The 57671-nt window shown below is 35.0% G+C and carries 49 protein-coding genes (2 of these 49 only partly in view); 18 read left to right on the top strand and 31 right to left on the bottom strand.

Features of this window, described 5'->3' with window-relative positions; all coding sequences use genetic code 11:
• The 3 genes from treC to treR form a co-directional block, all read right to left on the bottom strand.
• On the bottom strand, nucleotides 1–543 hold the 5' end (the start) of the coding sequence (gene treC, locus ACW0JX_RS03330) for an alpha,alpha-phosphotrehalase (protein ID WP_459245352.1). The gene continues 1119 nt to the left of window position 1, outside the view; 543 of the gene's 1662 nt are visible here — the first part of the coding sequence; its start codon is at nucleotides 541–543; its stop codon lies beyond the left edge, outside the window.
• 13 nt (nucleotides 544–556) lie between these two features.
• Nucleotides 557–1984: a PTS system trehalose-specific EIIBC component gene (gene treP, locus ACW0JX_RS03325; RefSeq protein WP_000513942.1), complete on the bottom strand. Its 1428-nt coding sequence runs from the start codon at nucleotides 1982–1984 to the stop codon at nucleotides 557–559.
• Between the two features lie 141 nt (nucleotides 1985–2125).
• Nucleotides 2126–2836 carry a trehalose operon repressor gene (treR, locus tag ACW0JX_RS03320; protein WP_459245351.1) on the bottom strand — a complete coding sequence of 237 codons (711 nt, stop codon included), beginning with the start codon at nucleotides 2834–2836 and terminating at the stop codon, nucleotides 2126–2128.
• Nucleotides 2837–3288: 452 nt separating this feature from the next.
• On the opposite strand from treR, the gene ACW0JX_RS03315 reads away from it, so the two are divergent.
• A complete protein-coding gene (locus ACW0JX_RS03315; RefSeq protein WP_000448446.1) occupies nucleotides 3289–4686 on the top strand; it encodes an amino acid permease in 1398 nt (465 codons plus the stop codon).
• 31 nt (nucleotides 4687–4717) lie between these two features.
• On the opposite strand, the gene ACW0JX_RS03310 is transcribed toward ACW0JX_RS03315, so the two are convergent.
• Both ACW0JX_RS03310 and ACW0JX_RS03305 read right to left on the bottom strand, forming a co-directional pair.
• Nucleotides 4718–6421, bottom strand: a complete 1704-nt coding sequence (locus ACW0JX_RS03310) for a putative bifunctional diguanylate cyclase/phosphodiesterase (protein WP_000893346.1) — start codon at nucleotides 6419–6421, stop codon at nucleotides 4718–4720.
• A gap of 480 nt (nucleotides 6422–6901) precedes the next feature.
• A complete protein-coding gene (locus tag ACW0JX_RS03305; protein WP_459245350.1) occupies nucleotides 6902–7204 on the bottom strand; it encodes a cobalt transporter in 303 nt (100 codons plus the stop codon).
• Nucleotides 7205–7418: 214 nt separating this feature from the next.
• Between ACW0JX_RS03305 and ACW0JX_RS03300 the strand changes: the two genes are divergently transcribed.
• The 3 genes from ACW0JX_RS03300 to ACW0JX_RS03290 all read left to right on the top strand — a co-directional run bounded on the left by ACW0JX_RS03300 (nucleotide 7419) and on the right by ACW0JX_RS03290 (nucleotide 11856).
• A complete protein-coding gene (locus tag ACW0JX_RS03300; protein ID WP_459245349.1) occupies nucleotides 7419–8948 on the top strand; it encodes a cardiolipin synthase in 1530 nt (509 codons plus the stop codon).
• A 127-nt stretch (nucleotides 8949–9075) separates the two neighbouring features.
• Nucleotides 9076–9969: an ATP-binding protein gene (locus ACW0JX_RS03295; protein ID WP_000892988.1), complete on the top strand. Its 894-nt coding sequence runs from the start codon at nucleotides 9076–9078 to the stop codon at nucleotides 9967–9969.
• 3 nt (nucleotides 9970–9972) lie between these two features.
• On the top strand, nucleotides 9973–11856 hold the full coding sequence (locus ACW0JX_RS03290) for a vWA domain-containing protein (protein ID WP_016083554.1): 1884 nt from the start codon (nucleotides 9973–9975) through the stop codon (nucleotides 11854–11856).
• A gap of 37 nt (nucleotides 11857–11893) precedes the next feature.
• Here the strand turns inward: ACW0JX_RS03290 and ACW0JX_RS03285 are convergent, their stop codons facing one another.
• From ACW0JX_RS03285 to ACW0JX_RS03270, 4 genes are all read right to left on the bottom strand, one after another.
• Nucleotides 11894–12316 (bottom strand): NUDIX hydrolase, encoded by a 423-nt coding sequence (locus ACW0JX_RS03285; RefSeq protein WP_089170404.1) that lies wholly within the window; start codon nucleotides 12314–12316, stop codon nucleotides 11894–11896.
• Entirely contained in the window at nucleotides 12303–12845 is a 543-nt protein-coding gene (gene pyrE, locus ACW0JX_RS03280) for an orotate phosphoribosyltransferase (RefSeq protein ID WP_157676029.1), read from the bottom strand. The genes ACW0JX_RS03285 and pyrE overlap by 14 nt, the downstream gene beginning before the upstream one ends.
• A 112-nt stretch (nucleotides 12846–12957) precedes the next feature.
• Complete coding sequence (locus tag ACW0JX_RS03275; protein WP_459245348.1) at nucleotides 12958–13923, bottom strand: L-threonine 3-dehydrogenase; 966 nt, start codon at nucleotides 13921–13923, stop codon at nucleotides 12958–12960.
• A 44-nt stretch (nucleotides 13924–13967) separates the two neighbouring features.
• Nucleotides 13968–15158 carry a glycine C-acetyltransferase gene (locus tag ACW0JX_RS03270; protein WP_000095906.1) on the bottom strand — a complete coding sequence of 397 codons (1191 nt, stop codon included), beginning with the start codon at nucleotides 15156–15158 and terminating at the stop codon, nucleotides 13968–13970.
• 213 nt (nucleotides 15159–15371) lie between these two features.
• On the opposite strand from ACW0JX_RS03270, the gene ACW0JX_RS03265 reads away from it, so the two are divergent.
• Nucleotides 15372–16103, top strand: a complete 732-nt coding sequence (locus ACW0JX_RS03265; RefSeq protein WP_000885974.1) for a class I SAM-dependent DNA methyltransferase — start codon at nucleotides 15372–15374, stop codon at nucleotides 16101–16103.
• Nucleotides 16104–16130: 27 nt separating this feature from the next.
• On the opposite strand, the gene ACW0JX_RS03260 is transcribed toward ACW0JX_RS03265, so the two are convergent.
• Genes ACW0JX_RS03260 through ACW0JX_RS03250 form a run of 3 tightly spaced genes read right to left on the bottom strand, consistent with a single transcriptional unit; the run spans nucleotide 16131 to nucleotide 19024 of the window.
• A complete protein-coding gene (locus ACW0JX_RS03260; RefSeq protein WP_001167953.1) occupies nucleotides 16131–16952 on the bottom strand; it encodes an ABC transporter ATP-binding protein in 822 nt (273 codons plus the stop codon).
• Between the two features lie 12 nt (nucleotides 16953–16964).
• Nucleotides 16965–18023 (bottom strand): FecCD family ABC transporter permease, encoded by a 1059-nt coding sequence (locus tag ACW0JX_RS03255; protein ID WP_000760059.1) that lies wholly within the window; start codon nucleotides 18021–18023, stop codon nucleotides 16965–16967.
• Entirely contained in the window at nucleotides 18020–19024 is a 1005-nt protein-coding gene (locus ACW0JX_RS03250; protein ID WP_000925211.1) for a FecCD family ABC transporter permease, read from the bottom strand. The genes ACW0JX_RS03255 and ACW0JX_RS03250 overlap by 4 nt, the downstream gene beginning before the upstream one ends.
• Nucleotides 19025–19196: 172 nt before the next feature.
• On the opposite strand from ACW0JX_RS03250, the gene ACW0JX_RS03245 reads away from it, so the two are divergent.
• Both ACW0JX_RS03245 and ACW0JX_RS03240 read left to right on the top strand, forming a co-directional pair.
• A complete protein-coding gene (locus ACW0JX_RS03245) occupies nucleotides 19197–20165 on the top strand; it encodes an ABC transporter substrate-binding protein (protein ID WP_001010277.1) in 969 nt (322 codons plus the stop codon).
• 380 nt (nucleotides 20166–20545) lie between these two features.
• Nucleotides 20546–21931 carry a peptide MFS transporter gene (locus ACW0JX_RS03240; RefSeq protein ID WP_016083560.1) on the top strand — a complete coding sequence of 462 codons (1386 nt, stop codon included), beginning with the start codon at nucleotides 20546–20548 and terminating at the stop codon, nucleotides 21929–21931.
• A 41-nt stretch (nucleotides 21932–21972) separates the two neighbouring features.
• Here ACW0JX_RS03240 and ACW0JX_RS03235 read toward each other — a convergent pair whose 3' ends face one another.
• Both ACW0JX_RS03235 and ACW0JX_RS03230 read right to left on the bottom strand, forming a co-directional pair.
• Nucleotides 21973–22152 carry an acid-soluble spore protein H gene (locus ACW0JX_RS03235; RefSeq protein ID WP_000382679.1) on the bottom strand — a complete coding sequence of 60 codons (180 nt, stop codon included), beginning with the start codon at nucleotides 22150–22152 and terminating at the stop codon, nucleotides 21973–21975.
• 191 nt (nucleotides 22153–22343) lie between these two features.
• Nucleotides 22344–22631: an ArsR/SmtB family transcription factor gene (locus ACW0JX_RS03230; RefSeq protein WP_000081428.1), complete on the bottom strand. Its 288-nt coding sequence runs from the start codon at nucleotides 22629–22631 to the stop codon at nucleotides 22344–22346.
• 819 nt (nucleotides 22632–23450) lie between these two features.
• On the opposite strand from ACW0JX_RS03230, the gene ACW0JX_RS03225 reads away from it, so the two are divergent.
• Nucleotides 23451–25070, top strand: a complete 1620-nt coding sequence (locus tag ACW0JX_RS03225) for an L-lactate permease (protein WP_016083562.1) — start codon at nucleotides 23451–23453, stop codon at nucleotides 25068–25070.
• 39 nt (nucleotides 25071–25109) lie between these two features.
• Here the strand turns inward: ACW0JX_RS03225 and aspA are convergent, their stop codons facing one another.
• The 3 genes from aspA to gloA2 all read right to left on the bottom strand — a co-directional run bounded on the left by aspA (nucleotide 25110) and on the right by gloA2 (nucleotide 28510).
• Nucleotides 25110–26543 carry an aspartate ammonia-lyase gene (gene aspA, locus ACW0JX_RS03220; protein ID WP_459245347.1) on the bottom strand — a complete coding sequence of 478 codons (1434 nt, stop codon included), beginning with the start codon at nucleotides 26541–26543 and terminating at the stop codon, nucleotides 25110–25112.
• A 173-nt stretch (nucleotides 26544–26716) separates the two neighbouring features.
• Nucleotides 26717–28015: a hemolysin family protein gene (locus ACW0JX_RS03215; RefSeq protein WP_000353320.1), complete on the bottom strand. Its 1299-nt coding sequence runs from the start codon at nucleotides 28013–28015 to the stop codon at nucleotides 26717–26719.
• Nucleotides 28016–28123: 108 nt separating this feature from the next.
• Entirely contained in the window at nucleotides 28124–28510 is a 387-nt protein-coding gene (gloA2, locus tag ACW0JX_RS03210) for an SMU1112c/YaeR family gloxylase I-like metalloprotein (protein WP_001017682.1), read from the bottom strand.
• 91 nt (nucleotides 28511–28601) lie between these two features.
• Here gloA2 and ACW0JX_RS03205 point away from each other — a divergent pair, with 91 nt between their 5' ends.
• The 3 genes from ACW0JX_RS03205 (at nucleotide 28602) to ACW0JX_RS03195 (ending at nucleotide 32480) form a co-directional block, all read left to right on the top strand.
• On the top strand, nucleotides 28602–29780 hold the full coding sequence (locus ACW0JX_RS03205; protein WP_000668875.1) for a NupC/NupG family nucleoside CNT transporter: 1179 nt from the start codon (nucleotides 28602–28604) through the stop codon (nucleotides 29778–29780).
• Between the two features lie 186 nt (nucleotides 29781–29966).
• A complete protein-coding gene (locus tag ACW0JX_RS03200; RefSeq protein ID WP_002153524.1) occupies nucleotides 29967–30983 on the top strand; it encodes an LCP family protein in 1017 nt (338 codons plus the stop codon).
• 234 nt (nucleotides 30984–31217) lie between these two features.
• Nucleotides 31218–32480: a VanW family protein gene (locus ACW0JX_RS03195; RefSeq protein WP_095691426.1), complete on the top strand. Its 1263-nt coding sequence runs from the start codon at nucleotides 31218–31220 to the stop codon at nucleotides 32478–32480.
• Nucleotides 32481–32522: 42 nt separating this feature from the next.
• Here ACW0JX_RS03195 and ACW0JX_RS03190 read toward each other — a convergent pair whose 3' ends face one another.
• Together ACW0JX_RS03190 and ACW0JX_RS03185 are read right to left on the bottom strand one after the other, a co-directional pair.
• Nucleotides 32523–32795: a hypothetical protein gene (locus ACW0JX_RS03190; RefSeq protein ID WP_098126956.1), complete on the bottom strand. Its 273-nt coding sequence runs from the start codon at nucleotides 32793–32795 to the stop codon at nucleotides 32523–32525.
• 16 nt (nucleotides 32796–32811) lie between these two features.
• Nucleotides 32812–33330 carry an RNase A-like domain-containing lipoprotein gene (locus ACW0JX_RS03185; RefSeq protein ID WP_000822706.1) on the bottom strand — a complete coding sequence of 173 codons (519 nt, stop codon included), beginning with the start codon at nucleotides 33328–33330 and terminating at the stop codon, nucleotides 32812–32814.
• A gap of 398 nt (nucleotides 33331–33728) precedes the next feature.
• Here ACW0JX_RS03185 and ACW0JX_RS03180 point away from each other — a divergent pair, with 398 nt between their 5' ends.
• Nucleotides 33729–34277, top strand: coding sequence for a TVP38/TMEM64 family protein (locus ACW0JX_RS03180; protein WP_095691428.1), 549 nt, complete (start codon nucleotides 33729–33731; stop codon nucleotides 34275–34277).
• Between the two features lie 63 nt (nucleotides 34278–34340).
• Here the strand turns inward: ACW0JX_RS03180 and ACW0JX_RS03175 are convergent, their stop codons facing one another.
• From ACW0JX_RS03175 to ACW0JX_RS03165, 3 genes are all read right to left on the bottom strand, one after another.
• Entirely contained in the window at nucleotides 34341–36041 is a 1701-nt protein-coding gene (locus ACW0JX_RS03175) for a M4 family metallopeptidase (RefSeq protein WP_098126954.1), read from the bottom strand.
• A gap of 167 nt (nucleotides 36042–36208) precedes the next feature.
• Nucleotides 36209–36340, bottom strand: a complete 132-nt coding sequence (nprX, locus tag ACW0JX_RS03170; RefSeq protein WP_459245346.1) for a quorum-signaling peptide NprX — start codon at nucleotides 36338–36340, stop codon at nucleotides 36209–36211.
• Between the two features lie 2 nt (nucleotides 36341–36342).
• The gene (locus ACW0JX_RS03165) at nucleotides 36343–37614 is read right to left on the bottom strand and encodes a tetratricopeptide repeat protein (protein ID WP_001187961.1); all 1272 of its coding nucleotides are present in this window, start codon (nucleotides 37612–37614) and stop codon (nucleotides 36343–36345) included.
• Between the two features lie 198 nt (nucleotides 37615–37812).
• On the opposite strand from ACW0JX_RS03165, the gene ACW0JX_RS03160 reads away from it, so the two are divergent.
• Both ACW0JX_RS03160 and ACW0JX_RS03155 read left to right on the top strand, forming a co-directional pair.
• Nucleotides 37813–39276 carry a nicotinate phosphoribosyltransferase gene (locus ACW0JX_RS03160; protein WP_459245345.1) on the top strand — a complete coding sequence of 488 codons (1464 nt, stop codon included), beginning with the start codon at nucleotides 37813–37815 and terminating at the stop codon, nucleotides 39274–39276.
• Between the two features lie 218 nt (nucleotides 39277–39494).
• Nucleotides 39495–40849 (top strand): IS3 family transposase gene (locus ACW0JX_RS03155; RefSeq protein ID WP_098257060.1). Its coding sequence is split into 2 segments (ribosomal slippage): nucleotides 39495–39948 and nucleotides 39948–40849, totalling 1356 coding nucleotides; the frame shifts between segments, so codons are not numbered across the junction.
• Nucleotides 40850–40900: 51 nt separating this feature from the next.
• Here ACW0JX_RS03155 and ACW0JX_RS03150 read toward each other — a convergent pair.
• The 8 genes from ACW0JX_RS03150 to fdhF all read right to left on the bottom strand — a co-directional run bounded on the left by ACW0JX_RS03150 (nucleotide 40901) and on the right by fdhF (nucleotide 53040).
• A complete protein-coding gene (locus ACW0JX_RS03150) occupies nucleotides 40901–43267 on the bottom strand; it encodes a heavy metal translocating P-type ATPase (protein ID WP_459245344.1) in 2367 nt (788 codons plus the stop codon).
• Between the two features lie 23 nt (nucleotides 43268–43290).
• Nucleotides 43291–43668, bottom strand: a complete 378-nt coding sequence (locus ACW0JX_RS03145) for an ArsR/SmtB family transcription factor (RefSeq protein WP_000918378.1) — start codon at nucleotides 43666–43668, stop codon at nucleotides 43291–43293.
• Between the two features lie 207 nt (nucleotides 43669–43875).
• Nucleotides 43876–44430 (bottom strand): class I SAM-dependent methyltransferase, encoded by a 555-nt coding sequence (locus ACW0JX_RS03140; protein WP_459245343.1) that lies wholly within the window; start codon nucleotides 44428–44430, stop codon nucleotides 43876–43878.
• Nucleotides 44431–44560: 130 nt separating this feature from the next.
• On the bottom strand, nucleotides 44561–45976 hold the full coding sequence (locus tag ACW0JX_RS03135; protein ID WP_001284897.1) for an amino acid permease: 1416 nt from the start codon (nucleotides 45974–45976) through the stop codon (nucleotides 44561–44563).
• 103 nt (nucleotides 45977–46079) lie between these two features.
• Nucleotides 46080–47213, bottom strand: coding sequence for an alanine dehydrogenase (gene ald / locus ACW0JX_RS03130; RefSeq protein ID WP_001219741.1), 1134 nt, complete (start codon nucleotides 47211–47213; stop codon nucleotides 46080–46082).
• A gap of 368 nt (nucleotides 47214–47581) precedes the next feature.
• Complete coding sequence (locus ACW0JX_RS03125) at nucleotides 47582–49453, bottom strand: glycerophosphodiester phosphodiesterase (protein WP_001164720.1); 1872 nt, start codon at nucleotides 49451–49453, stop codon at nucleotides 47582–47584.
• Between the two features lie 155 nt (nucleotides 49454–49608).
• Nucleotides 49609–50091, bottom strand: coding sequence for a helical membrane plugin domain-containing protein (locus ACW0JX_RS03120; RefSeq protein WP_053565274.1), 483 nt, complete (start codon nucleotides 50089–50091; stop codon nucleotides 49609–49611).
• 12 nt (nucleotides 50092–50103) lie between these two features.
• Nucleotides 50104–53040, bottom strand: coding sequence for a formate dehydrogenase subunit alpha (fdhF, locus tag ACW0JX_RS03115; RefSeq protein WP_459245342.1), 2937 nt, complete (start codon nucleotides 53038–53040; stop codon nucleotides 50104–50106).
• A gap of 300 nt (nucleotides 53041–53340) precedes the next feature.
• Here fdhF and fdhD point away from each other — a divergent pair, with 300 nt between their 5' ends.
• Both fdhD and ACW0JX_RS03105 read left to right on the top strand, forming a co-directional pair.
• Entirely contained in the window at nucleotides 53341–54147 is an 807-nt protein-coding gene (gene fdhD, locus ACW0JX_RS03110) for a formate dehydrogenase accessory sulfurtransferase FdhD (RefSeq protein ID WP_459245341.1), read from the top strand.
• A gap of 231 nt (nucleotides 54148–54378) precedes the next feature.
• Entirely contained in the window at nucleotides 54379–54885 is a 507-nt protein-coding gene (locus ACW0JX_RS03105) for a GNAT family N-acetyltransferase (protein ID WP_000405868.1), read from the top strand.
• Nucleotides 54886–55241: 356 nt separating this feature from the next.
• Here the strand turns inward: ACW0JX_RS03105 and ACW0JX_RS03100 are convergent, their stop codons facing one another.
• Nucleotides 55242–55364 carry a hypothetical protein gene (locus ACW0JX_RS03100; protein WP_001085006.1) on the bottom strand — a complete coding sequence of 41 codons (123 nt, stop codon included), beginning with the start codon at nucleotides 55362–55364 and terminating at the stop codon, nucleotides 55242–55244.
• Nucleotides 55365–55694: 330 nt separating this feature from the next.
• Here ACW0JX_RS03100 and ACW0JX_RS03095 point away from each other — a divergent pair, with 330 nt between their 5' ends.
• Nucleotides 55695–56366: a response regulator transcription factor gene (locus tag ACW0JX_RS03095; protein WP_063245908.1), complete on the top strand. Its 672-nt coding sequence runs from the start codon at nucleotides 55695–55697 to the stop codon at nucleotides 56364–56366.
• Between the two features lie 65 nt (nucleotides 56367–56431).
• Nucleotides 56432–57671 carry the 5' portion of a HAMP domain-containing sensor histidine kinase gene (locus ACW0JX_RS03090; RefSeq protein WP_095691434.1) on the top strand. The gene runs 206 nt beyond the window's last position, so only the first 1240 of its 1446 coding nucleotides appear in the window; the start codon lies at nucleotides 56432–56434; its stop codon lies off the right edge, out of view.

The following is a 57671-nucleotide window of genomic DNA, read 5'->3' as shown; positions in this document are numbered from 1 at the left end:
CCAAAAACGCATCATATCATATACTTCTTCACGAAGTTTTTCATTTTCCCAATTTAAATCAGCTTGTGTTTCATCAAATAAATGTAAATAATATTGCTCCGTCTTCTCATCATATTTCCAAGCAGATCCACCAAACTTAGACTGCCAATTATTTTTTTCATCACGCCAAATATAGTAATTACGATATGGACTATTTTTATCTTCCTTCGCTTCTTTAAACCACTTATGTTCAGTCGAACTATGATTTACAACAATATCAAGCATAATCTCAATGTTACGTACTTTCGCTTCTGCTAAAAGTTCTTCAAACTCTTCCATCGTTCCGTAAGATGGATCAATGCTGTAGTAATCACTTACATCATATCCATTATCATTTTGTGGTGATTGGTATATCGGTGTTAACCATATATAATCCACTCCGAGTTCTTTTAAATAATCTAGTTTCTCTGTAACACCTTTTATATCCCCGGTTTCTCTATTGTAATAACTATTAAAGCTCTTCGGATAAATTTGATAGACTACACTTTTATGCCAATCCTTCATGTTTAACTTCCTCCTACTTCTGTTTGACTCTTTTTGCAAATAACCATGTTAAAGTAAATGGGATTACAACTGCAATAATCATTCCTACAATAAACATTGGAATCGATTTCGGAATGATAGAAATAAATGCTGGCAATCCGCCAATTCCGATAGCAGGTGCTAATACACCATTTAATGTAATGAATATCGCTGCCACAGCAGACCCTATAATCGCTGCATAGAACGGGAACTTATTTCGTAAATTCACACCAAACATCGCTGGTTCTGTAATACCGAAGTATGCTGAAATGGCTGATGTTGATGCCATACTTTTATCATTTTGATTTTTAGAAATCCAGAACATCGCAAGTGCCGCACTACCTTGCGCAATGTTAGAAAGAGCGATCATCGGCCAAATAAATGTACCGCCATGTTGTGCAATCAATTGTAAATCAATTGCAATAAACATATGATGCATACCTGTAATTACGAGCGGTGCATATAACGCTCCAAATAATACTGCTCCAACTACTGGTACTGTTTCATATACACCTACTAATCCTACTGTTAATAAATCTCCAATATGACGTGTAACCGGACCGATAATTCCTAATGCTAACACACCTGTCACAACGATTGTTGTAATTGGTACAACTAATAATTGAATTGCATTTGGTACATGTTTCTTTAAGAAAATTTCCACTTTACTTAATACAAATGCTGCTACTAAAACAGGTAAAATTTGTCCTTGATATCCTACCTTCTCAATTTGGAACAGTCCTAAAATATTGAAGTACTCAATCTTTTGACCCTCTAAACCAGTCGCTGCTTTTCCATAGTCCCAAGCGTTTAATAAGGCCGGGTGCACAAGCATTAATCCCATAACAATCCCTAGTATTGGACTACCACCAAAACGCTTCGTTGCTGACCACCCGACAAGTGCTGGTAAGAATACGAATGCTGTATTGGCCATCATATTAATTAAATCCCAAAGCCCGCCTAAGTTCGGATAAACATCTAATAAATTTTTCCCATCAAAAAATAAATCCTTTGCCCCTAATAGATTGTTAATACCCATTAGTAAACCAGCCGTTACGATCGCTGGTAATATCGGCATAAATACATCCGAAAATATTTTTACAAACTTTTGAGCTGGATTTAACTTCTGATTTCCAGAGTCTTTTACGTCAGCTACAGTCGATTCTTTCATACCTGCAAGCGTTATCAATTCAGCGTAAACACGATCTACATCCCCTGGACCAATTACAACTTGAAATATACCAGCGTTATGAAACGCTCCTTTCACTAATGAAACAGACTGTAATTTATCATTATCTATTTTACTTTCATCTTTTAAAGCGATACGGAGCCTCGTCACACAATGTGCAGCTTGTTCAATATTGTCTTTCCCACCAATATACTGCAACACTTCCTCTGCTGTTTTACGATAGTCTTTCCCCATATTCCCGTCCCTCTTTTCTTTTTTTGATACCGTTTACAATTACATATTAACTCGTATATATAAGTTAGTCAACACTCGTATATACGAGTTTGTGTTTTTTTTATAAAAAAAAGAGATGAAACAATATTTTGTTCCACCTCTTTACTTCCTGCGTGCCACATCCGAAAAGTGAAAAATATCTAAACGGTGGCGTGATTCTGTATATTCAAACTGACTTCCATCATACAAATGTGTAAAGTTTTTCACAACGACAACATAGTCTGTTCCATTTAAATCTAAATACTTTCTGTCATCCTCTGTACATGGCTGTACTTCTATTACCCTCTGCGAATAACTAATATGTAGCCCAAGCTCTTTCTCGATGTATTTATAAATCGATGCAGTTGCAATTTCTTTCGTTAATCCTGGAATAAACTCAGATACAAAATGATTTATATCTAAAATTACTTTTTCTCCATCAATATTTCGTACACGTTTAATATGGTCAATCTCTGTTTTTTCTTTTACATTTAATAATTTCGCAATTTCTTTTGTGGCTTTTTCTTTGTCCATTTCCACAACTTCCGTAATACAATGACGTCCTAAACGTTCATTTTCTTCTTGGAAACTTACAATACCGCCAAAATTAAATTCAATATTTTTTCGCTTTAAAACAAAAACACCTTTTCCATGAATTTTTTGCACATATCCACGCTCTTGCAGTAAATCTACAGCTTTTCTTACCGTGCCTCGGCTTGCCTCATACTGCTTCATGAATTCTGTTTCTGATGGGATTTTGCATCCCTCTTTTAATTGTTTATTATCAATAGATTTACTGATTTCTGTATAAATTTGTTCATACTTGCTCATCATCTACAATAGCCCCTTGTCACCTTCTAATTCTATATGTATTATAACATGCTTCACTCTTCTGCCAATCTCTCACTTATTTTCCAGTACAAGAAAAATATAGGTAAATATTTAATCTTTAAAACGTATTTTTATAAAAATTTTTATATTTTTCTTTTCATTCAAAAAAACATGTAGTATACTAACTTCAAAATCAGAGGAGAAAGGGAGCAAAGAACTATGCTTACTTATACAACAACTGTAGTTACATTTGCACAAAAACATCATCATCATACGTAACCCTTGAAACCTAGCGGAAAAATTACGCGTAGGTACAAGGGTTATTCCCGTTGTACCTACGCTTTGGCGAAAGAGCCATGTAGGTATTTTTTTATCTACATGGCTCTTTTTTTATTGTCAAAAAGCTAGTAAAAAATGATGTTTAAGCAAAACTTACTACAAAGGAGTTAACAAAAATGGAAACGAAAAAATGGGGATTATGGGTTTTAACAGCATTTGTTATCGGGAATATGGTTGGCGGTGGCGTATTTATGCTTCCAGCAAATTTAGCACAAGTATCAGGGCCAATGGGTTCTACACTCGCATGGAGTATTACAGGCCTTGGCGTATTTATGATTGCACTTGTATTTGGAAATTTAGCGATTCGGAAACCAGAATTAAAAGCTGGACCACAAAGCTATGCTCAAGCGATGTTTCCTTCAAAAAAAGCTGGTAAAGTTGCAGGATATAGTATGGCATGGGGATATTGGGCTGCTAACTGGGCTGCAACAGCATCTGTTATTATTTCCTTTGCTGGATATTTATCAACATTCTTTCCAGTTTTACAAAGTAAGCAAATTCTTTTTTCAATAAATGGATTTTCACTGGAACTCGGAAAAGGGTTAACTTTCCTCGTATGTAGCCTTATGCTGTGGGGAATTCAATATATTCTTTCTCAAAATATTGATCGAGCTGGAAACATGAATCTACTTGCTACCATTGCAAAAATTATCGGATTTACAATGTTTATTGTAATTACATTATTCATTTTCAACGCCTCTAATTTCGGAGATGGTCAAACCTTTATGAATGAAGCAGGACAATCAATCTCATTAGGTGGACAAATCAATTCAGCTGCTATTGCAACACTCTGGGCATTTATCGGTATTGAATCAGCAGTTATGCTTTCTAATCGTGCAAAATCACAGCGCGATGTAAAAAAAGCTACGATTTTCGGATTAATTATCGCTCTTCTTATTTACATGTCAATTACTTTACTTACAATGGGAGCTCTTCCGCAAGATGCTTTAAAAGAGTCTCAAAAACCTTTAGTAGACGCATTAAATTTAGCAATTGGAAATAAAGGTGCATATATAATGGCTTTACTCGCTCTTATATCTTTATTTGGATCTACAGTTGGCTGGATTGTTGTTAGTTCAGAAGTACCTTACCAGGCAGCAAAGAATGGACTTTTCCCTAAGTTTTTCGGGAAAACAAATAAAAAAGGTAGTCCTTCAAAATCATTATTGATTACAAATGTAATGACGCAAATCTTCTTATTTTCAACGATTTCTGGTACTGTTTCAGAAGCGTATAGTTTCGCTATCGTCGTAGCAACATTAGCCTATTTAATTCCATACCTTGTTTCTACTCTGTACCAATTCAAACTGGTTATTACAGGAGAAACGTATGATATAATGCCTGGTTCTCGAATAAAGGACGGGATCATCACTACATTAGCATTTGTATACTCAATTTGGGTTATCAAAACAGGAACTGCTGACTTAAAAACGTTCTTCTTAGGAATTGGATTGTTCGTATTAGGTCTTATTCTTTATCCTGTACTAATGAAAGACTCACAAAAAACGGATTAAATAAAGAGAAGCTGCTGGCTTCTCTTTTTTATTAAAAATCTGTAATTAACTTTTCTTTTAGCTCTCCTACAGATAAAGGTTTCGCATAATAAAATCCCTGTACATAATCACAGCTCATTGATTGTAACAAACTCTCTTGCTCTACTGTTTCTACCCCTTCAGCAACTACTGCTAAATTTAAACTATGAGCAATTTCAATAACGGATTTTACAATCGTTCGTTCTGGTTGTGCGTGATCATAATGAAATTCACGAATAAAATTACGATCAATTTTTACAATATCCAGTGGTAGTTGTTTTAAATAATATAAGGAAGAATAGCCAGTTCCGAAATCATCCAAAGCAATTAAAACACCCATATTTCTTAATTCTTGTAATGTAGCAATAATATAATCAAAATGGCGAACTGCAATACTTTCCGTTATTTCTAATATTAAACGGTTCGGAGGAAAACCAGTCCTCTTTAAAATGCTACGTACAGACAAAATAAAACGTTTCTGCATTAATTGTTGTATAGATAAATTCACAGATAACTTTAGTCCTTCTTGGTAATTTGGCAATGTTTTAAACAATCGGCATGACTTTTCTAATACCCAGTCTCCTAGCTTTATAATAAGTCCAGACTCTTCAGCAACAGGGATAAATTCGCTTGGTGAAATAGGTCCGTCTTCTGTCATACAACGTACTAGAGCTTCTATACCAGAATATCTCTTCGTTTTCAAATCAATAATAGGCTGCAATGCTACATCTAACTCTTCATCACGAATTGCCTTTTGCAAAGCAAACTCAACTTTCATTCTACGATTTATTTTCGCGCGTAGCTCATCTGTAAAGAAACATGCAGCGTTTCTCCCCTGTTCTTTTGCACTATACATAGCTAAGTCAGAGTTTTTCAATAAAGTTTCCACATCTTGTCCGTCTTGTGGATAAGAACAAAGTCCTAGACTAGCTGAAATGTATACTTCATGGCCTTCAAGCATAAATGGTGCCTGGAAACATGACAACACAGATGTCGCTAACTGACTCATATCATCTTGTCTATGATTTTTTGTTAACAGCACAAATTCGTCGCCACCTAGCCTAGCCAGAACATCTTTCTCTCCTAGTACATAATGCAACCTTGAAGCAACTTCGCTTAAAAGTAAATCTCCTATCATATGACCTAACGTATCATTTACTAATTTAAAACGGTCCAAATCAAAGTAAATCATACCAAATTCTTTTTTATCTGCAATCAATTTATTAACGGTCGTTATTAATTGTAAACGGTTAGGCAAACTCGTTAAAGCATCGTGATAGGCAAGTTCCCTATAACGACTTTCACTTAGCCGTAGTCTATGTTCCGCTTCTTTTCTACTACTAATATCATTTCGAATTGCGATAAACTGGTATGGCTCTCCTTTTTCATTTAAAAATGGAACAATTGTTGTTTTGACCCAATAATATGTACCATCTTTTGCTCGATTCCGAATCTCACCTGTCCATACTTTCCCATTCAAAATACGTTTCCATAAGTCTTGAAAAAAGGTTTTTGGATGATGTCCTGAATTTAAAATACGGTGATCTTTTCCAATTAATTCTTCTCTTTTGTATTTAGAGATTTCACAAAATTTATCATTTACATATGTAATAAGACCTTTTCGATCTGTAATTGCAACAATTGAAGACTCATCTAATGCTAACTTTAAATCTCGCAATGAAGAGTCATATAATGCATGACCTCTCTGTTCTAGCATGCGCATCTCTCCTTGCTTCTATCTGACTAAAACACAACCTGTTTCTCTTCATAGAAATAGAGATATTTCATTTTCTAATACTAGCCCATTACATAAATTATCTTTTTAAATAGACCGATTAAAATAACATAATATTATTTGTAATAAAAAGCAATATTATACCGTTCCAATTATAACTAGTAGCTTCTCATCTCCCTAATTATTTCGCGCCTTATTATACCGCAATCCTTTTAAGTAGCTCTATGCAAGCCTTGTTTCCAACTAATACCACTCATATCTGATCTCTTTGTTTTTAATAACGAAATAGAAATTAGAACATACTACATAACTATTCACGAATAATAATATAAAACTCTACATCAATGTATATGTTTTTGAATTACAATAACAAAATATTAACATATTTTCACCTTAATTTTGGAAGTATTTTATAAATAAATACCGTATTAAACTAAAAAAGAGGATAGCCTCTTTTTTAGTTTAATACGAATATGGTATTTGCTGATAACCTGGGTATGGCATTGGATACGTTACAGGGTATGGTGATGGATAAGCTACTGGATATGGAGCCGGATAATATCCTCCACTTGTTGCACCTGTTAATGCACCCGCTGTCAGTCCGCCTAACACTCCTCCTGCAAAGCTTCCAGGGAAAAATCCGCCTCCCCATGAACTACCACCACCCCAGCCCCATCCGCCTCCGTGATGATGATGGTGATCATAGTGATTGTGTCCTCCATGATGATTCCGATAGTACAATCCATTATTTTCTATATAATTCATGTTTCTCCGCTCCTTTTCGATTTTTTCATTTTCATATGCGTTAAGAGTGAGATAAAAAATGGGATAGTACACTGTATGTAGGACAAATGCGGAAAGTATAGGTGAAATGTCTATATTTTGTAAAAAAAGCAAAACACCTTATAATAAAGATGTCATATTACATCTTCTATTTAAGAAGTCTATATTGAAAAAAGATTAGGGGAATTATATAGAAATGAAGAAGCCTATCGTTCAATTACTATTAATATTTACAATTGTATCTATCGTTCTGTTCCTATTAAATACATCGTATATCTCGTTATATACATTTGTCGGTGCTCTATGGTCCATCACAATCGTAGGAATTTCATTCGTTATTTTTATAGAAAATAGATCTCCACAAAGTACATTAGCATGGTTTTTAGTATTAGCACTTCTTCCTATTATAGGTGTGCTTTTATACGCTATTTTCGGACGCAGCCGCTGGAGAAGAAAAAAACATCTCCATCGTTCAGAAGAACAAAGAAAATTATTCCGTGAAATATTAGAAGGAAGAAGACTAGAGTTATTACTCACAGTCCCACTAAATGAACGTTCCTTACATTTAACAGAAGTCATACAAAAATTGGGGGGCGGTCCTGTCGCAGATAAAACAACTACAAAACTTTTAACAAACGGAGATCAAACATTTTCAGAAATTTTGCGAGCTATAGAGCAGGCAAAACATCATATACATATTCAATACTACATTTATAAATCTGATGAAATTGGTACAAAAGTTCGAGATGCTTTAATACAAAAAGCAAAAGATGGTGTTATTGTACGCTTCCTTTATGATGGCCTTGGAAGTAATACGTTAAGAAGACGATTTTTACAACCTATGAAAGAAGCTGGGATTGAAATTGTAGAATTTGACCCTATTTTTTCAGCTTGGTTACTTGAAACTGTCAATTATCGTAACCATCGAAAAATTGTTATTGTAGATGGAGAAATTGGTTTTACCGGAGGACTCAATGTCGGTGATGAATATCTTGGTCGTTCAAAGAAATTTCCTGTTTGGCGTGATAGTCATTTAAAAATAGAAGGAAAAGCATTATATAAATTACAAGCAATCTTTCTAGAAGACTGGCTCTATGCCTCTAGTGGTTTAAATACTTATTCCTGGGATCAATTCATGAATAGACAATACTTCCCAGGTAAAGAGATTTCAAATGCAGAAGGTGCTGTTCAAATCGTAGCCAGCGGACCAAGCTCCGATGATAAAAGTATTCGTAATACATTATTAGCTGTTATGGGCTCTGCAAAAAAATCAATTTGGATTGCTACACCCTACTTTATTCCAGATCAAGAAACTTTAACATTATTACGCTTAAGTGCAATTGCCGGAATAGATGTACGGATTTTATATCCAGGTAAAAGTGATAGCATCATTAGTGATCAAGCATCTCAATCCTATTTCACTCCGCTTTTAAAAGCTGGTGCTTCTATTTACAGTTATAAAGATGGTTTTATGCATGCAAAAATTGTACTCGTTGATGATACAATTGCAACGATTGGAACAGCAAACATGGATGTACGTAGCTTTGAATTGAATTACGAAATTATTAGCGTACTTTATGAATCAAAAACAGTTCACGATATTAAACGTGATTTTGAAGAAGACTTTAAACATTCAACTGAAATTAAATGGAACTCTTTCCAAAAAAGAAGTATAAAAAAACGCATATTGGAGTCTTTCATGAGGCTCATTTCTCCTTTACTGTAAGCAATCAACTTCATCTTGATTGCTTTTTCTTTTCCCTTTATCCTCCTTCCTTTTCTTTGCATACCATATTAAAACAAGTTATCATAAGATGTATTACTTTATGAAAATAATGTTAGGTGGGAAATACATGTTAGAACAATTTCATATACATTCTGATTTAAAACAACAGCTTTCTACGATTCATGAAAAGAATAAACAAGAAGCTGGTGAAAATGCACATTTAATCGGAACGAAAATATATAAAGCGTCTGATAATAGCATTATTGAAGATGCGATTACAGCACTTCTTCTTGGCAAGAACATTCTATTAAAAGGACCGACTGGTAGTGGTAAAACAGTACTAGCGGAAACTCTTTCTTCTTTATTCCAAAAACCAATGCATAGCATTAACTGCTCTGTCGACTTAGATGTAGAAGGTATTTTAGGATACAACACACTACAAACGAAAGATGGTGCATCTGAAGTTTCATTTGTTAACGGTCCTCTTATGAAAGCAATGAAGAACGGTCACTTCCTATATATTGACGAAATCAATATGGCAAAACCTGAAACTTTACCGCTACTTCACGGCGCATTAGATTACCGTAAAATGATCACAAACCCATTTACACAAGAGGTTGTATACGGTGATGACGAATACCGTGTAATTGCTGCGATTAACGAAGGTTACGTTGGAACAAGTGAACTAAATGAAGCATTAAAAAACCGTTTCGTTATTATTGAAGTTCCTTACATTCAAGGTGACACATTAAAAGAACTATTATTAGCAGAATCAAAATTAAATGATGTTGCAACAATTGAAAAGTTTGTTGCATTTGCAAGCGACCTTATGCCTTTAGCTCGCGATGGACGTGTAAGTGAAGAAGCAGCAAGTATTCGTGGTATTATCGACGCATGTGATTTAGGTGTATATATTCCTGTTATGCGCGCTATTGAACGAAGCATAATTGCAAAACTTAATGATGAAACAGAACAAATGACTGTCCGTGAATTAGCAGAAAGTTATTTCTTTGAGGGATAATTTATGAGACAAATTTTTAGTGACAAAAAAATTGATGCGTCGCTGTTTCTACAAATGGAAAATTTAATGTATGCCCTTCTAAAAGAAGACGATGCCTATCTTGAATATGGCTATAAAGCATACTACGACGAAATTGAAAAGAAAGTTGTCATTAGTCACTTTTGGGATGATCGAAAAGAAGAAGATACAGTAATCGGATTAAAAAGCGAAGTGTTCTTAAAAGCACTTGGTAATAAACATTACTCGGACATGACTTTAATTCGTTCGTATGCGATTGAATTGCAAGAATCGCCCCTAAAAAAGTTTTTAACACAATTATTTGTTCTATTAGAAGATTTACGCGTTGAGGAAATCGTAAAGAACTTACGTCCTGGCACGAAACATATTTTTAAACGCCGAAAAGAAATGTACCGCAATTATTTCGGCTCTCAAAATGAAATAAACCGCGTTCGTAATTATCACGGTGATCGTCTATTTTGCCTATGCTATCTTTCATTAACGAGCGATAAATATGAAATGTTTAATAATGAATATTTTGAGCAAATTGAAGCGATTTTACATGAAACATTCCAAGCACGTAATACAGAAGATATTATGTATATCGTTGAGAAAATTCGCTATCGCTTAGAGGCGCTTCTTGAAAGTGATATGCTTAACAACTATTTCGGACATGCTCCACTTTACTTATCTGTTCTTGCAGACGAAAAGAACTGTCGCGTCGAAGATTTAGCAAATGATGATACGCAGCTTATAGATGACGATGAAAATAAAAACAAAATGGATGAGAGTTTCTCCACATGGCATCGTGAAAATAAAAATAACGAAAACGAGAACTTTTTACGCTTTGAATTAGAAAGCGGAACAAAAACAAACATGATGGGCGATACTGCTCGTGAATCAGAAGATGGCGATCAAGCACTTGGTTCTGTACAAGGTACTTCTCAAAAAAGTACACAATCCAACTTTGATGGCGCTGATACAGAAGAAGCAAGGGCTTCACACGCTTCTAGCCAGCACGACGGTGCATATGGGAAGTATAATGTAGGTGCTTCTCATACATTTAAAGAAGCTCGCAAAGTAAATATTGATGAGAAAAAAGATTACCAAGCTATCAAATCAGTCGTCAATAAAGATGTAAAAGAATTAAAGAAAATTATCGAAAAAACGATTGAAAATAAAACGAATGCGAATAGTGATAAATATTACGGAAGACTTCGTAAGAAATTCCTTCGTATTTATACCGAAAAACAACCACGGATGTTTTATAAAAAAGGACAAGAGTCACAAGAACTCGATGTTGCATTCCAACTGTTAGTTGACTGTTCTGGTTCTATGTATAACAAAATGGAAGAAACGAAGAAGAGTGTTGTACTATTCCATGAAGCTTTAAAATCTTTAAAAATCCCGCACGCTATTAGCGGATTTTGGGAAGATGCCTCTAGCGCTAAACCTGAAGATAAGCCGAACGTTATCCATGAAGTTGTAAATTATAAAAACTCAACGTTACCAAACGTTGGTCCAGAAATTATGCAACTTCGTGAAGAAGAAGATAACCGCGACGGATATATTATTCGTATCGTTTCTGAAAAGCTTGCCAAAAGACCTGAGAAACATAAATTCTTACTAGTCTTCACAGACGGTGAGCCTTCTGCGCTAGACTATCAACAAGACGGAATTTTAGATACGCATGAAGCTGTTAAACTCGCGCGTAAAAGTGGTATGGAAGTAATCGGTATCTTCATCGAAGAAGGCGAAGCGAAAGAAGCAACTTATCAATTGATGAAAAACATTTATAACCATCACTTCTTAGTTGCAAATCACGCTGAAGATTTACGTCTAAAGATTAAACCACTATTGAAAAAATTATTACTGAAGACGATTGAATAGAAAATAGGAGCCTTGTGGCTCCTGTTTTTTCGTTCAATTACTTTGTTTCTGGTTGAAACTTGTATGGAATGGCTACTTCTAACAAAGATTCAAATCCTCCGTCATAGTATGGGAAGCGCTCATTCGCAATTGTTCGATCCACCCACTCTATTGCAGAAATTTCACCTTCATCTTCCGCAATAAGTTCACCTTTTACTACATTCGCTCGGAATGTAAAAAATAGTGCATGATTCCCTGATTCTTCAAAGAATTTTTCATTGATCGCAACAAGTCCACCTAACGCAGCAGTTAAACCTGTCTCTTCTTTCACTTCCCTTATTAGTGCTTCCTCTAATATTTCACCTTTTTCCACAGCCCCGCCTGGCAATGACCAAACGTTTTGTTCTGCATTATGTACCATTAATATTTTATCTGTTTCTTCGTCATGTATTAGTGCATATACGACATCAACTCTTTGCATGTTGCATTTCCCCTTCAATTAACTCATCCATTGTAAATAAGGAGTGCAACTGCAATCCATCTTCTAATAAGTTATCTCTTCCTTTTTTTGTTCGTTCAATCACACCTAGAACATGATTAACTTTCGCACCTAGTTCTCTTAAATCTTTCGTGCTTAATAATATTTGACCGCCTGTCGTAATGACATCTTCAACAACACAAACATTTTTCCCAGCAATATCAACACCCTCTGCCAATTTACATGTGCCGTACTTCTTCGCTTCTTTTCTTACAAATACGACTGGTATACCTGTTTGTAAAGATAATGCCGTTGCTACTGGAATTCCTCCCATCTCTAAACCAGCGAGTGCTTCTGTATCAGGAGGAATGAGCTCTTTCAACTGTTTAGTAATTTCTAATAACAGTACTGGATTAGATTCAAATAAGTACTTATCAAAGTATTGATTTGATACTTGTCCTGATCGAAGTTTAAATGTTCCCGTTAAACGTGACGTATTGTAAATTTCCTTTGCTAACTCCCATTTCTCCATTCCTTGTCTCCCCTTTACACACAAATTAACTCATTCTATCACATTTGTAATTATTTGCATATTCCCAAAATACAAATAAAAAGAGTCGATTCCTAAGAATCGACCCTTCTTATTAATTCATCACTAACTCAGCTGCAAGCTTTTTTTTTAACTTAGCCAGCATGTCAGTTGTCATTTTATCTAAATCGTATTCTGCTTTGAAGCCCCACTCTTTCATTGCTGCTGTTGCGTCAATAGAGTTTGGCCAGCTATCAGCGATTGTTTGACGAGCTGGATCTACTGCATAATCCATTGTAAACGTCGGAATGTGTTTACGAATTGACGCTGCAATTTGCTCTGGCTCGAAGCTCATTGCTGTAATGTTAAATGCATTTCTATGCACTAGCTTACTTGGATCAGCTTCCATTAATGAAATGATCGCTTGTAAAGCATCAGGCATATACATCATGTCCATATACGTTCCTTCAGCAATGTATGAGGTGTATGCACCTTTTTTAATCGCCTCATAATAAATTTCAACTGCATAATCAGTTGTTCCGCCTCCTGGAGGAGCTACGTAAGAAATTAAACCTGGGAAACGGACACCGCGCGTATCTACACCAAACTTTTGATAATAATAATCACATAGTAATTCTCCTGCTACTTTGTTTACCCCATACATCGTAGTAGGACGCTGAATTGTATCTTGCGGTGTATTATCTTTTGGCGTCGATGGACCGAATGCACCGATAGAACTTGGCGTGAAGAACTTACAGTTTAATTCACGAGCTGCTTCTAGAGCATTTACAAGTCCACCCATATTTAAATTCCATGCAAATAACGGATTTTTTTCTGCTGTTGCTGACAGTAAAGCTGCTAAATGAATAATTGTATCTATTTCATTACGCTTTGCGATATCATGTAGTTTTTGTCCATCTGTTACATCTAACGTTTCAAATGGACCAGACGTTACTACTTCACTGTCTGTTTCACGAATATCTGTTGCAATAACATTTGATGCGCCGTATACATCACGAAGTTTCATTACTAGTTCAGAACCAATTTGCCCTAAAGAACCGGTTACTAGAATTTTTTTCATTTTCCCCACTCCTCATTTGCAAGCTATTCAAAAGATGTCGTTACTTAAATGATGCCCATTTCTTTCCCTACTTTTTCATACTTACGAATTGCTTCATCTAACATTTCTTTCGTATGAGCTGCTGTAGGCATATTACGAACACGACCTGTTCCTTTTGCTACAGTTGGGAACACGATAGATTTTGCGTATACGCCTTCTTCATTTAGACGTTTACTAAATTCTTGTGTTAATACTTCGTCCCCAATAATACAAGGTGTAATTGGCGTTTCACTTTCCCCAATGTTAAAGCCAAGTTCTTTTAACCCTTGTTTTAAATAACGACCGTTTTCCCATAGACGATCATGTAACTCTGTGCTTTCCATTAAGATTTCAATTGATCTCATGCAAGCTGCCGCATCAGCTGGTGTTAATGCTGTAGAGAATAAGAATGGACGTGAACGAACTTTTAACCAGTCAATTAAGTTTTGTTTCCCTGCTACATATCCACCAATTACCCCAATTGCTTTTGATAATGTACCAATTTGGAAATCAACTTTATCAGAAAGACCGAAGTGCTTTACAGTTCCTGCACCTTTTCCAAGTACACCTGAACCGTGTGCATCATCTACGTATGTCATTAAATCTAACTCTTCTGCAATCTCAACAATTTCTGGTAGTTTTGCAACATCTCCATCCATTGAGAAAACACCGTCTGTAATTACCATTAATTTATTGTAAAGACCTGATTCTTTCGCCGCGATTGCTTTTTGGCGTAAATCTTCCATATCAGAATGTTTATAAACAATAATTTTTGCTTTTGATAGACGACTACCGTCAATAATAGATGCATGATTTAATTCGTCTGAAAGAATCGCATCATTTTTATCCATAACAGCTGAAATCGCTGCCATATTACAGTTAAATCCTGATTGATAAGCAATTGCTGCTTCTGTATGTTTAAACTTTGCAATTGTTTCTTCTAACTTAATATGCAAATCTAAAGTACCGTTAATTGTACGAACAGCCCCTGCTCCAACACCGTACTTATGAATAGCACCAATTGCTGCTTCTTGCAAACGGCTATCTGTTGCTAATCCAAGATAGTTGTTTGAAGATAAGTTAATATATTCTTTTCCGCCAATTGTAATGATTGGTCCATTCGAACTCTCAAGCGGATCAATTACGTTATAAAGCCCCTTTGATTTTAAATCCTCTAAATTTTCTTCTAAAAATTTCGCAAGTGTTTTACTAGACATTGTGAAGCCTCCCATCGTTCATGTAAGCGGATTATTGTCTTAATAGTTCTAATAATCCCTCTACTAGCTTAACACGTTTTCAGAATTTATTATAGAAAAATAGTTTAAAGTAACCGCTTACAATTCTAGATTATATATGATTCATTACAATAAATCTATCATTTACTTTTCATATTTGATAGAATTAAAAAAATATTTAGGGAGGCTTCAAACATGGCATTTACAGAATCTGATGTATACAATAACACAGCATTTTTCGAACAATATATGAAACGAAGATACCGAGAAAATAGCCCAAATGAATCCATTGAAAAACCAGTATTCTTTCAGCTCATTGGTCATGTGCAAGGAAAACAAATTCTCGATTTAGGCTGTGGTGATGCTAAGTTTGGTGCGGAATTATTAGAAAAGGGATGCTACTCTTACACCGGCATTGAAGGCTCCGAGCTTATGTATGGAAAAGCTAAAAAACAACTAGAAAATAAAAATGGATCTGTTCATTTTTTAAACCTCAAAGATTATACCTATCCCTCTTCCACTTTTGATTTAGTAACCTCTAGACTCGCCTTACATTATATTGAACATCTTGATATCATTTTTCAAAATGTGTTTCAAACTTTAAAAACAAATGGCACCTTTACCTTTAGCGTTCAACATCCCGTTATTACTTCTTCATTTGAAAGCTTACAAACAAGTGGTAAAAGAACGAGTTGGCTCGTCGATGATTATTTTAAACTAGGCAAACGGGTTGAACCATGGATTGACCAAGAAGTTATTAAATATCATCGTACAACGGAAGAGTATTTCACATTATTACAGCAAGCCGGATTTACCATTACATCATTAAAAGAAGCTACACCAAATCCAACCTATTTTCAAGATGAAGAAGAGTATAAACGTCGCTTACGTATTCCTCTCTTCCTCTTATTTTCTTGTACCAAATAAAAAAACGATGAATCACTCATCGTTTTTTTATCTCATTGCCTGAGCAACTTCTTTAACTACACGTCTTCCTCTTCCGTGCGGGATACAAAGCGGTGTTCCAAACAACGGATCCGTACTAATTTGACACTCCATTCGGAATACATCACGTACTAGTTTCTCATCTACCACTTCTTCAGGTTTACCTTGTGCATATATTTGTTTATCTTGAATTGCTACAATGTTATCTGCATAGCGGCATGCTAAATTCAGATCATGTAATACCATAACAATTGTTCTTTGTTCTGTTTCATTTAATTCGAATAATAAATCTAGCACTTCAATTTGGTGAGTCATATCTAAGTATGTAGTTGGCTCATCCAGTAAAATGATATCTGTATCTTGTGCAAGTGTCATTGCGATCCAAGCACGTTGACGCTGCCCACCTGAAAGAGCATGCACATCACGCTCAGCAAATTCTGTCATACCTGTTGCTGCAAGTGCCTTCTGTACCATTTCCTCGTCTTTTTCTGACCATTGCTTCAGCCATGTTTGATATGGATAGCGCCCTTGCTTTACAAGTTGTAATACTGTAAGTCCTTCTGGTGCTTGTGGTCCTTGCGGTAAAATCGCCATTTGACGAGCAATTTGCTTCGTTTGCATACTTTGAATTGCTTGATTATCTAACAAAATATCACCATTTGTTGGCTTTAATAATCTAGCTAGTGAACGTAATAAAGTTGATTTCCCGCAACCGTTAGAACCGATAAAAATTGTAATTTCTCCTTTTGGAATTTCTAAGTTCAGCTCATCAATAATAATTGTTTCACCATAAGACAACGTCAAGCGTTTCGTCTCCAATGCTTTTTGCATATTCATCTCCCTTTATGAATTCCGACTTTTATAAAGTAAATAAATGAAATAAGGTGCACCAATTGCTGATGTAAATACCCCTGCTGGAATTTCAAGTGGTGTGAAAATTGTACGCCCTATTAAATCTGCAGCAAGTACTAGAATTGCACCGACAATAGCTGCAACTGGGAGTAATGCACCGTATAAAGAACCAACTAATCTTCGTGAAATATGAGGTGCCATTAAACCGACAAATCCAATCCCTCCGGCAAAAGCTACCGCACCACCAATTAAAGCTGTACTAAGTAATAACATAAATACACGCGACTTCGTTAAAGGAACCCCAAGTCCTACCGCTATATCATCCCCTAGCTCTTGTGCATTTAAATGCCTAGCTGCGATAAATGATATTACTGTTAAAATGAGAACCCAAGGCGCAAGTACCATAACATTTTGCCAAGAAGAGCCGTAAACGGTACCAGTAATCCATACATTCGCTTGGCTCGCTTGATAAATTGGTGCTAGCAACATAAATAATGTTGTCGCCGCCTTCGTTAATGCCCAAAATCCAACACCAATTAAAACGAGACTAATTGGTGATAATCCATCATTTTGCCATGCAAATAAGTATACAAAAACCGCTACAATCGTTGCTCCTGCAAAAGCTGCGAGCGGCATATAATGAATACTTACCGTTAGTGCATTATTTTTATCACTAAATAGCGCTAAAAATAATACAACTGCGACACTTGCCCCGCCCGTAATCCCGATGATATCAGGAGAAGCAAGTGGATTTCGAACGAGCCCTTGTAAAATACAGCCCGCTACCGCAAGCGCAATTCCTACGAGGATAGCAATTAAAATACGCGGCATACGAAACTTATTTACAACCATATTTGACATTGCATCGCCATTTCCGGTAATTGCTTGCCATACGTCATAAGGAGCAATTTTCATGTCTCCCATACCTGCGCTCGCAAAGAATAATCCTATTAAAACAACTAGTAAACTTAACAAGACGAGACAAGCTCGTTTATACATTAAAAACGAGAGCTCGCCTTTTCCTATACGAAACGGAATATATTTCTTCATTTGCTAAGCCCTCTCTTACGTGCAATATAAATAAAGAACGGTGCTCCAATAAATGCTGTCATAACTCCTACTGGTACTTCTTGTGGCATAATGACATATCTTGCTGCTATATCAGCCAATATTAGTAGTATTGCACCTAACAATCCGCTATAAGGCACTCTCCATCTGTGGTCAACTCCAACAAGAAATCTAGCAAAATGCGGAGTAATAATTCCAATAAATCCAATTGGACCAGCAACCGCAACTGAACCACCAGACAATAGTACAATAATAAGTAACACGAATGATTTCATTAAAATTGTTCGTTGTCCAAGTCCTTTCGCGACGTCTTCTCCCATCATCAATGTATTTACTTTCCCTGCCATCATAAGAGATGCAATCCATCCTATTAATAAATATGGGAATACAGATTGTAAAATTTCTAACTTTCTCCCTTGCACAGATCCAGCAAGCCAAAATAATACCTCTTCAAGTGCTTTTTCATTTAACACAAGTAATCCTTGTGTTAATGATGAAAATAACGCACTAATTGCGACCCCTGCTAACGTTAACTTCAGAGGAGTAGTCCCTTCTTTTCCTAAAGAACTAGAAGCAAATACAAGTACAGCGGCAACCGCCGCTCCTAAAAAGGCAATCCATGTGAAAGCTGATAATGATGTTACTGAAAAAATTACAATTGCTACAACTATGAAGAACGCAGCACCTGAATTTAATCCAATAAAATCTGGAGAAGCAAGTGGATTCTTAGTTAAAGTTTGCATAAGACAACCCGCGATGGCTAAACTAGCACCAACACTTGCTGCTATAAGTGCCCTTGGAAGGCGCACATTTTGAATAATAATATGTTCATTAGAACCATTAAAATGGAAAAAAGCATCTAGCGCTAATTTCCAGCTCGTATTTGTATATCCGAAAATAATACTTCCCCAAATACAAATAACGACTGCAATGATTCCAACAAATAATCCAATCCATTTTGCTTGATTTGTTTTTAATAACATGCAGCGTTTCCCCTTCAATGTATAATGATACGTTGTAAGTGTATTTCAACTTAATTCTTATTGTCAACGGAAATGAGAATTATTTTCAACCATATGTATTGACAATCAAAAGATAAAGGCTTAATATCATGCTTGCTATTGAAAAATATTCTCAACATGTAGGGGGTACATAATGAATTTCATGCGGAAGAAATCGTTTACAGTATTTGTATTTTTACTAGCATTTTCAATGCTTTTAAGCGCTTGTGGAAAATCAAATAACAAAGAAGAATCTACAAAAGAAGATAATAAAAAAGAAGTGGTTACTGTAGAACATGCAATGGGTAAAACAGAAGTTCCTGCTAATCCAAAACGTGTAGTTATCTTAACAAATGAAGGAACTGAAGCTTTACTTGAATTAGGTGTGAAACCAGTTGGTGCTGTAAAGTCTTGGACTGGTGACCCATGGTATCCACATATTAAGGATAAAATGAAAGATGTAAAAGTTGTTGGTGATGAAGGACAAGTTAACGTTGAAACAATTGCTTCTTTAAAACCAGACTTAATTATCGGTAACAAAATGCGCCACGAAAAAGTGTACGAACAACTAAAAGCAATTGCACCTACTGTATTCTCTGAAACATTACGTGGTGAATGGAAAGATAACTTCAAATTTTATGCAAAAGCATTAAATAAAGAAAAAGAAGGTCAAAAAGTTGTAGCTGATTACGAATCACGTATGAAAGATTTAAAAGGCAAACTTGGTGATAAAGTAAATCAAGAAATCTCTATGGTTCGTTTCATGCCTGGTGATGTTCGTATTTATCATGGTGATACATTCTCTGGTGTTATTTTAAAAGAGCTTGGATTTAAACGCCCTGGCGATCAAAATAAAGACGACTTTGCAGAGCGTAACGTATCTAAAGAACGTATTTCTGCAATGGATGGCGACGTATTATTCTACTTCACATTCGATAAAGGAAATGAGAAAAAAGGCTCTGAATTAGAAAAAGAATATATCAATGATCCGCTATTTAAAAATTTAAATGCAGTGAAAAATGGTAAAGCATACAAAGTTGATGACGTTATTTGGAATACAGCTGGTGGTGTAATGGCTGCTAACCTACTATTAGATGATATCGAAAAACGCTTTGTTAAATAATTTTATTCTAACCAGCTCTCTCTTTGATGGAGCTGGTTTTTTCATTTCACTGAAGTGTCACATTATTTCATTTTGTATTTTTATTCCCAATATGTTATATTATAAAAGTAAATAGAATATATTTTCTCTATATCAGAATAGATGTTGTAATCTAAATTTTCTGATTAATCACTATTTTATTTTCTTTTAGAATTCAATTATTACATTTGAAAACGCTTATCATCTCGTTTTCAGGGCAAAATACAGTAACGGTTGAAGAAAAATAGAACTTTTTTAGAAATTTTCTTTCTATTTCCATATAATTCTATTGACTTCTAAATATTTTGTAAATTAAAATGATTACATAAATATCCGTTATACAGGATTAGGGGGAAACAAAAATGGATGCAGCTTTAAAATTAGACAAAGCTGGAGAGCAACAATCACCAAAAAAACATCCACCAGGGTTGTATTTGTTGTTCTTAACAGAAATGTGGGAAAGATTTAGTTATTATGGAATGCGTGGCCTTTTAGTTCTTTATTTAACAACTGCTGCTGTTAGTGGCGGGTTAGGATTTGATAAGGCAGTCGCAGTGCAATTATATGGTACTTTTACAGCGGCAGTATATTTCATGCCAATTATAGGCGGATGGCTAACGGATCATTATATCACAAGACGTCATGCCATTACTCTCGGCGGAATCATTATGGCAATCGGCAATTTTGTACTATTCTCAATGAATACAAAAACAGGACTATTCCTTGGATTAATACTATTAGTTATTGGTAATGGATTCTTCAAACCAAATATTTCTACACTGTTAGGTGAATTGTATGGCGAAAATGATTCACGTCGTGACAGTGCATTTACTATCTTCTATATGGGTATTAACGTAGGTGCTTTCTTTGCTCCACTTATTTGTGGATTTTTAGCAGAAGATTTCTTTAAAACAAGCGCTAATGGCGTTATTGTAATGGGATATAAATACGGATTCTTAGCAGCTTGTATCGGTATGATTATTGGACAAATTGTTTTCAACTTATTAGCTCCTCGTTACCTTGGTAAAGCAGGAACAACAGTTGTTGGTAAAAAATCAAAAGATCAACCTGTAATCGAAAAGAAACCTTTAACAAAACAAGAGAAAAATCGTACTTGGGCAATTGTAATTTTAACTTGTTTCGTAGTATTCTTCTGGGCAGGATTTGAACAAGCTGGTAGTTCTTTAACACTTTATACAAATAAATTTGTAGATCGTACAATTTTCGGTTGGGAAGTTCCAACATCTTGGTTCCAATCCGTTAATCCAGCATTCATCGTACTACTTGCACCATTTGTATCTATGCTATGGTTAAAACTTTCTAAAACAAAACGCGGTGATTTAAACGTGCCAACAAAAATGGCATTTGGTATGATTTTACTAGGTATAGGTTATCTTGTTTTAACATTAGCAGTTCTAAAAACTGGAAGTAGTGAAGCAGATATAACTGTAAAAGCGAATTTATTATTCATCGTTATCACTTATCTCTTCCATACAATTGGTGAGTTATTCTTATCACCAATCGGTCTATCAATGGTAAGTGCAATCGCTCCTGTAAAATTAGCATCATTACTAATGGGGGTATGGTTAGCTGGTACGGGTATGGCTAACTGGTTAGCAGGTAAACTTGCTTCCTTTACACAATCATTAGGATACCTTGAAGTATTTGCAAGTATCGGTATTATCGTTATCGTCTTAGGACTTGTACTCCTTCTCTTCTCTAAAAAAGTTGCGAGTATGATGGAATAACACACAAAAAGACGCTTCTAAAATTAGAAGCGTCTTTTTTATTATTTCTCCTCTAAAGCTGTCACGTCCACATGAACGCTCTCACCAGGATTAGATACATCATACACTTGAGCACTCCCCTTCTGCTCATCACAGCTCTCAATCCATACTGGTACGCCCTCATATGTAACGTCAATTCTACTTGAAGAAGATAAGATTTGTTTCACACGTTTCACATCCATACTAATATCCCTCCTTTTGCTTACTACACTCCTTTCTATTTTTTCTTTTCCTTTTAGAATATATTCCGTAAAGCAGCATGTTGATTGATTGTCATTTCTTCCTCACATGCTAATATTTACTCTCTCGCTACCTTTCTGACAAATAAAAAAAGACGTATATTCTACACGTCTTTTTCCATAATATTCAAATTTTAAGAAAATAATGTTTTTACTACCGCACTTACTTTATCATTATGGATTTGGTAATACACTTCTAATCCTCGTCTTTCAAAGCGCACTACTTTATTTTGCTTTAACTTCGTTAAATGTTGTGAAACCGTTGATTGCGGAATTTCTAATACTTCCTGTAGTTGTGTTACATTACATGTTCCTCTTTGCATAAGTTCCATTACTAGACGTAGACGAAGTGGGTGAGCTAACGCTCTTAACATTTGTACATCTTCTTCTGAAATACGACATTCGAATTGATTTTGGCTCATAAAGTTCCCCTCATTTTCGTTTTTATTTGCGTTTTTATGTTCTTTTTATTTATTTATATATCTGTTCTTATATTTCCTGTTACGACATAACTTTATCAACCTATAAAGCCGAAAAATTTTTCCATTTTCATCAACAAAAATTCAGGAAAAAATCCTTGTTGATTTTGAATATTATACTATATGATATAACGAAAAAGCAAAATAATGGCCTACGAATACTTTGCTTGCAAACGTTGTTTTATCAGGCTTTTTGTTATATTTTCACCTCATTGAAATGCACAGTAATGGTATTGTAAAATACCGTCTATAATTGATAACCTATCGTAATGTAGCTGAACTATACTTAACCTCTTTGTTACGCTAAAAGGAATTTTCAGTAAAAAGAGATGATGTGGTATTAAAAATTTGTTTCTAATTTTTTATTCGTATTGCAAGCGGTTGGACTGTTGTGCAAAACTTCCTATTAAATCCACTCACCATTCCTCCCTCACTAGATCAAACAGGACAGATCAGTTCATATATCAAACTTTATACTCGATATAAAAGATGGCATCTAATATACGCCTATAAGGAACATGCCATCTGAATAAGCAAAATAATATGCAAATAGTTTATACAGCACACTTAAATTCATTTGAGTGTGTTTTTTGTCTACTTTATGAACAAAGCTTTTCTTTTAACACTATTATGGAATAATTATACTTTTTTACGTTGACAATAGTGTTGAAGGAGAATATACTAAGCATGTAAGTTGATTGTGAATAGTTTCACAAATAATGTGAATTTCTTCACATATAATAGATAGGAGTTGTCATTATTATGAGTACTTGGACACAAATTTATGACCCATTAAACAATATTTGGTTATCTGCACTAATCGCAGCACTTCCAATCTTTTGTTTCATCATTTGTTTAATGGGATTCAAAATGAAAAGTTACATGGCTGGTCTTTATAGTGTGATTGTCGCTATTATCCTTGCAATATTTGTTTATAAAATGCCAGCAACAGTAGCTGTAGCATCTGCCGGATTCGGTGTTTTATCTGGATTTTATCCAATTTGTACTATCGTTATCGCCGCAATTTTCCTTTACAAATTAACTGTTAAAACAGAGCAATTCAATATTATTCGCGATAGTATTTCAAGCATTACAAATGATCAACGTTTACAAGTATTATTAATCGCTTATTCTTTCGGTGCTTTCTTAGAAGGCGCAGCTGGTCTAGGGGTTCCAGTTGCTATTACAGCTGCACTACTTGTAGGTATGGGATTTAACCCATTAAAAGCAGCAGGTATTTGTTTAGTAGCTAATATCGCTGGTGGTGCTATGGGTGCTATGGGTATTCCAGTTACAGTACCAGCACAATTAACTGAACTTGACGCATTAACTATCGGTCGTCAAACTGTTCTTATTTTACCTTTCATTAGTATCATCTTACCTTTCTTACTTGTTTCAATGGTCGATGGAATTAAAGGTATTAAAGAAACTTGGCAAGGTATTCTTGTAAGTGGTGTTTCTTTCGCAATTACTCAGTTCCTTGTAACTTACTTCTTAGGCGCAGAACTTACTAACATTTTCGCAGCCGTTGTAAGTATGATTGCTCTTGCATTATTCTTACGTGTTTGGCAACCAAAATCTTCTACTAAAGAAGAAAAACAAGAAACTAAAGTATCACATACATTCAATCAAATTTTATATGCTTGGTCTCCATTCGTATTCTTAACTGCATTTGTAACAATCTTTAACTTAAAACCGATTAAAGCTTTATTTGCTCCAGATGGTGCGTTAGCAAACTTAGTATTTAACATTCAGTTCCCTGGTCTTCATAATGCTGTTATGAAAACTACACCAATTACAAAAGCTGATACACCTTTCGCAGCTGTCTTCAAATTCGATGTATTCTCTTCTACAACTACTGCGATTGTACTAGCAATTATCGTTTCACTTATCGTTTACCGCGTAAAAGGTAAAATGGTTAAAGAATTAATGATTGAAACAATGAAAGAATTAAAAGCTCCAGTATATACAATTTGTAGCGTTATCGCTTTAGCTTACGTAGAGAACTACTCTGGTATGTCATCTACACTTGGACTTGCATTCTCTTCTACTGGTAATGCATTCCCAGTTCTTTCTCCAATCTTAGGATGGATTGGCGTATTCATTACAGGTTCAGTAGTTTCAAGTGGTTCTTTATTTGCACCACTTCAAGCAGTAACAGCAGACCAGTTAAACATCGTTCCTTCTACACTCGTTGCCTTAAACGTAGTAGGTGGTACAATGGCAAAAATGGTTTCACCACAATCTGTAGCAGTTGCTTGTGCCGCAGTTGGACTAGTTGGTAAAGAATCTGCTCTATTTAAAACAGCAATGAAATACAGTTTAATTTTCTTAGCTGTTATTAGCTTACTTCAATTAAACGCTGTATTTAATATCTTTTAAAAATAAAACACCGATCCAAATGGATCGGTGTTTTTCACATTACATTTTTTTATTTTTTAATAAAGAAGCTCCAGCAATTTCAGGGTGAGTCATTTCGAATGGATCTAAAATAATATCCAATTCCTCTTCTGTCAGTACACCATGTTCTAAACATAACTCCCTAACAGATTTTCCTGTTTCAATTGCTTCACGTGCAATACGAGATGCTGCTTCATAACCAATATGAGGATTAACTGCTGTAATAATTCCAACACTTTTCTCAACATATTGCTTCAGCAATTCTTCATTTGCTGTAATTCCTTCAATACAATATTCACGGAATACACGGAATCCATTATTCATAATACTTATAGATTGAATTAAATTAAATACAAGCACAGGCTCCATTACGTTTAACTCTAATTGTCCTGCTTCTGATGCTAAGCAAATTGTATGATCATTTCCGATTACTTGGAATGCGACTTGGTTAATCACTTCTGCCATAACTGGATTTACTTTACCTGGCATAATCGATGAACCCGGCTGACGTGCTGGCAATTGAATTTCAGCTAACCCAACACGTGGCCCAGACGCCATAATACGAAGATCATTTGCAATTTTAGACATGTTCATCATACATACTTTGAGTGCTGCAGATACTTCTGTGTATGCATCTGTATTTTGCGTTGCATCAACTAAATGCTCTGCACCAACAAGTGGGAATCCACTAAACGTTCTTAAATGTTTTACTACTTGTTCAATATACGTAGGATTTGCATTTAATCCTGTACCAACAGCTGTCGCCCCCATATTCACTTCATATAAATGTTGACGAGACTGTTTAATTCTTTTTATATCACGCGCAAGCACTCGGCTATACGCTTCAAATTCTTGCCCAAGGCGAATTGGAACTGCATCTTGTAAATGTGTGCGTCCCATTTTAATAACGTGATCAAACTCTTTTGCTTTTTTACGAAAAGCAGAATGAAGTTCTTCCATTGTAATAAGAAGCTTTTCTAACATCATAAGAGTTGCAATATGAATCCCTGTTGGAAACGCATCGTTCGTTGATTGGGCCATGTTCACATGAGTGTTTGGGCTAATTTTCGCATACGCCCCTTTTTCATATCCCATACGTTCTAACGCTCTATTCGCAATTACTTCATTTGTATTCATATTAATAGAAGTTCCGGCTCCGCCTTGAATAGGATCCACGATAAATTGATCATGAAACTTTCCATCAACAATTTCTTGCGCTGCTTCTGCAATTTCATATCCAATGTCTTTAGCTAAGTAACCAGTATCTATATTCGCAAGCGCCGCCGCTTTTTTCACAATTGCCATTGCTGTAATGAGTGATGGATGAATGCGATATCCTGTAATTGGGAAGTTTTCTACGGCACGTAATGTTTGTACACCATAATAAGCTGCATTTGGTACTTCTTTTTCACCTAAAAAATCTTTTTCTATACGTATATCCTTCGTTGCTATCATTTTTATCACCTATACTTTTTCATTCTAAATCCTTATCCAAAAAATCCGCCCTCTAAAAACACGAGTATCATTCAGAAGAATTTTTCAGTATCCACCTTCACTATATAGCACCTTTTTTGAAAGCGCAAACATTTATTTTTCTGTATATCCTTTTTATTAAAGTTTATAGAAAATCATTCTTCTACTTTCCTTATTTCCACTCGTTTAATTTGATGCATATCCTTTTCAAGGACTTTAAAATAAAAACCGTGTTTCTCAATAACATCTCCTTCAGCAACGATTTGTTTTTGTACCATAATCCAGCCACCAATTGTATCTACATCATCAGCAATTAAATGTATGCCAAGCAAATCATTTACTTCACTAATAAGCACTTTTCCCTCTACGATTTTATAACCTTCACTTACATGCTCTATAGGTGGATTCTCATCTTCATCGTATTCATCTCGAATTTCTCCAACAATTTCTTCTAAAATATCTTCTAGTGTAACAATCCCTGCTGTACCACCATATTCATCATACAATACAGCTAATGGTATGTGTTTTCTTTGCATTTGTAATAGTAAATCATGAATTGGAATATTTTCTAGCACTTCAATAACTGGCCTTGTATATGGCATAATCGAGCACTCCTCGTCCCGATTCCCATCCATATAACGAATAAATAAATCTTTTACATTAACCATCCCAATAATTTCATCTTTATCTTCACCAAATACAGGATATCTCGTGTATTTTTCTTGTGCTATTACTTTAATATGTGTTTCAAATGGTTCGTCCTCATATAAGCCTACAACTTCCGTACGAGGTACCATAATTTCTTTTGCTACTCTATTATCAAATTCAAAAATATTATTTACATATTTAAATTCCCTTTGGTTAATCTCTCCGCTCTCATAGCTCTCAGATAAGATTAACCTTAATTCTTCTTCTGAATGAGCTACTTCATGTTCAGAAGCTGGATGTAATCCGAATAAACCAGTTACAACCCTCGCTGAACCATTCAACGCCCAAATAAACGGATACATAACTCGGTAAAAATAAATAAGCGGTTTCGATAACAATAAGCTAACTTGTTCTGCTTTTTGTATAGCAAATGTCTTTGGAGCAAGCTCCCCAATGACAACATGTAAAAATGTAATTACTGCAAAGGCAATAATAAATGAAACTGTACTGGAAATCGCAGGTGAGAATTGTAATTTTAAAAACAACGGCTCGAGTAAATGTTTAATGGTTGGTTCCCCTAACCACCCGAGCCCTAAAGCAGTAATTGTAATACCTAGCTGACAGGCCGATAAATATTCATCTAAATTTGAAGTTACCTTTTTAGCTGCCAGTGCACCTCGTCTTTTTTCGCTAACGAGTTGATCAATACGACTGCTACGTACCTTAATAATTGCAAATTCAACAGCCACAAAAAATGCTGTTAACCCAATAAGAATGACTACCATCAATAATTTTAAAATATCCACATATGTCCTTTAGCTTTCTTAGCTAAAGTTACACCTCCTTTTAAAAAGAAGTTTCACTTTAGTTTCTTCAATTATTGGAAAGCAACTCTATATAAAATCCACCAATTTTCAAACCTCATACAATTCTAAAGGTAAACCATCGGGATCTTGGAAAAAGACGAATTTCTTCTCCGTTATTTCATCAATACGGATCGATTCTGTCTCAACACCACATTGATTTAAATGCTTCACAGCTTCTTCTATATTTGTAACAGCAAATGCTAAATGTCTAAGACCTGCTGCTTCTGGAAAACTTTTGCGCTCAGGCGGATTTGGAAATGAAAATAATTCGATTTGATACTCTTCTCCTACACATAAATCTAATTTATAAGAATCTCGTTCCTTTCTATATACTTCATTCAGTTCTTTAAATCCTAATATTCTAGTATAAAAATACTTTGACGTCTCATAATTCGAACAAATAATTGCAACGTGATGCACTCTACATATATTCATACTCTCTCTATTCCTTTCTTTACCAAAGATGCATATTCTCTCTTGAAATGAAAAACATATATAGCAGAATATCTCTTTTAGGGGGCTTATCATGAAATTCATTACTTTTTTCGTCGGACTAATTGTTGTTTTCTTGCTCGCTTATATTGCTAGCAATAATAAGAAGCATATTAAATTTAAACCAATTTTTATCATGCTTATTATACAGTTAATTTTAACCTATTTACTACTAAATACAGAAGTCGGCCTCATACTAATTAGAATCATTTCCAGTTTGTTTACCAAGCTACTCGAGTATGCTGCTGATGGAATAAATTTCGTATTTGGTGGTCTTGCAAATAAAGGTGAAATGCCATTTTTCCTTAATGTATTATTACCAATCGTCTTTATTTCTGTTTTAATTGGTATATTACAACATTTCAAAATACTACCATTTTTTATTCATTGGATCGGGTACTTTCTTAGTAAAATAAATGGTCTTGGGAAATTAGAATCTTACAACGCTATCGCCTCTGCCATTGTCGGTCAATCAGAAGTTTTTATTACAGTGAAAAAGCAATTAGCTCAAATTCCAAAACACCGTCTTTATACACTTTGTGCCTCTGCTATGTCAACCGTATCTATGTCTATCGTAGGTGCCTATATGACAATGATTGAACCTAAATATGTAGTAACTGCACTCGTTCTCAATTTATTTAGCGGTTTTATTATCGTACTCATCATTAACCCTTACGACGTTAAAGATGACGAAGATATTTTAGAAATCAAAGGTGAAAAACAAAGCTTTTTTGAAATGCTTGGAGAATACATTCTTGATGGTTTTCGTGTAGCCATTGTTGTCGGCGCTATGCTCATCGGATTCGTCGCATTAATTAGTTGTATTAATGACCTGTTCCTCATTATATTCGGTATTACGTTCCAACAATTAATCGGCTATGTATTTGCACCTATCGCATTCCTTATCGGTGTACCAAGTTCTGAAATTGTCGCAGCTGGCAGCATTATGGCAACGAAGCTTGTAACGAATGAATTTGTTGCAATGATGGACCTCAGTAAAATTTCTAATAGCCTTTCTCCCCGTACAGTTGGTATTATTTCTGTTTTCCTTGTGTCTTTTGCCAATTTCTCTTCCATTGGTATTATTTCAGGTGCGGTAAAAGGACTAAACGAGGAACAAGGAAACGTTGTTGCGAGGTTTGGCCTTAAATTACTATATGGAGCTACTCTCGTTAGCATTTTATCTGCAATTATCGTAAGCATTATGTTGTAATTAGGTAAAATTTTATCATTTTCTTATCCCTATCTTTTGTATACAATAACGAATAGATGTCTTATAAATAATCAAGACATCTATTTTTTATACATGTACAATCGCTTTTATTTAGCGTAAAATATTTTTTATGTGTTTGAATACACTTCTAAATGTATACACTTTGATAGTTTTAAAGGAGAAAAAATGATGAAATCCGACACGAACAACAATACGCGAGCCAAAAAAGGACGCTCAAAGAAAAAACGCCTACTTTGGTTCCTTCTTATTCCATTACTAATTGTAGCACTTGGAGCAGGAGGCTACTCCTTCCATATATACAGTAAAGCAAAGTCCGTCTTAAATAATGCTTATGCTGAACTAGGTCGAGGAGATAAGTCCAGTAAACGTGAAAAAGCTGTTAAACCTATGACCGACAACATTTCCGTACTTATTATGGGTGTTGATGAAAGTGAAATTAGGGAAAAAGGTTATGGAAAAGCGACTCGAACAGATGCGTTATTACTTGCAACAATTAATAAAAACGATAAATCCGTTAAACTTGTAAGCATTCCACGTGACTCACGCGTCTACATTAAATCACGTGATAAATACGATAAAATTACACATGCGCACGTATTCGGTGGTGTAGACAGCACAATTGATACGGTAGAGAACTTTTTAGATGTTCCAGTTGATTACTATGTAAAATTCAACTTTAAATCCTTTATTAAAATTGTTGATTCTCTTGGTGGTATTACTGTAGACGTTCCAGTTGAGTTCACAGAGCAAAATAGTAAAGATGAAGCAGATGCAATTCATCTTAAAAAAGGACGTCAACATTTAAATGGAGAAGAAGCATTGGCGCTAGCTAGAACTCGTCATATCGATAGTGATTATATGCGTGGCCAACGACAACAGCTTGTATTAGAGGCCATTGCTGAAAAGGCACTATCTCTTAATTCCATTAATAAAATCGGTGGCCTACTAGACGCTGTCGATAAGGATTTAAAAACCAATTTAACGTTTGATGATATGATGACAATTACAAAAAATTCAATGGATTCAAATTTAAAGATGGAAAAAATGCAAGTAGAAGGTACAGATAAATATATAGGTGGTATTTATTATTACGTTCCAAATGAAAAAAGCGTCGATACTATTTCAACTACCCTTCAAAAACATCTCGGTGTTACGAATAAAAATGAACATAAAAAATTATAATAAAAAGGCTGCTAGATCTTTCTAGACAGCCTTTTTATTATATTTTTCAACATATTTTTCATACACATTGTGACAATAAGTGACAATTATTACAGAGATGTAACATTTTTTATGAAAACATTACACACATAGTGAAAATAATAGTATACTAGTACGTACATAATGTTATTTTCATCATTTTTATACAAAAAATGTAATACATATATTTATACATAAATTTCTGGGGGGAAATAAATGAAGCTAAGTAAAATACTGATTGGTTCTGCAATTGCTGGGGGCATATTACTTTGTGGAGGCGGTGTTGGGGGATATCAATATGTATCCAAATTAAATAATCAATTAGATACTACTGCATTACCAAATACTACATTTGAAGGTATTTCTCTCGACGGAAAAAATAAGAAAGATATTCAAGCAATTATTAATCAAAAGGTAACTGAGTTAGATCAAAAATCCCTTACCTACATATTCCAAAACGATAAACAAACTTACACATGGAAAGATTTAGGGATAAATTATAAAGAGAAAGATATTATTGACAAAATCTTCAAAGAACAAGAAGGAAACGTAATGAATCGTTACAAAATGCGTAAGCAAGCTGAAAACGGTGAATTAAAACGTGACTATAAATTAACACCACAATTAAATGCAACAGCTTATGAAACCTTTATAAAAGATAAATATAATGAAACATTAAAAAATCCTGTTAATGCAGAATTGAGTATTGAAGGCTCAACAGTAAATGTTAGTCAAAGCCAAAACGGAGAAAAAATTGATAAAGGGAAACTAAACGGTTTAACAAACGAAGCTATTACTACTGGTAAATCAGATGTTACATTGCCAGTTACATTTATAAAACCAGAACGTTCTACAGAAGACATACAGAAAATGGGTATTAAAGAAGTCATCGCTGAATATTCTACTCCAATGGCCGGCCGTAACGGAAATCAATCATTTAACGTAAATAAGTCAGCCAATACTTTAAGTGGGGTTATTGTCGCACCTGATGAAACGTTTAGTTTTAACGGCCGCGTTGGTGTAACTGATGCTGCACATGGTTACAAATCTGCAGCAGTATATTCACAAGGTAAAGTAATACAAAGTGCAGGCGGAGGAGTTTGCCAAGTCAGTAGTACATTATACAGCGCAGCTTTAAGGGCAGATTTAGGCATTGTTTCTCGAAGCAATCATTCTATGCCGGTAAATTATTTACCACTTGGGCAAGATGCAGCAGTAGCAGATTATGGTCCAGATTTAAAATTTAAAAATAATACGGGCAATCATATTTATATTCAAGCATTTTCAAATGGAGGTAGTATTACTACACGCATTTTCGGTACAAATACTGGTAAAAATGTTGAAGTTTCTTCTCAAGTAATTAGTAGAACTAGTGATAAAATCACAGCGGTTACGTATAAAAAAGTAACACAAAACGGGGAAGTAATATCAAATGGACAAATTTCAAAAAGCGTATATAAAAGCGCTCCAAAAGAATAGATAATATCCACCGAATAGCATAAAGAAAAAGGCGTGATTATATCACGCCTTTTTCTTTTGCAGTAATAGTAAAAAAGTTTCAAGATGGTCTTTCGTTTCTTCTAAAGACCACATACGATTGCCTTGCTTCGCAGCTAATACACACGCCTCTTCCCACGCGTTCTTTTTCTTCATATTTATTAATTCATCACGTAATTTCAAAACAATTTCTTCGTCTTCTTGTTCAATAAACTCTTCCATCACTCTTACTATTTCATCCTCATGAATACTTAACGTACAGTACGATTTAAGAAAGTATTGTAATGTCGTATACATAATGTACTCCCCCTTCTTATTTATCAGATGGATAAGAAGTAATAATCTTAAACCCTAATTCTCCTGACTTATCTCTTGCTAAAACAGTAACAGTTTTTACCAACTTGTCTTTTACACTCATATTTTTCTTTATTACCGTTTTTCCAACCGGGAATGAATGTGTTGTATTTAATACGAGACGAGCCTCTTTAGAATTTTTTAACCAGTCTTGAATTTCCTTATCATGCTGCTTCAAACTATCTTTTACAGCTTTCGTTGCTGTTTCCTTGTCATAGTATGTACTCGCTGCTGATACTTTATCTGTCTTCAAGCGATTCTTCAAATCTTCTTCTGATTTGCCTACATGTCTTTCAATCGTATGACCATTTTTAGGTGGCCCTTCCATTTCATCTAAAATATTATCACTAATTTTTTCTACTGATGTCGATTGATTCCCTGTTTGTTTCTCTGTTTTTTGTTCTTTTCCTGCACATCCACTTAAGATCAGCATTAGTGCCAATAAACCACTCAAGAAAAGACTACTTATTCGTTTCATCATATCACCTCTTTCATGATTATTATCGCAACTTCACTAAAAGTCAATTTCACAACGAAAAAATCTATCAGTTTTCATTTTTTTCATCTATTTTTCCATATTTACCCGCGCAATTTCATCAACCCTCTATTTTTCGGCTTTTATAATATATACCCCCTATATTTTATGATTATTTCCCAAATGAAAACACTGATAACATAACTATAAATCTCTTTTATATAAAGGTTTTTACAGTGTTTTTTAAAATATTTTAAAATACCCCTGTTTTTACATACCCAATACCCATATAAGGTATTAATACCCCTTCTTATCAACATTCTTCTACATTATGTAAATTTACCCTTGCCTATACAAACGAAATATGGTGTAATGCAAAAAAAGATAAAGGATTTTAAACAATGGCTGAAACGATTCAAAATTTCTTAACAGAATACTATTCAATCGCAATTCCACTTAGTATCTTAATTAACATCATCATTAGTCTTTTAGGTATTATTCCTAGCATCTTTTTAACCGCCATTAATATACAGCTCTTTGGCGTAACAAATGGTACTGTTATTTCGATCGTAGGCGAAGCATTAGGAGCTATTATCTCGTTTTATATTTACCGTATGGGTCTTCAAAAGTTCACTCACGATAAAGTAAATAAGTACCCAAAGGTAGGGCGTCTTCTTTATGTAGAAGGTAGAGAGGCCTTTCTACTCGTTCTATCGTTTCGATTGATACCTTTCATCCCATCAAGTATCGTCACTTTATTTGCGGCTCTAGGTAAGATGTCATTACTCTCCTTCAGTATTGCCAGTACAATAGGTAAAATACCGGCCTTATTGATTGAAGTATATTCGGCATACCAAGTCATGAACGGAACAAATGAAGCGAAGTGGGTTGTAACAATCGCAGGCGTTATTGGATTGTTTTATTTGTGGAAAAAATGGAGAAAAAAATAAAGAAGGAGCATAGGCTCCTTCTTTATTTTTGAGGTATTTTATTAATAGCTATCCGTTAAATCCTTAGTTAATACCAACAGCACTAAATGATTGCTTAACTGCTGCTACTTCAGCAGAATTTGCACCATATAAGTCTGCAGCAGCTTGTACTGCACCAGCACGAGCTTGACTAAATGTAGTAGATTGCGTGAAATACTGTGTATTTGCACGGTAGTAAATCGCACCTAATTTATCTTTACCGATACCAGTTACAGTTACACCGTAATGCGTACCACCATTTGCTAATAAATAAGCTTGTTTATTAATAATGCCGCTGTTTGTATGAACGCCACCGTTATCACTTGAACCAGTGTAACGCTTAGAATAATGGTCTGGATCACCATACTTCGTAGGATCACTCATAGAACGAAGGGCATCTCCTGCTTTACCAGGCGTGTAAATATCTTCACCAATCTCCCAATCTGGGTTACGGTTATCATAGAATTCTACTAAAGTACCAAAGATATCAGAAATCGCTTCATTTAAAGCCCCTGATTCATTTTGATAAATTAAATTTGAACTATTTTCCGTAACAGCATGCGTTAACTCGTGACCAATTACATCAATTCCACCAGATAATGAAGTAAACGTTACACCATCACCATCTCCGTATACCATCTGTGAACCGTTCCAGAATGCATTATTATAATTACTTCCGTAATGAACTGTTGATTTTAACGGAGCTCCTGCATCATTAATAGAATTTCTATTAAATGTAGCTTTATAGTAATCATATGTTTTACCTGCATAATAATGAGCATCTACCGCTGCTGCATCATACGCTGCATTGAAAACATTATCTGCATCTGCCCATAAAGTTCCTGGTAATGTTGAACGGTTTTTCGCATCATATGTGAAAATCGTTGCCCCGCGCGTATTATCTTGTAAGTAGTAAGATGATCCAGATAACGTTGTATTAAGCGACTTCGTATCTCCTAATACACCTTTACCAGTCCCTACTTTATTCGTTCCTGTAACAGGCTTTACAACAGCTTTCGCATCCTGTTTAGGAGCCTCTTGCTTAACTGGTGACTTATCATCATTCGTCACATGATCAATTGTATTAAACTTATTTAATACTTTACCGCTTTCTGCCTCAATGAAATAGTAGTAGTTTCCTGGGCTTGGATCTAAGAAGTTTAGATTTACAACATATGCATATGTTGTTTCCTCACCGTTTTGATATACATATAAGTCCGCTTTTGGTTCTACCTCATATTTCGGTGTTACCCCTAAATCTTGCTGCGCGATTTCAATCGCTTTTGCGCCTTCAATCTTATTTTTATTTTTCAACTTTTCCTTTTTGTCTAAATCAGGTGCAACTGTTCCAGACAATACTTTTAAAGAACCGTCTTTACTTACGTGAGCTACTTGAGTAGAACCCCATACAGGCACTCCTTCGTAAACTTGTTGCATACGTACTACTGTTGAATCAGTTACAGCATCTTTCTTCACTTGTTTCACTTTGAAAGAATCTTGCGCACTCTTTTCCCCTAGCTTGTAATCACCTTTTGCTGCGTTTAAGTAATCAAACACAACAGATTCTGCTTTCTTACCAGTCGCTCCAGTTAGATCACCAGAAATAAACTCAGGTGACTGCACCGTCTCATTGTACTTCTTCGTAGAGAGTACATTTTTAGAATCCGCAAATGCAGAGCCTGTCCCTCCAAACGTTGTAACTGCCATTCCTGTCGCTAACACTAATGCTAAACTCTTCTTTTTCATATAACCTTCCCCCTAATAAAAAATTTTTTTGAAAAAGAGTAGTTTCATATTAGCATTATGTTTCCACTATTAATATACTAAAAATTCAAATAATTTTTTTCTCAAGTTTTGTAGAATTTTGAGGAACAAATATTGAAAAAACCCTTTCCGATTGGAAAGGGTGGAGATTATAAATTAAATTGTTCAACAGTTTTAGCTTGTTGACCAACAATATCAGGTTTACTGCTATATTGATGTATTCCTCCAGCAACTGTAAGAGTCAATATAAACGCCAATACTCCAAATACCATCTTTTTCATGTTTATTCCTCCTTATTATCATTCATTAAATCAATAACTAACCTATAATATCGATTACTTTCTTCAAATCTCGATAAACTGGAAAAATGTTCTGCTAGTTCAACGTATACTTTCTTTAATTCTATTTTATTTCCTGCAGATTTATACAACGGGATAGCCTCATTTTCCAAAAATGCTTTATAATCTTTTGCTTCTTCAAAATATTTATATCTAAGCATTAAAAGCAAATATAATTTTGCATTAAATCTCTCTTCCTGTTTTGCTGCATCAATTCCCTTATCAATTAATGTCCTTGCCTCTTCCAATTCTTCTAATTTAATGCATACTAATGCCATTTCGTATATTGTATCTAAATAGTTTAAATCTATTTGTTTTTGAAGTTGTAGACTATCTAAATAATATTTTTTCGCTTGCTGATATTTGCCTTTTTTATAATAGATACTTCCCATATTACTTAAAGTAATAGCTAATAGTACATCCTTATCAGCAAAAGATGTGGCCTCTCTCAATATACTCTCATACATTTTTAAAGCTTCTTCATACTGACCTTTTTCTGTATAACTTACCGCAATAAGGATTTGGCAATTAATTATGTTTCTAAACTTATATTCACTACGAAATCCTTCTAATGCCATATTTACAAAATGAATTGCAAGATGATGAATATCTAAATGAGTATATGCAAGCGCTATATTATAATACAAGCCTGTTTCATGATACCCTTGTTCTTTGGCCATTACTTCTGTTTTTAATAAGTAATCTAGCCCATCCTTCCATCTATACTGTAAACAGCACAATAATCCTCTACTATACATATATAACAACTTCTGAAATGGAGAATATTTTTTATATACCTTCTTCAACTTATCTAATTCTTCTTCGAGTGCAGAAATATCCCTTTTCATAATTAAATAACGTGTATACAGCAGTTTATAATAATTTATAATTTCAAAATCCAACACATGCTTCATTTCACCTTGCAACTCTTCATATATACGTTCTACTTGTTGCTTGTCCAAATGAACTAGTGCATTCAACCATTCATCCAGCTTCCCCTTCACATCTTCTTCTACATCTCTCAAATCCGTCACGGCAATTTCCAGTCTTGTGCAGAGCAATTGTAGAATTTCTTCTGATGCTTCGATCTTTCCATTTTCGATCTTACTTAAGTATGAGACAGAACAAATGCCCTGACATAGTTCTTCTTGTGTCATTTTTTGCTGGAGCCGTTTGTAAAAGACTTGTTTGCCTATTTTTTCTAATGTTTGTTGCATTGTCCTCCTCCATTCTCATTACCCCATTACTCTAATAATACATAAAATCGAGAGAAATATAAATTGATAAATATAAATTTTCTAAAAAATATGCATAATTTCATTTTTTTCTCTCTTGACTTCACATCAATATCTCTTCTTTGCTACGAATGGTGAAAAATTGGTATACTATAACCAAATTATGGAGGTGTTCTCGCGATGACTCATTATAAAGACGATAGTTATGCCTTACATACAGACCTATATCAAATCAACATGGCTTATACATATTGGAAAGATGGTATTCATAATCGCCGTTCTGTTTTTGATTTATATTTTCGAAAGCTTCCATTTGAGAACGGCTACGCTGTTTTTGCTGGCCTTGAGAAAATTGTAGAGTACATAGAAAATTTCAGTTTTACTGAAAGCGATATCGCTTACTTAGCAGAATTACAATTTGAAGAAGAATTCCTTCATTATTTACAAAATATGAAATTCACTGGGACGATTCGCAGTATGCAAGAAGGTGAAGTTGTATTTAATAACGAGCCTTTATTACGTGTTGATGCACCACTTGGTGAAGCACAAATTATTGAGACCGCCCTCTTAAATATTGTGAATTACCAAACATTAATTGCAACAAAAGCAGCTCGTATGAAACATGCTGCAAGTAATGATGAGCTTTTAGAGTTCGGCACAAGACGTGCCCATGAGTTCGATGCTGCCCTTTGGGGGACGCGCGCTGCCTTTATTGGTGGTTTCTCCTCTACAAGCAACGTTCGTGCTGGGAAACGCTTCGGGATCCCTGTAGCTGGCACACACGCTCACTCTTTCGTTCAAGCATATCGCGATGAATACGTCGCGTTTAAGAAATATGCTGAAACTCACAAAAAGTGCGTCTTTCTCGTTGATACATATGACACATTGAAATCTGGTGTTCCAAATGCAATTCGTGTTGCAAAAGAATTTGGGGATCGTATTGATTTCTATGGCATACGTCTTGATAGTGGTGATATGGCTTATTTATCGAAAAAGGCACGAAAACTACTAGATGGAGCAGGGTTTACAAATACAAAAATTATCGCTTCTAGCGATTTAGATGAATACACAATTATGCACCTTAAATCTCAAGGAGCAAAAATTGACGTATGGGGCGTTGGGACGAAATTAATTACGTCCTTTGAGCAACCTGCATTAGGAGCTGTTTACAAACTAGTTGCGATTGAAGATACTGACGGAAAATTAAATGATACGATTAAAATTTCATCTAACCCTGAAAAAATTACCACTCCAGGACTGAAACGAATTTATCGTATTATCAATCGTGTTAACGATCATGCAGAAGGTGATTATATTGCGTTAGATTCTGAAGAACCTGGAAAAGAAGAGCGCTTAAAAATGTTCCATCCAGTTCACACATATATAAGTAAATTCGTAACAAACTTTGAAGCCTGTGAACTGCATAAAGATATTTTCGTTAACGGTGAAAGAACATATGAACTACCAAGTATATTAGATATTCAACAATATAATGAACAGAGTCTCGCTCTATTTTGGGAAGAATACATGCGAACTTTAAATCCCGAAGAGTATCCTGTCGATTTAAGCCAAGAATGTTGGGATCATAAAATGAATTACATTCAAACTGTTCGAGAACAAGTTGAAAAAAACATACAAAAGTAAACAGAGAAGTTTCTCCTTCTCTGTTTTTTCAATACTATATGGATATTTGTAAAAAATATATTAAAATAATACGACGAATGTTTTTTATTTATAAATTTTAATATTATATTATTTTATTAAATCAATTTCAACAAAATAACCAATAAAAAAGAGGACGCAGGTTTGAACTGCACCCCAATTGTTAGACACAGTCTAACAATTGGAGGTGCAGTTTTTCTATGGCTAAATTTACAGCTGATGAAAAAATACAAATCGTTCTACGTTATTTGAACGGAAATGAAAGTTATCGAGAAATGGGTAGATCGCTCGGTATAAGTGACACAATCATTTTGAATTGGGTAAACCAATATAAACAGAATGGTCTGGAAGCTTTTCTAAAACGATGTACAAATTACACACAACAATTTAAACTAGACGTACTAAACTTTATGATTGAAAACGGTATGTCCTTATTTGAGACGGCAGCTATCTTTAATATTCCTGCCCCTTCAACGATTTCTGTTTGGAAAAAACAGCTCGAAACACAAGGAATTGATGCCCTTCAATCTAAGAAAAAGGGGCGTCCATCCATGAAAAAAGATTCAAATAAACAATTAAAACAACCTTTAGCTGAAGGGTCAGTCGAAGCACTTGAAGCACGCATTAAACAGCTTGAGATGGAAAATGAGTACTTAAAAAAGTTAAATGCCTTAGTTCAAAACAAGGAAAAATCACAAAACAAGACAAAGCGCAAGTAGTCTATGAATTAAGGCATAAATATTCGGTCAAGGCACTCGTGGAGCTAGCTACTATTCCTCGAAGCACGTATTATGATTTAGTAAAGAAAATGAATCGTCCAGATGTAGATGCCGATTTGAAAGCTGAGATTAAAGCGATTTATGAGGAAAATGAAGGTCGTTATGGTTACCGTCGCATTCGTGATGAATTAACGAATCGTGGCCAGAAAGTGAACCACAAGAAGGTTCAGCGCATTATGAAAGAGCTTGGGTTAAAGTGTGTTGTGCGTATGAAGAAATATAAATCCTATAAAGGAAAAGTCGGTAGAATTGCACCTAATATTTTAGAGCGTAATTTTCATACAGATGCACCGAATCAAAAGTGGGTAACAGACATCACAGAGTTTAAATTGTTTGGAGAAAAACTGTATGTATCACCTGTATTAGATTTGTATAATGGTGAAATTATTACCTATACAATTGGTTCTAGACCGACGTATTCGCTTGTTTCAGGCATGTTAGAGAAAGCATTGGAACGTTTACCTGAAACCCACCAGCTACTGATGCATTCGGATCAAGGATGGCATTATCAAATGAGACAGTACGTCCGGACACTTGAATCAAGAGCTATCGTCCAGAGTATGTCTCGAAAAGGCAACTGTTACGACAACGCAGTAATAGAAAATTTCTTTGGGATTATGAAGTCGGAGTTCCTCTACATAAAAGAATTTGAAAATGTAGAGCACTTTAAAATAGAATTAGAAAAATATATAGATTATTATAATACGAAACGGATTAAGGCAAAATTAAAAATGAGCCCAGTACAATACCGGACTCACTTTTATCAAGCTGCCTAATGAAATAACCGTGTCTAACTTTTAGGGGTCACTTCAGTTGCGTCCTCTTTTTTATAAATCTTTCACTCGTAATACACGCATTGCATTTAACACTGCAAGTAGTGTCACACCAACATCTGAGAAAACAGCTTCCCACATTGTTGCAATACCAAAGGCACCAAGTAATAGAACGATCCCTTTTACACCTAAAGCAAAGATGATATTTTGCCACACTATACTTCTTGTGCGTTTTGCAATTTTTACAGCTGTCGCAATTTTTGAAGGCTCATCAGTCATAATAACGATGTCTGCCGCTTCAATTGCTGCATCTGATCCTAAACCACCCATCGCAATACCAACGTCTGCACGGGCTAATACTGGTGTATCGTTAATACCGTCACCAACGAAGGCAATTTTTTCTTTTCCATGCTTCGCTGCATCAATTTTTTCAATCTCTTCTACTTTTTGTTGCGGTAGTAATTCCGCATGAACTTCATCTAAGCCTAATTCTTTACCGACAGCTTCACCAACTGTTTTTGCATCACCAGTTAACATTACTGTTTTTTTAATACCTAGTTCTTTTAACTTTTGAATCGCTTGTTTCGAATCCTCTTTTACCTCATCAGAAATAACAATATAACCTGCATATTTTCCATCTACAGCAACGTGAACTAATGTACCTACTGTTTCTGGTTGTTTAAATTCAATATTTTCTTTTCTCATTAATTTTGCATTGCCTGCAAAAATTTCTTTTCCTTGTACTTTTACGACTGTACCGTGACCAGAAATTTCGTTATAATCATCGATTATTTTTTCATCAATTGATTTTCCATATGCCTTTCGAATAGATTGGGCAATTGGATGGTTAGAATACACTTCAGCAAATGCCGCATACTCTAATAACTCTTCGCTTGTAGTACCTTCTCTCGGTTCCATTTTTGTAACTTTGAAAACACCTTTTGTTAATGTTCCTGTTTTGTCAAAAACAATATATTTTACATCATTTAAAGCTTCTAAATAGTTACTACCTTTTACTAACACACCACTTTTAGATGCACCACCGATACCTCCAAAGAATCCAAGAGGAATGGATACAACTAACGCACATGGACAAGAGATTACTAAGAACACTAAAGCTCTATAAATCCACTCAGAGAATGTAGCCCCTTCTAAAATAAGCGGTGGAATAAACGCCATGATCGCCGCTGTAATAACTACAACTGGAGTGTAGTAACGCGCAAACTTCGTAATAAAGTTTTCTGTTGGTGCTTTTTTACTGCTTGCATTTTGAACTAAATCTAAAATTTTCGATACAGTTGATTCACCAAACTCTTTTGTAACTTCAATTGTTAATACACCGTTTTGGTTCACAAAGCCACTTAATACATCATTTCCAACTTCAACTTCACGTGGTACAGATTCACCAGTTAATGCTGAAGTATCTACCATTGATGTTCCTTCAATTACTTTTCCGTCTAATGGTACTTTCTCACCTGGCTTAACGATAATATAATCGCCAATTTGTACATCTTCTGGTGATACTTGTTTCGTTTCATTCCCAATCTTTACATTCGCATAATCAGGACGAATATCCATTAATGAAGTAATTGATTTTCGAGAGCGGTTTACCGCAATGCTTTGGAATAGTTCTCCTACTTGATAAAATAGCATTACTGCTACGGCTTCTGAATATTGCTGAATTGCAAAGGCTCCTACAGTTGCAATTGCCATTAAGAAGTTTTCATCAAATATTTGGCCGCGAGTTATGTTTCTTACCGCTCTCCAAACGATATCTCCACCTATTAATAAATAAGCAAGGACGAATAACGGAATTGTTACCATTTGTGGTAAGCTCGCTAATGCAGCAATTGCTGTCAAAATTCCGCCGACCACTAATCTCCCTACCATCTTTTTCACGTTTGCTTCACCATGATCGTGACTATGTCCGTGGTCATGACCGTTCTTCTCTTCACGAACAACTTTCACATCTGGCTCTAACTTTTGAACGACATTTATTATATTTGCTACAGTTGCTTCTAGTTCTCTTTTATTCGCAACTTCTACTCGTAGTTTCTTCGATACGAAATCAACAGTTGCTTCTGAGACAGCTGGCATTTCCTTCACTTTATTTTCAATTTTCATTGCACAGTTCGCGCAATCTAAACCTTCTAATATAAATACTTCTTTAGCAATTTTATTTTTTTGTTCTTCTTGCACTTTAATATGCGGTTCTAATTTTGTAACGAGTTGTTTTGCTTCCGTAACAACTTCGTTTTCTTTATTTTGTGCTGTTTCTAAGATCATTGTCTTTGTTGCGAAGTTTACAGAGCAAGAATTTACTCCTTCTATATTCCCAACACCTTTTTCAATTTTCATTGCACAATTCGCACAATCTAAACCTTCTAACATCAGTTTCTTTTTCACTAACGCTTCAGCCATCGTTCTCCCTCCTCGCGTTCTTTTTATTCTTCTTCGTTTACGTGTTCAAACGCTTGCTCGAAGATATGAATTACGTGCTGGTCAGCTAACGAATAATAAACAACCTTTCCTTCTTTACGATTCTTCACAAGTTTCGCTTGCTTTAACACACGAAGCTGATGCGAAATAGATGATTGTGTCATTCCTAATAAATAAGCTAAATCACAAACGCACATTTCAGCTTCAAATAGCGCATGTAATATTCTCGTACGTGTACGGTCACCTAATACTTTAAATAGTTCTGCTACTTTACTTAAACTTTCATCAGTTGGAATTGTTTGTTTTACTTGCTCAACAACTTCTTCATGAATTATCGTTTGAGAACATGTCTCTTGTGGTGTTTCTACTTTATTTCCAGCCATTATAGCTCACCTCTTTAATTGAACATATGAACAATCATTCATATATCTTATGCTCTTATTATATGAGCGCCTACTCATATGTGTCAATGAAATCTGAATTTTTTTTATGAACATTTCGTTCACATTTTAGTAAGGCATATACATATTTTCCGCATCCTCTATATTCTCATACAAAAAAGGATGTACAATTCGCACACCCCTTTTTACTTACTTTTCATTTTTCACCGCATCCACAATTAAAGAAACAAACCCTAAATGATTATCCCGATTTCTATGGTCAAAACGTTTCGAACGATAAATAAATCCATCTTTCTCATTCCAATCATTATAGTGAAACTTACCATTCTCATCACAGTATTCTAAGAGCCTTACTTGAAAACCTGCTGATTCAAACATGGACGTGATTGTTTTATAGCTATGAACAATTTTATGACTTGCTGCAGGATGATCTAATGGACCAGGTCCACCTACTTGTACCCCTTGCTGATATTCTTCATCTGAAAAAAATGCATCTGGTACTGCACAACGAATATATCCATTCTCCATTAAAAACTCATAACAAATTTTTGCAGCTTCAATTCCTTCTTCATATGATAAATGCTCCCATACATGTTCTGCCAAAATTACTGATAAAGAATTAGGTTGAAATTTATCAAGCCAAGTTTCTCTCCGTAATAAATTTAATTCTTCTTCATTCGTATGTAACCAACCAGGGTTATTATTATAACCCTCTGCTCCAACAACAACTTTTGTTTCTTCCATTTTGCTCCCACCCTTTTTTCATATTCCGACATAAAAATTCAACAAAGTAATATATGTTCCCTTTATTTCAACAAAAGAAAAAGCCTTGCGCGCTCCCTAGACGCACAAGGCTTACTGTGTTTATATCCCTTTAATTAGCTTGTTCTAAATTATCCTGCGAACTTCCATCGTCTTTTAAATGACTATGTTTTTTCGAATAAACAAAGTATACAACTACTCCAATCGCTAACCAAATACCAAAGTATATCCATGTTGTTAACGGTAAATTTACCATTAAGAATAGACAACATGCAATTGAAATAATCGGTAAGATCGGTACAAGTGGTACCATAAATCCACGTTGTAATTTCGGATGCGTTTTACGAAGAATGATAACAGTTACACCAACCATGGCGAATGTTAATAACGCTCCAATATTCGCTAAATTCGACAATTCTTTTAAATCGATAAATCCAGCAATTAAAGCACTACCAATTCCTGTTAACCAAACTGAAAATGTTGGCGCTTCAGTCTTCTTGTTAATTTTCGCAAAAGATTTTGGTAATAAACCGTCACGACTCATTGCGAAGAATACACGTGTTGTCGCATAAATGTACGCGAAAATTACAGCCATAATACCGATTACAGCTCCAATAGCAATTACACCAGCCACTTTATCTTGTCCTACAACTTCTAACACATATGCCATAGCTTCAGGTACATCTAATTCCTTATAAGAAACCATGCCTGTCATAACAAGACAAACTACAACATAAATGATTGTACAAATGACTAACGAAGCAATAATACCAATTGGTAGATCACGTTGTGGATTTTTTACTTCTTCAGCAGAAGTTGCTAATGCATCAAATCCTAAGAAAGCAAAGAATACTGCTGCTCCCCCTGCGAACACTCCACTTAAACCGTAAGGTGCAAATGGTATCCAGTTTTCTGGTTTCACGTAGAATACACCAACTGCAATGAATAAAACAACAATACCAATTTTAATTAATACCATTATGTTATTCACACGCTTACTTTCTTTCGTACCTCGTGATAATAACCAAGTTATCACTAACGTAACGATAACTGCTGGTAAGTTTACCATACCACCTTGCGCTGGAATCGTTAGCAACGCTTTCGGAATTTCAAGTCCCAGTCCACTCACTAAATTATTGAAATAACCAGTCCATCCGCCAGCTACTGCGGCAGTCGTTACGACATATACGGATAGTAATGTCCATCCCATTAAATGAGCAACAAACTCACCAATTGTTGCATACGAATATGTGTACACACTACCTGAAACAGGAAGTGTAGATGCAACTTCTGCATAACATAATGCTGCAAATCCACAAACAATTGCTGCAATCATAAATGAAAAAATAACTGCTGGACCAGCATCTCTTGCTGCTACTAATCCAGTTAATACTAGAACTCCTGTACCAATTATCGCACCAATCCCTAGCATTGTTAGGTCAAATGCCCCTAGCGTTTTCGTTAAAGTTTTACTTTTACTTTCCCCTAACAATTGCGTAACGGATTTCTTTTTAAATAGGTTGGCCACGATGTATGCCCCCTTTTACTAAGAAGAGCTAAGAGGTATTATCTCTTAGCTCTTATCATGTTGTATTATATATTGTTCGATTTTGTTTTGTATAATGCTTCTATTAGCAAGATACTGTTTCTGCTTCTAATAATTCTTTAGCACCTTTGTACTCTACACCGTGAGCTTCTGCAACTGCTTCAAATGTTACATAGCCATCTAATGTATTAATACCTTTTAATAATGCAGAGTTGCCTAGGCAAGCTTCTTTGTAGCCTTTGTTAGCAATTTGTACTGCATATGGTACTGTTACGTTTGTTAATGCAAGAGTTGATGTACGTGGAACCGCACCTGGCATGTTTGCAACTGCATAATGAACAACGCCGTGTTTTTCGTAAGTTGGGTTATCATGAGTTGTAATACGGTCAGTTGTTTCGAAAATACCACCTTGGTCAATCGCGATATCTACAACAACAGAACCTGGTTCCATTGATTTAATCATTTCTTCTGTTACAAGTTTTGGAGCTTTTGCACCTGGGATTAATACTGCACCGATTACAAGATCAGACTCTTTTACAGCTTCTGCAATATTGTAAGGATTAGACATTAAAGTTTTTACTTGATTTCCGAAAATGTCATCTAATTGACGAAGACGTTCTGCGCTTAAGTCGATGATTGTTACATCCGCACCTAGTCCAACTGCAATTTTAGCAGCATTTGTACCAGCTTGTCCACCACCGATGATTGTTACTTTACCACGTTTAACTCCTGGAACACCTGCAAGTAAGATACCTTTACCGCCTTTGTTTTTCTCAAGGAATTGCGCACCAATTTGTGCAGCCATACGACCAGCTACTTCACTCATAGGTGCAAGTAATGGTAGAGAACGGTTTTCTAATTGTACTGTTTCATATGCAATCGCAACAACTTTCTTCTCAATTAACGCTTTTGTTAATTCTGGCTCTGGAGCTAAGTGTAAGTATGTGAATAAGATTAAGCCTTCACTGAAGTGTTTGTATTCGCTTTCAATTGGTTCTTTAACTTTCATAACCATTTCCATGTTCCAAGCTTCTTCAGCTGTATCAACAATTTTTGCTCCCGCTTCAACATACTGAGCGTCTGTGAAACCAGATCCTAAACCTGCACCCTTTTGAATGAATACTTCGTGATTGTTACGAATTAAATGTACAACACCTGCTGGTGTCATTGCCACACGGTTTTCGTTGTTTTTAATTTCTGCTGGTACCCCAATACGCATAATGAAATGCCCCCTTATAATTAACAGAAAAAAGAGATTCTTTTTTCTTTTTGTAATAATTAATAACTTATGTCCTTATTCTAGCATAACTTAAAAGTTATGAAAACGCTAACATATCATTTTTCTAAAGTTTTTATATTTAGAATAGTGTAAATATATAAAACATTGATTCTATTAGGGGTTTCGTGACATTCCATTATCTTTCACTCAACTTTTATTATACTTCTTCAAAATAAACAGTAATCATTTATTATTTGACAATAATGTAACAATGTAAAAAACTAAGCTATAACGTATACATATACAGTTATTACTTTACTTAATACTTTAGAGATATATTCTTTTCACAAAAAAACAGCTGCTAGCATTTAGCTAGCAGCTGGGTAACTTATAAATAATTTTAAAAACAAATCATCTGTCGTTTCAGTAATTTTATCAAACAGATCACTTTCTTCCGCTTCTTGCTCTTTTAACATCTTAATTGTTTCACGTGCATCTTCAGGGTAATCAGTTATGATACCATCTACGTTTAACTTATAATATGCCTTTAAATTTTCCATATCATTTACTGTCCATACGTAAATTGGTTTGTTTAACTTCCTTGCTTCTTTTACTAATTTCTTATTTAACATATATTCTTCTGCTACGTAAAAGTCAGCCTTCACATTTTTTAAGTTAGCTCTACTTGCATACAATATATACCCTACTTTTATATCTGGATTTGCACGCTTAAACTCTTTAATAAGCGGATAGTGTAACGTTTGAATTACACATTGCTTCTCAAATTCATTATCTTTAATCGTTTTTAAGACTTTGTTTACAAAGTCTTTTTCGCCCCCATGAAGCTTCACTTCTATATTAAGTTTGATTTTGCCATTTGCTAGCTTAATGATTTCATCAAGTGTACTTATTTGTCCTGAAAGTCCATCTTGACTAAGGGTAAGCTGCCTTAACTCAGCCATCGTTAAATCTGACACATGCACATTTGCATTTGCGAGACGTTTCAGCTTCAAATCATGTATAACCGCTAGTTCACCGTCTTTCGTTTGTAATACATCTATTTCAGCGTAGTCTGCTTTTGCATCAATAGCACCTTGCACAGCTTCTTTCGTATTTTCTACGCCTTTTGATATATAACCGCGGTGCGCCATAATAATTGGTTCTTTATACGAATTTGAAATAAACGTTACAATGAAGGCAACAACCATTCCGGCAGTAATAATCCCCACAATATATACGCCAATAAATTTCCAGCGATGTTTTTGGAAGAAACATTTATCTGCTTTCGTTTTCGAATAATCTAATCCTTCTTCTAATAAAACATCTTCAACCGGTACCTTTTGTAAGTATAATCGCGTAATCGCCATAATATAAAATGGCGTCACGATAAAACTAAATAAATACAACGTACTCGTTAAAAATACAGAAATCGTTGATTCAGCTAATAATGCAAATGTTCCTTTCGGGTTTGTAAATTCATAAACACCCCATAGGCACAATAAATATATTCCCAAAAATACGACATATACAATTCCAATTGAAATAAAAAATCCTACTAAAAAGAGTAGTACTTTAAAAAAGCTTTCCTTTACTAAATTTGCACTTTTACGTGCTGCCACGCGAAATGATTTTTGCTCTAAAACAACAATAGGTAGAACGAAAATCCATCGAAGATTCAAATACGCGACTACAGCAAAGAACGTGTAATAACCAACTTGCCCCATCGTTGTCTTAAACAGTTCTCCTGTAATAAAGTTAGGAATTTGAATTTGCGGGATTAATGCCGTTTCATATCCCATATTTAAAAGAGGCAACAATACGACAGCATATAAAATAAATCCTGGTAAGCAATATGTGAAAAGAGTAGGTAAATACGTTACCGTTTTATATAAAATCGGACGTAATTTCACCTTCTGTCTTTTATGAGCGAAATACGAAATAATAATAAGCACCGCAAATTCCGTAAAGATAAGAAACAGTGCTAACAATGACAAAATTACAATTGCTAAGATGCCATAAGGCGTCTTTAAAAATGCTAATAATTCATCATTTGTCGCATTTGCATAACCACCAAAATACAATAACTTATTAAAAATGATCCCAAATAGTGGAACAAACACAATCGCTGCTAATAATTTATAAGCAAGTTGAAAAGTTAATACATTCCAAAAAGCAAATTTAACTGTTTGAAAGGAATGTCTCATTACTCCTGGTATAGATAGTTTTTTACGGTGTTGCATATATTCCTCCAAATTCTAAAACGGTATTTGAGATGGATTCCACATTTCCAGTTCTAATCCATCTTTTTAATAATAATATATTCCGCTTAACATGAACACTCTTATACATATAATGAAAAAAGTGATGGCTACTTCCCATCACTTTTTCATTTATTCTATTTTTTCTCTAACCCTTGTCCAAATGCTTTCAAGAAGCTAAAACCGAATGTAATAGCTCTATTGATATCTGGATCTTTTAATACTTTAAAGAAATCCATCACTTTTGTTTTTTTACCACTATTTAATTCGTCTGTTGCAAATTGCAATCCTGTAACTAAACTTGACGTAATTTGCTTCGTTATTTCTGGGTCAACTGAAGATAACGCTTCTCCTGCCCCCATCATATTGTTTAACGCATTTTTAACGGGTTCACGATTTAATTGCTCCACAGCGATTTTTGAAACATCTTCCTTCGCAGCAAGTAAACTAATTGCCGCATCTAATATACCAGCCTTCTGCAACTGTGCTAAAAGCTGCATCATTTCTTCTACTGCTTCACGATTATTAGATAGCTCATTTAGAAGTTCATCTGCTACTTGCTGTTTCTGTTCTTCCTCTGTTACAACTTTCTTTTTAATTACAGTAATTTCTTTCGCCACTATCTCCGCCCCCTAGTCCACAAGTGATACGTATTGTTTTCTTTGCCATTTTTGCTGGATTTCAACACCGTTTTGCGGATTACGCTTTTTATCTCTCGGGTTTGAAGATGGTAACGGACGATTCCCTTTTTCACGTAGTACACGCATCTTTACCATCGTTTGTTTGTACGCTGGTGTACACGTATAAAGATCTGTCGCCGTTCCAGTTAAAATATTGATTGCCTCTTCATTTACCGTTGCATGCATCGGTAAATATAGCTCTTTCCCCGTTACACGATCTGTAACAAGTGCCTGTACTTTAATTTTCCCAAATGGTGATGCTAATTCTACAAGACCACCATCTTTCACATTGCGCTCTAGGGCAAGTTCAGGCGAGATTTCAACGAACACTTCAGATACTTTAGATAAAATACCAGCCGATTTATTCGTCATATTCCCTTCATGGAAATGTTCTAACATACGACCATTATTTAAAAGTAAATCATACTCATCTGGCGCTACAACTGGTGGTACCCATTCATCTAATGATAGACGAGCTAGTTTATCTGGGAAGTTAAATCCGTCCACATATAATAGTGGTGTATCGCTGCCATCATGGCTACCCCAACATAAACTATTCCATCCTTCTAAACGATCGTATGTTGCCCGAGAATATAAAGGTGCAAGCGATGCAATTTCATCCATGATTTCACTTGGACTTTCATAATTCCAGTCCCCGCCAAGTGCACGAGCTACTTTTTGTAAAATCCACCAGTCTGGCTTTGAATCACCAAGCGGCTTCAATACTTCATATAATCTTTGAATACGGCGCTCTGTATTCGTAAATGTTCCCTCTTTTTCTAAGCTTGGTGCTGCCGGTAAAATAACATCAGCAAAACGAGCTGTTTTCGACAAGAACATATCTTGAACAACAAGGAAATCTAAATTCGCTAAAATATGTTGTACATGGTTGGCATTCGAATCTACTAAAGCCATTTCTTCACCCATAACATACATACCACGCAGTTTTCCTTCATCTGCCGCAAGTAACATTGCAATATTATTTAACCCTGGTGCTTTCGGAATTGTAGTACCGTATGCAGTTTCAAATTTCGCACGGAGCGCATCATCTGAAACTGCTTGGTAACCTGGAAGCCAGTTTGGTAATGTTGCCATATCACAAGCACCTTGTACGTTATTATGTCCGCGTAATGGATATGCTCCTGCACCAGGACGACGATAGTTACCCGTAACAAGCAATAGATTTGAAATTGCTGCTGAAGTTGTACTTCCTCCAGTATTTTGCGTTACACCCATTCCCCAAAGTACACAAGTACCATCTGCTTCATATACCATACGAGCCATTTCTTTCAGATTTTCTTTCGAAATCCCCGTAATTTCTTCTGTATAATCAAGCGTATACTTTTCTACCATTTTGCTATATTCATCAAAATTCTTCACATTTTCAGCTATGAACTTTTTATCGTGCCAATCTTGATCAATAATATATTTCGTAATACCAGCGAGCCATACATAATCAGTTCCTTGGCGCGGATGAATGAATAAATCCGCACGCTCTGCCATTTCATGTTTACGAAGGTCCGCCACAATTAATTTTTGGTCATGTAATTTATGAGCACGTTTTACACGCGTTGCAAGTACAGGATGTCCTTCTGTTGGATTTGCTCCAACGATAATGACAAGGCCTGCTTCCGCAATATCCTTCACTGTTCCAGCGTCCCCTCCCATACCGACAGTTTTAAATAAACCATCTGTTGCTGGAGATTGACAATAACGGGAACAGTTGTCTACATTATTCGTTCCATATATTTGACGGGCTAGTTTTTGCATAAGATAATTTTCTTCATTCGTTACTTTCGAAGAAGAAATAAATCCAAATGCATCACTTCCATATTCTGATTTAATATGCTGCATATTGGATGCAACAACTTCAAGAGCCTCTTCCCATGAAGCTTCAACAAACATATCTCCTTGGCGAATTAATGGCTTTGTAATACGATCTTCACTGTTTACAAAATCCCATCCAAATTTTCCTTTTACACATGTGGAAATACCGTTAACCGGCGCATCTGAAACAGGCTGTACTTTCAAAATGTGGCGGTCTTTCGTCCATACTTCAAATGAACAACCTACACCACAAAATGTACAAACTGTTTTTGTTTTATTCACTTTCGTCTTACGCATCGCAGCCTCTACTTCTGAAACTGCTAAAATACTACTATATCCAGGCTCTACATCCTTTACAAAATCAATCATCGGATCTAACACATCCGGTTTCAATCCAGTCATGAATCCGGCTTCACCCAGCATTGTTTTTTCCATTAACGCATTACATGGACATACTGTTACACACTGTCCACAACTTACACAAGATGAGTCATTTATACTTACACCATTGTCCCATATAACACGTGGACGGTCTAAGCTCCAATCAATCGATATAGTTTCATTCACTTGTAAGTTTTGACATACTTCTACACACTGCCCACAAGCAATACATTGATTTGGATCATATCGATAAAATGGATGTGACATATCCACTTCACACGCACTTACTTTTGGCTCATACGGATATTTCTGTTCCTCAATTCCCATCATATGTACTGTATTATGGACTTTACAGTTACCATTATTGTTATCACAAACGGTACAATACAGTAGATGATTCTCTAATATTCGATCCATTGCCTCAGTCTGTGCCTCTTTTGCACGCTGGGACTGTCTTTCGATATGCATACCGTTCTCTAATTTCGTTGAACAAGCACGCAATAATTTTCCATTTACTTCTACAATACACGTATCACAAGTTTGAATTGGATCTACTTCTGGTACATGACAAATTTGAGGATGTTCCAAATTACTCTCGTTAAATAATTGTAGTATCGTCTTTTCACCTGATGCAGAAAATTCTTTACCATCGACGGTTACACGGACTGTCTGTTCTGCCATAGTTTCCCCTCTCCTTACAACCAACTGTACAACACAATTATGAATCCGTTTTCAAAACCGCATTACTGTACATATTTTTGAAACGCTCTACCCAAATACTTTCTTATGAAGTCGATTCTAGATGTTATAAGGTATAACTACGAAAGCTTGAAAATATCACTATTCTACAGTTCTATTATATCGTACATATACAATAATAACCAAAATAATCTGTGATCTTCTTGTTAATAGGTGTTTTTATTTTTCCCATTGTTTTATGATAAATGTGGGAGAGAAATACATATAAAAGGGGAATTAAATATGGGGCCTACGCAAGAGACTTATACAATTGTACGTTATCAATCTGGTACATTTTCAAAACAACTTGACGAGATTGTTACAGAATCTCCTATTACTATTAAATTGAATGGTGAAGAATATGTAACAGTCGTATGCACACCAAATTATATTGAAGATATGGTAATTGGTTTTTTAATTTCTGAGGGGATTATTTCTTCCTATAACGATGTTGAAGAACTATGGGTTCAAAAAGATAACGGAATTGTCCATGTAAAATCATCAAAAGTGAATCCGCTCTATCAAACTTTATATAATAAACGATACATCACTTCTTGCTGCGGAAAAGGTAGACAAGGTTTTATTTTCGTAAACGATGCGGCAAAAGCAAAAGACTTACATGATATACATGTAAAAATTACTCCTGAAGAATGTTTTTACTTAATGAATACTTTACAACAATCTTCCACTACCTTTCGCCAAACTGGTGGTGTTCACAATACCGCGCTATGTGATCGAAATAATATCCTTCTATCAAGAATGGATATCGGAAGACATAATGCATTAGACAAAATATACGGTCATTGTTTACGCAATGATATATCTGTTAAAGGAAAAATTATCGCATTTAGCGGACGTATTTCATCCGAAATTTTACTCAAAGTTTCAAAAATCGGATGTGAAATTGTTCTATCTAAATCTGCCCCAACAAAACTAGCATTGCAACTCGCTCACGATTTAGGCATTACAGTCGTAGGATTTATCAGAAATGAATCCTGCAATATTTACACACATCCACATCGAATTGATGGTTATCAATCGAATAGCTAAAATAACTCCTCAATTGAGGAGTTATTTTAGTTATGAAAATGTAATATATTAAAGACTTGAATAGTTAATAAAGTTAATATATAATTTCATTACATATTAAAAAACAAAACATTGTAGCATATATCTTTTCATTCTTTTACAAATTAAAAGAGACTGCTAACAAAACACATACACAATCTTATAAAAGTAATGGATTTATTTTATTTGAAATCGACCAAGGAGGTTACAACTATGGAAATTCGCTTATTAACGACAGAGGACGCAGAAATATATTTAAAAGTTTGTATGGAAGGTTTAACGAAGAACCCGGAAGCTTTTAGCTCTTCCTATGAAGATGTTTTGAAACATGAGGATCCTGTAGCTGCTATGGCAAAACGATTAAGCAATCCGGATAAGTATACTCTAGGGGTCTTCAAAGATGATGATTTAATCGGCATTGCTACTTTAGAAACAAAGCCTTTTATTAAACAAGAACATAAAGCAAAAATCGGTTCCGTTTTCGTTTCCCCAAAAGCGCGTGGCCTTGGAGCAGGACGAGCTCTTATTAAAGCAATTATTGAAAATGCCGATAAATTACATGTAGAACAACTTATGCTCGATGTTGTAGTTGGTAACGCTGGTGCAAAAAAATTATATGAATCATTAGGTTTCCAAACTTACGGCGTACAAGAGCGTTCATTAAAACATAACGGTCAATATTGGGACGAGGAACATATGGTTCTGTTCTTAAATGATTAATACTTCAATATAGTTTTCCAAAAGCATCTTTTTATTAAGAAAGATGCTTTTTTCATTACAACAATGTAATCTTCATGTCACCTTTATCGATCGTACCAAACCTTTCCATTCATTATACTAAAAATATAAAGTGAAACTTTACTCAGTGGGGAACTACATCCCACGTTAATCGCATGTACTTGATATGTAGAGGAGAATGTGACATGAAACAAAACAAACGAGCTATGCTTTTAATATTTACTACAGCAATTATAACTTCTGGATTAGCAATTTTACCTTGGTTTATTATATAGAAACACTCCCCCTAACAACGAAAAAAGCTGATTGCTTCTTAGAAGCAATCAGCTTTTTTTATATTATAAAATCCCCAAAATTTTATTTACGCAACTTATAATAATAACCATAGATACGGCAACGCACATGACAACCGTATTACGATCTTGCTTTTCTTTTTTTGAAATTTCTTCTTTTGAATTCATGTGTATGATCTCCTTTTAAAAAAAGTGTGAGATAGGAAATTTTTCTTATCCGATGCGAGGTGAATACGAAAACCCTCTCTATCTCACATACACAATAGAATGGAATTGTCATTTTATAAATAAAATGACATGACGTTATGTCGCAACATAGGGTATTTTGTGTCGCTACGTTTTCTATTATAAAAAATAGTTGTGCAAAACTAGTGCATTTTTTATGTCAATTACTCTGAGCGAAAAAATCAGCCCTCCATTCAATCACATAAAAAGAGTTTTTTATTATTTTCATGTAAACTATACAAGTAGAATGAACAGTTTGGGGTGCACAAGATTATGGTAAAAATTTTATTAGTAGACGATGAAGAACGTATGTTACGATTATTAGATCTGTTCTTAAGCCCTCGCGGCTATTTTTGTATGAAAGCTACCTCTGGCCTTGAAGCACTAAAATTAATCGAACAAAAAGAATTCGATATTATTTTATTAGATGTTATGATGCCAAATATGGATGGATGGGATACTTGCTATCAAATTCGTCAAATTTCCAACGTTCCTATCATTATGTTAACAGCTCGCAACCAAAACTACGATATGGTGAAAGGCCTCACGATGGGCGCAGATGATTATATTACAAAACCATTTGATGAGCATGTATTAGTCGCGCGAATCGAGGCTATATTACGCCGTACAAAAAAAGATGGATTTGTTAGTTTTAATGGTATTGAGTGGGATAAAACGAAACATACCGTCACAGTGTACGATGAAAAAATCTCGCTAACTCCCATCGAATTTTCGTTACTCGGACTATTTTTGCAAAATACAAACCGTGCTTATAGCCGAGATGATTTAATCGAAAAAATTTGGGGCTATGAAACAGATATCGAATATAGAACAATTGATTCACACATTCGTAACATCCGTGATAAACTACGCAAAAAAGGATTTCCAATTGAAAATTACCTAGAAACGGTCTATAAAGTCGGATATAAATGGAAAAGTGAATAATTACTTCGGTCAGTGGGAAATCGTATACCACTGACTCTTTATTATGAATAAGGTATGGTGAAAAAATGAGTAAACTTTCCCTTAAAATTGGGACATACTTTTTAATATTAGCTTTATGTATTGAAACAATTGCTTTCGTATCTTTTTATAAGAGCCTTTCAACAATGCGTGTTAAAGAAGAAACCGATGCTCTATTAGAGAAAGGTAATCGGTATCGTGATAAGATTGTAAACCGTGCAAGATGGAATGAACATTCTAAACAACAGCAATACATAGAACGTCCTAAACACCCTCGGTATCAGGATTTCACTATCGAGCATGCAGCTGAAGATTTAATCGGTTCCGAATTAATTGCTAATACTGATATCACAATCGTTATAACTGACAATAAAGGCAAAATTATTTCTAACTCCGAACCCGTAACGAAAGAAATGAAAAAACAACTTACTTGCAAAACAGAATTTATCCCAAAAAGCGGGTTAATTGTAGAAAGAAACTGGAAAAAATCAAAATTCATTTCAACAGTAAGTCCACTTGAAATTCAAGGATTTCAAGGTAATTTATATATGTTATTAAAGACGTCTTTCTTAGAAAAGATGTTACTTAAACTACTGCATCAATTTCTTATCATTAGTATTTTGACGATTATTTTAACAACTATTTCTGTCTTTGTTTTTTCTAAAGTTATTACAGATCCTCTTATAAAAATGAAAAGAGCGACAGAAAAAATGTCAAAATTAAATAAGCCAATTCAATTAGGTATTAAACGGAATGATGAACTCGGAAGTTTAGCAAAAACAATTGAAGATTTATCAAGCGAACTTACGTATATGAAAAAAGAGCGCAATGAATTTCTCGCTAGTGTCGCTCATGAACTATTAACTCCATTGACCTATATGAAAGGTTATGCGAAGGTAGCAAAGAGAGACTCTTTAACAAAAGAGGAGCGAGAAGAATACTTACAAATCATTGAGGATGAAACGGATAGTGTAACAGATCTCGTCCAAGATTTATTTATGCTTGTACAATTAGAACAACACCAATTTGTTATAAAAAAACAAAAAGTGCTTCTTCAGCCATTTTTAGAACGAATGGTAGAAAAAACAAAAACAACATTAACAAATAAGCAAATGCAACTTCATGTATATTGCAAAGATGATTTAGAAGTTTGTATAGACGAAAGACGTATGGAACAAGTTATGTTAAATTTATTACACAACGCTTATCAACATTCGCCAGAAAACACAGCCATTACGATACGTGTACTTACAAAAACAGATTCTTTTACAATAAGTGTACAAGATG

The sequence above is a fragment of the Bacillus sp. C-3-6 genome, from assembly GCF_054509685.1.
Note: the sequence above shows the minus strand (reverse complement) of the source record. Positions and strands in the feature narration are given on the sequence as shown.

What these genes read in the sequence shown, in the direction of transcription:
- ACW0JX_RS03180 (WP_095691428.1), top strand. Translation starts at nt 33,729, where the DNA reads ATGGCTGAAACGATTCAAAATTTCTTAACAGAATACTATTCAATCGCA.
- ACW0JX_RS03235 (WP_000382679.1), bottom strand. Translation starts at nt 22,152, where the DNA reads ATGGATGTGAAACGTGTGAAACAAATCTTATCTTCTTCAAGTAGAATT.
- aspA (WP_459245347.1), bottom strand. Translation starts at nt 26,543, where the DNA reads ATGATAGCAACGAAGGATATACGTATAGAAAAAGATTTTTTAGGTGAA.
- ACW0JX_RS03275 (WP_459245348.1), bottom strand. Translation starts at nt 13,923, where the DNA reads ATGAAAAAAATTCTAGTAACCGGTTCTTTAGGGCAAATTGGTTCTGAA.
- ACW0JX_RS03240 (WP_016083560.1), top strand. Translation starts at nt 20,546, where the DNA reads ATGGATGCAGCTTTAAAATTAGACAAAGCTGGAGAGCAACAATCACCA.
- ACW0JX_RS03100 (WP_001085006.1), bottom strand. Translation starts at nt 55,364, where the DNA reads ATGAATTCAAAAGAAGAAATTTCAAAAAAAGAAAAGCAAGATCGTAAT.
- fdhD (WP_459245341.1), top strand. Translation starts at nt 53,341, where the DNA reads ATGGGGCCTACGCAAGAGACTTATACAATTGTACGTTATCAATCTGGT.
- ACW0JX_RS03095 (WP_063245908.1), top strand. Translation starts at nt 55,695, where the DNA reads ATGGTAAAAATTTTATTAGTAGACGATGAAGAACGTATGTTACGATTA.
- ACW0JX_RS03245 (WP_001010277.1), top strand. Translation starts at nt 19,197, where the DNA reads ATGAATTTCATGCGGAAGAAATCGTTTACAGTATTTGTATTTTTACTA.
- ald (WP_001219741.1), bottom strand. Translation starts at nt 47,213, where the DNA reads ATGCGTATTGGGGTACCAGCAGAAATTAAAAACAACGAAAACCGTGTG.
- ACW0JX_RS03175 (WP_098126954.1), bottom strand. Translation starts at nt 36,041, where the DNA reads ATGAAAAAGAAGAGTTTAGCATTAGTGTTAGCGACAGGAATGGCAGTT.
- ACW0JX_RS03125 (WP_001164720.1), bottom strand. Translation starts at nt 49,453, where the DNA reads ATGCAACACCGTAAAAAACTATCTATACCAGGAGTAATGAGACATTCC.
- ACW0JX_RS03165 (WP_001187961.1), bottom strand. Translation starts at nt 37,614, where the DNA reads ATGCAACAAACATTAGAAAAAATAGGCAAACAAGTCTTTTACAAACGG.
- ACW0JX_RS03185 (WP_000822706.1), bottom strand. Translation starts at nt 33,330, where the DNA reads ATGAAACGAATAAGTAGTCTTTTCTTGAGTGGTTTATTGGCACTAATG.
- gloA2 (WP_001017682.1), bottom strand. Translation starts at nt 28,510, where the DNA reads ATGAATATATGTAGAGTGCATCACGTTGCAATTATTTGTTCGAATTAT.
- ACW0JX_RS03250 (WP_000925211.1), bottom strand. Translation starts at nt 19,024, where the DNA reads ATGTTATTAAAAACAAATCAAGCAAAATGGATTGGATTATTTGTTGGA.
- ACW0JX_RS03140 (WP_459245343.1), bottom strand. Translation starts at nt 44,430, where the DNA reads ATGGAAGAAACAAAAGTTGTTGTTGGAGCAGAGGGTTATAATAATAAC.
- ACW0JX_RS03265 (WP_000885974.1), top strand. Translation starts at nt 15,372, where the DNA reads ATGGCATTTACAGAATCTGATGTATACAATAACACAGCATTTTTCGAA.
- ACW0JX_RS03285 (WP_089170404.1), bottom strand. Translation starts at nt 12,316, where the DNA reads ATGCAAAGAGTTGATGTCGTATATGCACTAATACATGACGAAGAAACA.
- ACW0JX_RS03190 (WP_098126956.1), bottom strand. Translation starts at nt 32,795, where the DNA reads ATGTATACGACATTACAATACTTTCTTAAATCGTACTGTACGTTAAGT.
- treP (WP_000513942.1), bottom strand. Translation starts at nt 1,984, where the DNA reads ATGGGGAAAGACTATCGTAAAACAGCAGAGGAAGTGTTGCAGTATATT.
- pyrE (WP_157676029.1), bottom strand. Translation starts at nt 12,845, where the DNA reads ATGGAGAAATGGGAGTTAGCAAAGGAAATTTACAATACGTCACGTTTA.
- ACW0JX_RS03310 (WP_000893346.1), bottom strand. Translation starts at nt 6,421, where the DNA reads ATGCTAGAACAGAGAGGTCATGCATTATATGACTCTTCATTGCGAGAT.
- nprX (WP_459245346.1), bottom strand. Translation starts at nt 36,340, where the DNA reads ATGAAAAAGATGGTATTTGGAGTATTGGCGTTTATATTGACTCTTACA.
- treR (WP_459245351.1), bottom strand. Translation starts at nt 2,836, where the DNA reads ATGATGAGCAAGTATGAACAAATTTATACAGAAATCAGTAAATCTATT.
- ACW0JX_RS03300 (WP_459245349.1), top strand. Translation starts at nt 7,419, where the DNA reads ATGAAGAAGCCTATCGTTCAATTACTATTAATATTTACAATTGTATCT.
- ACW0JX_RS03255 (WP_000760059.1), bottom strand. Translation starts at nt 18,023, where the DNA reads ATGAAGAAATATATTCCGTTTCGTATAGGAAAAGGCGAGCTCTCGTTT.
- ACW0JX_RS03295 (WP_000892988.1), top strand. Translation starts at nt 9,076, where the DNA reads ATGTTAGAACAATTTCATATACATTCTGATTTAAAACAACAGCTTTCT.
- ACW0JX_RS03305 (WP_459245350.1), bottom strand. Translation starts at nt 7,204, where the DNA reads ATGAATTATATAGAAAATAATGGATTGTACTATCGGAATCATCATGGA.
- ACW0JX_RS03270 (WP_000095906.1), bottom strand. Translation starts at nt 15,158, where the DNA reads ATGTCTAGTAAAACACTTGCGAAATTTTTAGAAGAAAATTTAGAGGAT.
- ACW0JX_RS03290 (WP_016083554.1), top strand. Translation starts at nt 9,973, where the DNA reads ATGAGACAAATTTTTAGTGACAAAAAAATTGATGCGTCGCTGTTTCTA.
- ACW0JX_RS03200 (WP_002153524.1), top strand. Translation starts at nt 29,967, where the DNA reads ATGATGAAATCCGACACGAACAACAATACGCGAGCCAAAAAAGGACGC.
- ACW0JX_RS03260 (WP_001167953.1), bottom strand. Translation starts at nt 16,952, where the DNA reads ATGCAAAAAGCATTGGAGACGAAACGCTTGACGTTGTCTTATGGTGAA.
- ACW0JX_RS03315 (WP_000448446.1), top strand. Translation starts at nt 3,289, where the DNA reads ATGGAAACGAAAAAATGGGGATTATGGGTTTTAACAGCATTTGTTATC.
- ACW0JX_RS03225 (WP_016083562.1), top strand. Translation starts at nt 23,451, where the DNA reads ATGAGTACTTGGACACAAATTTATGACCCATTAAACAATATTTGGTTA.
- ACW0JX_RS03205 (WP_000668875.1), top strand. Translation starts at nt 28,602, where the DNA reads ATGAAATTCATTACTTTTTTCGTCGGACTAATTGTTGTTTTCTTGCTC.
- ACW0JX_RS03105 (WP_000405868.1), top strand. Translation starts at nt 54,379, where the DNA reads ATGGAAATTCGCTTATTAACGACAGAGGACGCAGAAATATATTTAAAA.
- ACW0JX_RS03230 (WP_000081428.1), bottom strand. Translation starts at nt 22,631, where the DNA reads ATGAGCCAAAATCAATTCGAATGTCGTATTTCAGAAGAAGATGTACAA.
- ACW0JX_RS03150 (WP_459245344.1), bottom strand. Translation starts at nt 43,267, where the DNA reads ATGGCTGAAGCGTTAGTGAAAAAGAAACTGATGTTAGAAGGTTTAGAT.
- ACW0JX_RS03160 (WP_459245345.1), top strand. Translation starts at nt 37,813, where the DNA reads ATGACTCATTATAAAGACGATAGTTATGCCTTACATACAGACCTATAT.
- ACW0JX_RS03145 (WP_000918378.1), bottom strand. Translation starts at nt 43,668, where the DNA reads ATGGCTGGAAATAAAGTAGAAACACCACAAGAGACATGTTCTCAAACG.
- ACW0JX_RS03195 (WP_095691426.1), top strand. Translation starts at nt 31,218, where the DNA reads ATGAAGCTAAGTAAAATACTGATTGGTTCTGCAATTGCTGGGGGCATA.
- fdhF (WP_459245342.1), bottom strand. Translation starts at nt 53,040, where the DNA reads ATGGCAGAACAGACAGTCCGTGTAACCGTCGATGGTAAAGAATTTTCT.